The sequence below is a fragment of the Desulfovibrionales bacterium genome (assembly GCA_028715605.1).
Taxonomy (GTDB): Bacteria; Desulfobacterota; QYQD01; order QYQD01; family QYQD01; genus QYQD01.
The window spans coordinates 1-57,671 of the sequence record JAQURM010000011.1 but is presented as its reverse complement, the minus strand read 5'-3'; the positions used below and the strand labels follow the sequence as shown (position 1 = coordinate 57,671).

Annotated in this window: 42 protein-coding genes; 19 read left to right on the top strand and 23 right to left on the bottom strand. The window is 50.7% G+C overall.

The genetic code is table 11. The annotated features are described in order from the left end of the window. Positions 1-347 precede the first annotated feature (347 nt). The 4 genes from PHT49_10265 to PHT49_10250 all read left to right on the top strand — a co-directional run bounded on the left by PHT49_10265 (position 348) and on the right by PHT49_10250 (position 2,533). Complete coding sequence (locus PHT49_10265) at positions 348-1,247, top strand: M28 family peptidase (GenBank protein ID MDD5452266.1); 900 nt, start codon at positions 348-350, stop codon at positions 1,245-1,247. A gap of 101 nt (positions 1,248-1,348) precedes the next feature. Beyond that, positions 1,349-1,648: a YggT family protein gene (locus PHT49_10260; GenBank protein MDD5452265.1), complete on the top strand. Its 300-nt coding sequence runs from the start codon at positions 1,349-1,351 to the stop codon at positions 1,646-1,648. Between the two features lie 28 nt (positions 1,649-1,676). After that, positions 1,677-2,228, top strand: coding sequence for a DivIVA domain-containing protein (locus tag PHT49_10255; GenBank protein MDD5452264.1), 552 nt, complete (start codon positions 1,677-1,679; stop codon positions 2,226-2,228). After that, positions 2,225-2,533 carry a DUF167 domain-containing protein gene (locus PHT49_10250; protein ID MDD5452263.1) on the top strand — a complete coding sequence of 103 codons (309 nt, stop codon included), beginning with the start codon at positions 2,225-2,227 and terminating at the stop codon, positions 2,531-2,533. The genes PHT49_10255 and PHT49_10250 overlap by 4 nt, the downstream gene beginning before the upstream one ends. Here PHT49_10250 and PHT49_10245 read toward each other — a convergent pair. The 3 genes from PHT49_10245 to PHT49_10235 form a co-directional block, all read right to left on the bottom strand. Beyond that, positions 2,512-3,318 (bottom strand): inositol monophosphatase family protein, encoded by an 807-nt coding sequence (locus PHT49_10245; protein ID MDD5452262.1) that lies wholly within the window; start codon positions 3,316-3,318, stop codon positions 2,512-2,514. The genes PHT49_10250 and PHT49_10245 overlap by 22 nt on opposite strands. Continuing rightward, positions 3,296-4,318, bottom strand: coding sequence for a rod shape-determining protein (locus PHT49_10240; GenBank protein MDD5452261.1), 1,023 nt, complete (start codon positions 4,316-4,318; stop codon positions 3,296-3,298). The genes PHT49_10245 and PHT49_10240 overlap by 23 nt, the downstream gene beginning before the upstream one ends. Positions 4,319-4,485: 167 nt before the next feature. After that, positions 4,486-5,424 (bottom strand): GAF domain-containing protein, encoded by a 939-nt coding sequence (locus PHT49_10235; GenBank protein MDD5452260.1) that lies wholly within the window; start codon positions 5,422-5,424, stop codon positions 4,486-4,488. 132 nt (positions 5,425-5,556) lie between these two features. Here PHT49_10235 and PHT49_10230 point away from each other — a divergent pair, with 132 nt between their 5' ends. Beyond that, positions 5,557-7,650 (top strand): U32 family peptidase, encoded by a 2,094-nt coding sequence (locus PHT49_10230; protein MDD5452259.1) that lies wholly within the window; start codon positions 5,557-5,559, stop codon positions 7,648-7,650. A gap of 5 nt (positions 7,651-7,655) precedes the next feature. Here the strand turns inward: PHT49_10230 and PHT49_10225 are convergent, their stop codons facing one another. Then, complete coding sequence (locus PHT49_10225; protein ID MDD5452258.1) at positions 7,656-9,302, bottom strand: response regulator; 1,647 nt, start codon at positions 9,300-9,302, stop codon at positions 7,656-7,658. 110 nt (positions 9,303-9,412) lie between these two features. Continuing rightward, positions 9,413-11,233 (bottom strand): PAS domain S-box protein, encoded by a 1,821-nt coding sequence (locus PHT49_10220; GenBank protein ID MDD5452257.1) that lies wholly within the window; start codon positions 11,231-11,233, stop codon positions 9,413-9,415. 292 nt (positions 11,234-11,525) lie between these two features. On the opposite strand from PHT49_10220, the gene PHT49_10215 reads away from it, so the two are divergent. Continuing rightward, complete coding sequence (locus PHT49_10215; GenBank protein MDD5452256.1) at positions 11,526-12,011, top strand: hypothetical protein; 486 nt, start codon at positions 11,526-11,528, stop codon at positions 12,009-12,011. Here PHT49_10215 and PHT49_10210 read toward each other — a convergent pair. The 14 genes from PHT49_10210 to PHT49_10145 all read right to left on the bottom strand — a co-directional run bounded on the left by PHT49_10210 (position 11,985) and on the right by PHT49_10145 (position 36,071). Next, positions 11,985-13,250 (bottom strand): sugar phosphate nucleotidyltransferase, encoded by a 1,266-nt coding sequence (locus tag PHT49_10210; GenBank protein ID MDD5452255.1) that lies wholly within the window; start codon positions 13,248-13,250, stop codon positions 11,985-11,987. The genes PHT49_10215 and PHT49_10210 overlap by 27 nt on opposite strands. After that, positions 13,247-14,497, bottom strand: a complete 1,251-nt coding sequence (locus PHT49_10205; GenBank protein ID MDD5452254.1) for a sugar phosphate nucleotidyltransferase — start codon at positions 14,495-14,497, stop codon at positions 13,247-13,249. The genes PHT49_10210 and PHT49_10205 overlap by 4 nt, the downstream gene beginning before the upstream one ends. A gap of 169 nt (positions 14,498-14,666) precedes the next feature. Then, the gene (gene glgC / locus PHT49_10200) at positions 14,667-15,890 is read right to left on the bottom strand and encodes a glucose-1-phosphate adenylyltransferase (GenBank protein MDD5452253.1); all 1,224 of its coding nucleotides are present in this window, start codon (positions 15,888-15,890) and stop codon (positions 14,667-14,669) included. Between the two features lie 9 nt (positions 15,891-15,899). Next, the gene (locus tag PHT49_10195; GenBank protein MDD5452252.1) at positions 15,900-16,841 is read right to left on the bottom strand and encodes a DHH family phosphoesterase; all 942 of its coding nucleotides are present in this window, start codon (positions 16,839-16,841) and stop codon (positions 15,900-15,902) included. A 76-nt stretch (positions 16,842-16,917) separates the two neighbouring features. Further along, positions 16,918-17,931, bottom strand: a complete 1,014-nt coding sequence (gene galT / locus PHT49_10190) for a galactose-1-phosphate uridylyltransferase (protein ID MDD5452251.1) — start codon at positions 17,929-17,931, stop codon at positions 16,918-16,920. 252 nt (positions 17,932-18,183) lie between these two features. Next, positions 18,184-21,855 carry an AAA family ATPase gene (locus PHT49_10185; protein MDD5452250.1) on the bottom strand — a complete coding sequence of 1,224 codons (3,672 nt, stop codon included), beginning with the start codon at positions 21,853-21,855 and terminating at the stop codon, positions 18,184-18,186. A gap of 11 nt (positions 21,856-21,866) precedes the next feature. Then, complete coding sequence (locus PHT49_10180; GenBank protein ID MDD5452249.1) at positions 21,867-23,096, bottom strand: exonuclease SbcCD subunit D C-terminal domain-containing protein; 1,230 nt, start codon at positions 23,094-23,096, stop codon at positions 21,867-21,869. A 165-nt stretch (positions 23,097-23,261) separates the two neighbouring features. Beyond that, positions 23,262-23,894 (bottom strand): transcriptional regulator, encoded by a 633-nt coding sequence (locus tag PHT49_10175; protein ID MDD5452248.1) that lies wholly within the window; start codon positions 23,892-23,894, stop codon positions 23,262-23,264. A 115-nt stretch (positions 23,895-24,009) separates the two neighbouring features. Continuing rightward, complete coding sequence (locus PHT49_10170) at positions 24,010-28,608, bottom strand: AAA family ATPase (GenBank protein ID MDD5452247.1); 4,599 nt, start codon at positions 28,606-28,608, stop codon at positions 24,010-24,012. 74 nt (positions 28,609-28,682) lie between these two features. Next, the gene (locus PHT49_10165; GenBank protein MDD5452246.1) at positions 28,683-29,096 is read right to left on the bottom strand and encodes a M48 family metallopeptidase; all 414 of its coding nucleotides are present in this window, start codon (positions 29,094-29,096) and stop codon (positions 28,683-28,685) included. A 45-nt stretch (positions 29,097-29,141) separates the two neighbouring features. Further along, positions 29,142-32,057, bottom strand: a complete 2,916-nt coding sequence (locus PHT49_10160) for an HsdR family type I site-specific deoxyribonuclease (protein ID MDD5452245.1) — start codon at positions 32,055-32,057, stop codon at positions 29,142-29,144. 13 nt (positions 32,058-32,070) lie between these two features. After that, a complete protein-coding gene (locus PHT49_10155) occupies positions 32,071-33,069 on the bottom strand; it encodes a virulence protein RhuM/Fic/DOC family protein (GenBank protein ID MDD5452244.1) in 999 nt (332 codons plus the stop codon). Beyond that, positions 33,066-34,241, bottom strand: coding sequence for a restriction endonuclease subunit S (locus PHT49_10150; protein ID MDD5452243.1), 1,176 nt, complete (start codon positions 34,239-34,241; stop codon positions 33,066-33,068). Before PHT49_10150 ends, PHT49_10155 begins: the two co-directional genes overlap by 4 nt. Further along, complete coding sequence (locus tag PHT49_10145; protein ID MDD5452242.1) at positions 34,242-36,071, bottom strand: N-6 DNA methylase; 1,830 nt, start codon at positions 36,069-36,071, stop codon at positions 34,242-34,244. Between the two features lie 205 nt (positions 36,072-36,276). On the opposite strand from PHT49_10145, the gene PHT49_10140 reads away from it, so the two are divergent. Continuing rightward, entirely contained in the window at positions 36,277-37,581 is a 1,305-nt protein-coding gene (locus PHT49_10140) for a hypothetical protein (protein ID MDD5452241.1), read from the top strand. 135 nt (positions 37,582-37,716) lie between these two features. On the opposite strand, the gene PHT49_10135 is transcribed toward PHT49_10140, so the two are convergent. Continuing rightward, positions 37,717-38,454 (bottom strand): hydrogenase iron-sulfur subunit, encoded by a 738-nt coding sequence (locus tag PHT49_10135; GenBank protein MDD5452240.1) that lies wholly within the window; start codon positions 38,452-38,454, stop codon positions 37,717-37,719. A gap of 575 nt (positions 38,455-39,029) precedes the next feature. On the opposite strand from PHT49_10135, the gene PHT49_10130 reads away from it, so the two are divergent. Together PHT49_10130 and PHT49_10125 are read left to right on the top strand one after the other, a co-directional pair. Next, entirely contained in the window at positions 39,030-40,166 is a 1,137-nt protein-coding gene (locus PHT49_10130) for a cysteine desulfurase family protein (GenBank protein MDD5452239.1), read from the top strand. After that, positions 40,167-42,857: a UPF0182 family protein gene (locus PHT49_10125; GenBank protein MDD5452238.1), complete on the top strand. Its 2,691-nt coding sequence runs from the start codon at positions 40,167-40,169 to the stop codon at positions 42,855-42,857. A gap of 45 nt (positions 42,858-42,902) precedes the next feature. Here PHT49_10125 and PHT49_10120 read toward each other — a convergent pair whose 3' ends face one another. Next, the gene (locus PHT49_10120) at positions 42,903-43,271 is read right to left on the bottom strand and encodes a DUF5658 family protein (GenBank protein ID MDD5452237.1); all 369 of its coding nucleotides are present in this window, start codon (positions 43,269-43,271) and stop codon (positions 42,903-42,905) included. Between the two features lie 763 nt (positions 43,272-44,034). Here PHT49_10120 and PHT49_10115 point away from each other — a divergent pair. After that, the gene (locus PHT49_10115; GenBank protein ID MDD5452236.1) at positions 44,035-45,252 is read left to right on the top strand and encodes an AAA family ATPase; all 1,218 of its coding nucleotides are present in this window, start codon (positions 44,035-44,037) and stop codon (positions 45,250-45,252) included. Here PHT49_10115 and PHT49_10110 read toward each other — a convergent pair. Continuing rightward, positions 45,224-46,603, bottom strand: coding sequence for a hypothetical protein (locus tag PHT49_10110; protein ID MDD5452235.1), 1,380 nt, complete (start codon positions 46,601-46,603; stop codon positions 45,224-45,226). The two genes, PHT49_10115 and PHT49_10110, sit on opposite strands and share 29 nt — an antisense overlap. 213 nt (positions 46,604-46,816) lie before the next feature. Then, the gene (locus tag PHT49_10105; GenBank protein ID MDD5452234.1) at positions 46,817-47,371 is read right to left on the bottom strand and encodes an archaemetzincin family Zn-dependent metalloprotease; all 555 of its coding nucleotides are present in this window, start codon (positions 47,369-47,371) and stop codon (positions 46,817-46,819) included. Between the two features lie 565 nt (positions 47,372-47,936). Here PHT49_10105 and PHT49_10100 point away from each other — a divergent pair. The 9 genes from PHT49_10100 to PHT49_10060 all read left to right on the top strand — a co-directional run bounded on the left by PHT49_10100 (position 47,937) and on the right by PHT49_10060 (position 56,481). Then, complete coding sequence (locus PHT49_10100; protein MDD5452233.1) at positions 47,937-48,626, top strand: Crp/Fnr family transcriptional regulator; 690 nt, start codon at positions 47,937-47,939, stop codon at positions 48,624-48,626. Between the two features lie 264 nt (positions 48,627-48,890). Then, complete coding sequence (locus PHT49_10095; GenBank protein ID MDD5452232.1) at positions 48,891-49,133, top strand: hypothetical protein; 243 nt, start codon at positions 48,891-48,893, stop codon at positions 49,131-49,133. Between the two features lie 35 nt (positions 49,134-49,168). Next, positions 49,169-50,416 carry a multiheme c-type cytochrome gene (locus PHT49_10090; protein MDD5452231.1) on the top strand — a complete coding sequence of 416 codons (1,248 nt, stop codon included), beginning with the start codon at positions 49,169-49,171 and terminating at the stop codon, positions 50,414-50,416. A gap of 304 nt (positions 50,417-50,720) precedes the next feature. After that, entirely contained in the window at positions 50,721-51,914 is a 1,194-nt protein-coding gene (locus PHT49_10085) for an FprA family A-type flavoprotein (GenBank protein MDD5452230.1), read from the top strand. A gap of 235 nt (positions 51,915-52,149) precedes the next feature. Then, a complete protein-coding gene (locus PHT49_10080) occupies positions 52,150-52,512 on the top strand; it encodes a PAS domain-containing protein (GenBank protein MDD5452229.1) in 363 nt (120 codons plus the stop codon). A gap of 17 nt (positions 52,513-52,529) precedes the next feature. After that, on the top strand, positions 52,530-52,721 hold the full coding sequence (locus tag PHT49_10075; GenBank protein ID MDD5452228.1) for a hypothetical protein: 192 nt from the start codon (positions 52,530-52,532) through the stop codon (positions 52,719-52,721). Positions 52,722-52,882: 161 nt separating this feature from the next. Further along, positions 52,883-53,530, top strand: a complete 648-nt coding sequence (locus PHT49_10070; protein MDD5452227.1) for a response regulator transcription factor — start codon at positions 52,883-52,885, stop codon at positions 53,528-53,530. Positions 53,531-53,924: 394 nt separating this feature from the next. Further along, entirely contained in the window at positions 53,925-55,940 is a 2,016-nt protein-coding gene (locus tag PHT49_10065; GenBank protein MDD5452226.1) for a methyl-accepting chemotaxis protein, read from the top strand. 19 nt (positions 55,941-55,959) lie between these two features. Next, positions 55,960-56,481: a chemotaxis protein CheW gene (locus PHT49_10060; protein MDD5452225.1), complete on the top strand. Its 522-nt coding sequence runs from the start codon at positions 55,960-55,962 to the stop codon at positions 56,479-56,481. The last annotated feature ends 1,190 nt before the right edge of the window (positions 56,482-57,671 follow it).

The window sequence follows — 57,671 nt, the reverse complement described above, 5'->3', positions numbered from 1 at the left end:
AAAGTGCAAAGAAAAATATCAAATCAGGAAATCAGGAAGGAGGGGGCTTGAAAGAATTCAGGAAGACGCTTGAATCAGGAACTCAGAAAATCAGGAAAGTATTTTTGAGAAATTGATTTTCAGCAGTTCGGCTTCTGGTTGCTCTGTTCTTTCATGAGTTCGTGAGTTCCAGATTAATAGCCATTTCTGAATGTAGGGCGGTTTCAAATACGTAAAGTGTTACGATAAAAGTTATTTAATTGTATTTTGGTATAAGTCCTTGTTTTTTCTTAATAGTTGACCAGCAGATAGCTAATAGCTAAAATCTTGTTGACAAAAAGAGGGCATTTTAGATTAACATGGTTTGCATGTCTTATGACGTAGAGAATCTGATAGCCCAGGTAGATATCGGGAATCTAAGGTACTACACCTCGTCCGTAACCGGTCTGCGCCATGCCTGGAAGGAGCCGGAGGCGCTGGAGGAGCGGGCGCGTTATGTGGAGGAGGCCTTTGCGTCTTTTGGACTTGCCGTACAGAGCCAGGCAGTGCCGTTTCACGGCAGGACTTATCGGAACATTGTCGGCACGCTCCAGGGAAGGAAGGATACCGATTTGCTCCTGGTCGGCGCCCACTACGACGCCGCCCTGGGCAGCCCGGGCGCCGATGATAACGCCAGCGGGGTGGCCGTGCTCCTGGAGGCGGCGCGTATTCTGTCTCAATGTAATCCTGATAATACCATACAGTTCGTAGCTTTTACCCTGGAAGAGCCCCAGCTCCCGGTAATGACCCTCACCTTTCTCATCGGGAGCCGTCATTTTGCCCAGGATGCCGGAAAAAAAGGAGTGAAATATAAAGGCGTACTCATCTTAGAGTCTGTCGGCTACACAAGCGAAAAACCCCGGAGCCAGTCCATTCCAGCCTTGATGAGAATCGATGTGCCGGATACGGGAGATTTCCTGGGGGTTGTCGCCAACCGAAGATCGAGAAATCTTTTAGACGGCTTTTGCCGGTCTGCTGCTAAATGGGCGCCGGAACTTAAAGTGGTGGGCTATAAGGTACCTTTTTCAGGCCGCCTGATACCGGAGACCAGGTTCAGCGACCATGCGCCCTTCTGGGATCAGGGGTATCCGGCCCTGATGCTCACCGATACCGCCATGTTCCGCAACCCTAACTATCACACGCCTTATGACAGACTGGAGGCCCTGGACTTCAATTTTATGTCCGGAGTAGCCAAGGCAGTAGTGGCGGCCTGCTGTAATCCGGCCTGAGATATTTATTTCTGTTTACTCCTTGACTATTTTTCAGAAATGCCGATATAATCCGTAGCATTTTTAATTCGGGGCCGGTCCCTGTGCATAAGGATGTGCTTATGTTCGTTTTTGGAAATTTTTTGCATGCCTTGGCCAAGATAATCGACATAGTATTATCACTTTATATGTGGGTTATTATCGCCCGGGCAGTCATTTCCTGGGTCAGTCCTGATCCGTACAATCCCCTTGTTCGCTTCCTTTACGGGGTAACCGAACCCGTCCTTTACCGGGTGCGCCGTCTTCTTCCCATCAGCCTTGGCGGCATAGATTTTTCACCAATAATTATCATATTGATCATTGTTTTCCTGCAAAGTTTCCTCGTGCCAACCCTAGTCGATGTAGCCGGACAGCTTGGTTGATTAACCCATCCAAAGAGGGTGATTGTATATGCGTATTACACCTATGGACATTCAACAACAGGAGTTCCGAGTCCGTTTCCGCGGTTTTGATGCGCGGGAAGTAGATTCCTTCCTGGAATTGGTAGCGGAAGAACTCAAAGAGGCGCTCCACGAAAATAGCGCCCTTAAGGATGAGGTAAAAAGGCTCAGGGAAGCCCAGGCTAATTTTGAAGAGAAGGAGAAGACTTTTCAAACGGCCTTTGTTTCTGCCCAGCGTGTAGTGGATGAGATGAAATCCAATGCCGAGCGTCAGGCCAAGCTTATAGTAACTCAAGCCGAACTTGAAGCCAGAAAGATGGTGGAAAGCGCCCATGTTCAGGCGGCCCAGGTACAGGAAGAGATCAACCAGTTGAAACGTCAAAAGGCCCAGATGGAGTATCGGGTTAAGGCTTTTATCGAAAGCCTTTCGAAATGGCTGGCCGCAGAGAAAGAAGTAGCGGAAGAAAAGGGGGCCGATGCGAACGAGGCACAGCAGGCTATGAGCGCTATCAACGAAATTATCTCTGGAGTGGATTTAGAGGGTGAAGACCCGGCAAAGTGACCCTATTTTTCCAACCATCAACTGACGGGGTACTTTTAAGGGTTTACGTACAACCAAAGGCCTCACGCGAGGGTATAGCCGGCTATCACGGCGATGCCCTTAAAATCAGATTAAAAGCGCCTCCGGTAGAAGGAGAGGCTAATGCCGCCTGTATTCGATTTCTTGCCTCTCTGTTTGGCCTGCCTCAAACAAATCTATCCATCAAGACCGGGCATAAATCCCGCTTGAAACTCATAGAGATGGAAGGGATCTCTATTGAGGAAGTGAAAAAAGTAATAGCCGCTCAGCCCGCCCTTTCTTCCTGAAAGACAGCGGCCATTTGCCCGTGTATGTGGCCGTTGCTGGCCAATATCTCAGGCATGGCCGGGGCAAAGGGCCGGGATTGGAAGTCCGTTACCAATCCGCCGGCCTCCCGAACCAGCAGCGCCCCGGCCGCTGTATCCCATGGTTTCAGATTGGTCTCCCAGAAACCATCAAAACAGCCGCAGGCCACATAACACAGATCCAGCGCGGCGGCCCCGGCTCGTCTTATGCCCCTGGAGCGTGTAAGAAATTTCTTGAAGTAGAAAACCGCCGGTTCCGGTTCAGTGTGTATGTTATAAGGAAATCCGGTAGCCAGGAGGCTGTCCCTGAGCTTGCCGGTGGTGGATACGCAAATAGGCTCTTCATTCAAATAAGCCCCCGCGCCCTTCCCGGCCCGGAAAAGCTGGTCCAGAAATGGGTGATAGACCACCCCAAGAACCGGTTCGTCATGGACAGCAAGGGCGATAGAGACGCAGAACCATGGGAACCCATGGGCATAGTTAGTGGTCCCATCCAAGGGATCAATGATCCATTTGTAAGGTGACAGGCCCGCCCGGGACTGCTTTTCTTCACTGACAATAGTGTGCTCCGGGTATCTGGCGTGAATAGTCTTTACAATGAGATCTTCGGCCCGGAGGTCGGCGTCAGTGACCAGATCGATCTCCCCTTTAAAATAGACCTCTCGCTTCCGGCCGAAGATTTCCTTCAGTAACCGGCCACTTTCCCGGGCTGCGGTTATGGCCGTTTCTATAAAGCTGTCTGTATCAGTTAATAAAGACCCTGGCATAATCCTTGATTTCTTCCAAGGCCCTGCCGGAGCCCATAACTACTGTGGTTAAGGGGTCTTCGGTCATTATGGTCTTGAGGCGTGTTTCCTCGGTGATGCGGCGATCCAATCCCTTAAGGAGGGAGCCCCCGCCGGCCATGTGAAGCCCGGACTGGTGGATGTCGGCCACCAGTTCCGGCGGTGTATTGTCCAGGGTGCGCCTGATAGCCCCGATAATGCCATTTACCGGCTCGGCTATGGCCTCGCGGATCTCGGCATCGGTGACGGGTATGGCTTTGGGAAATCCGGTAAGGATTTCCTTGCCGGATACAAACATGCTCTGAGGTTCATCCAGGGGATAGGCAGAACCTATGTTTATTTTGATATGTTCGGATGTATTTTCACCAATGAGTATCTGATATTTTTTTTGCATATAACGGACGATAGACTCATTGATCTCATCTCCGGCTACCCGGTGGGACTCGCTGCAGGCTATGGCGGAAACAGATATTACGGCTACTTCTGTCGTCCCCCCGCCGATGTCTATTACCATTTGGCCGCTGGGCTTCTCAATTTCCAATCCGGCGCCTATGGCGGCGGCCATAGGTTCTTCTATCAAAAACACCTTCCGGACTCCAGATTCCTCCGCCGCCTCGACGACCGCCCGCTTTTCTACCTGGGTGATGCCGGTGGGGACGCAGATAACCATCTTGGGCCGAATAAAGCGGCTTATATTTACCTTGCGGAGGAAATACTTGATCATCTGCTGGGTGACCTCAAAGTCGGCAATGACCCCGTCTTTCATCGGCCTGACGGCTCGGATCTTTTGCGGTGTACGCCCCAGGTATTCCTTGGCCTCCCGGCCGACGGCTATGACCTGGTCCGTGTCTTTATTTATAGCCACAACGGAAGGTTCGTTTAAAACAATGCCTTCCCCCGGCATATAAATCAGGGTATTGGCTGTGCCCAGGTCCATAGCGGCATCTTTAGACAGAAAGCCGAACAAGCGATCAAATAGCATATATGGTGTGTCCTCCCTAATTAGTGTTCATCCGGCCCTGGGCCGGATTCAAGCTTTCAGCGATCAGCTTTCAGCCGTCAGCATGTTTGTTATCTGTTATCCGTTGTCCGACATTTTCTTTCGGTGAACGGTCAACAGTGAACGGTGGACCGGCTTCATAAGGCAGATTATCCTTGCATGGACATTTTCGTCAAGATAATCCTTTGCCCAATACTCAAGAGGGCATCGATCTCCTCTGTCTCCCACGTACAACTGCTGTAACTGGTGAAACCCATTACCCCGGGGATGAAATCCTGAAATAGGCAAGGGATACCTAAAAAGGCGCTGAAGCCCTTGAAAGGTTCTTCTGCTGTAAAAAGGTAGGATTTCCTCGGTTCTTGCCCTATCTTCTCCAGAACCAGCGGCTTTCTCTTTCTAAAGATCCAGCCCACCAGGCCCTTTTCTACTGAAAACTGCTGTCTCTGGAGGTTGGATTTTATCGTACCGATCAGGGCCGGAAGGCTGTATTTAGCGTCTGGTTCAGGGGATGAAAGAAAGGCCATAAATCCCATCTCGGCCCGGGTAAAAGAAAGGCATAAGGTCAGGATGTTGATGAGATAATCATTAAAATCTCCGGTTTGCTGTCCTATGCGATCGGCCTGGTAGTGGAGATTGAGTATCCGGTCATAGAGGCGTTCTTTGGCCTGTAAGGCGGAGACTTCTGTTTCATGTACGATAAGATCGGCGAATCCCAAGAGCAGCTTCTGGCTTTTTTCAGTAAATATGTATTTATGTTTACTGTCCACGGAAAGAACACCCTTTCCGCGGGGAAGGGGAACAGCCATGAAGGATTTGATATCCTCGTCTGCCGAGTAGAACTGCAATGTAGTGGTGTCTCTGTCAAATTGGTTGGCGATGATAGGTTTGTTGTTTTTAGCCACCCAGCCCACCATGCCGTCTCCGTAGCCGAATTGTACCTGGGGGATGACATTTTTGCTCAAACTGTAGTATGATTGCAGGGTCAGGCTCTCATCTTTGGGGTCGGCCAAAAACAAGGCGGTAGTAAAGGCGTCGGTAACGTTGCTGATTACTTTAATTATGTTTAAGAGATGGCTATCGACGGACATAATAATGTCTTGCTCACACTATCCTTTGACTTCCCGGTCTTTAGCGATTAGCATATATCCGCTGTGGATACAATAATCCTTATCACGCCATGGCCACGGGATAGGTTGGCATTATAGCCGATTTTAGGAATTATGCAAAAACAAACCGAACTCTTAGCCCCGGCCGGGAATCTGGAGGCATTCTGGGCGGCTGTGGAGAAAAAGGCCGATGCCGTTTACATCGGTTGGGGTGACTTTAACGCCCGCGTCCAGGCCGAGAACTTTTCCCTAGAGGACATCAGCCGGACGATCCCTTTCGCCCATAAGCACGGCGTAAAGGTCTATATAGCCCTGAACATCCTGCTCAAGGAAAGAGACCTGCCGGAGATAGTAGAGGGTCTCAGGATATTAAAGGAGCTTTCTCCCGATGCCCTGATCATCCAGGATATGGGGCTGTATTATTTGATCAAAAGATACTTTCCGGCCTTTCGTCTCCATGCCAGCACCCTTATGACCATTCACAACCACCCGGGAGCCGAGCATCTGCGCGGGCTTGGATTTCAGCGGGTGGTCCTGGCCCGCGAGTTATCCATAGATGAGATAAGCGCCATACACCGGCATTCTCCGATTGAGCTGGAGGTTTTTGTCCAGGGAGCCCTTTGTTACAGCTTTTCCGGGCTTTGTTTGATGAGCAGTTATCTGGGCGGAAAGTCCGGTATGCGCGGCCGGTGCGTCCAGCCCTGCCGCCGGTTGTACGAAAGCGGCAAAAAACACGGCTCGTTTTTTTCCATGAATGATCTCTCGGCTATCAGGTTGCTGCCTGAACTAAAAAAGGCTGGTGTCATCTCCATCAAGCTCGAGGGGAGGATGCGCAGCGCCTACTACGTAAGCTCTATAGTAGAAGCCTACCGTATGGTACTGGATGCGCCGGAAGGCGACGAAGAGGCCCTGGGCCGGGCTGAAGATTTAATAAGGCAGTGTCTGGGCCGAAAGCCGACTTCCGGGTACTTTCTGTATCCGCGCCTTATGGATATCGTCACCCCGCATTTTTCAGGCACGGCCGGCCTTTTTCTGGGGAAGATCATAACCGCACGCGGAGAAGAGGCCCTGGTGAAGCTCGCTGCTAATGTCGGCGTTGGGGACCGGCTACGCCTGGTAAGGCCTGCCCATGACGGGAGACACTCATTTACTCTGGGAAAAATGATTGCCGGGGGGAAAGAACTGATAAATGCAGCACAAGGTCAGGAGATCACGCTTAAGATGCCCGTCCCTTGCCGCAAGGGAGATCTGCTTTTTAAGGTAGATGCGAAGGACGCCGCGCTTGTGCGCGGCGCAGGCCGGATAAGAAATCTCATTTTTGCCGCTACCAGAGGCTGCGTTATCAGCCCGGCAACAAAAAAAGGGTTAAGCATGGACCCGGTTGTTTCAAAATTATTCCCGGAGAAGGGTCCCGGGGCCATGCAGAGGAAAGACCTTAAGTGGTGGGTGAAATTGGGCGATCTGAATCACCTGTCTGATGTGCCAGACCGTGGCATCCATCGCCTCCTGGTCCTCCTGGACGAGAAGACATTCGCCCAATACAGGCGTTACCACAAACAGATTTTGCAGATGCGGCATCGATTTTCCTGGATGCTGCCGCCTGTCATAGAGGAAAAACAATGCCGGTTTTATGAGAAAGCGATAGATGGATTGCGCCGGGCCGGGTTTACGTATTGGCACCTGGGCCATATAAGCCAGCGGCAATTTTTCTTACATAAAGGCAGAGACATACACCTTTCCGCCGGTTATACGGCCAACGCGCTTAATTCCCTGTCCGTCAGGGCCTTTTGCGATCTCGGGATCACGGAGGTGGAGTTTTCCATAGAAACAGACCGGGAAAACCTTAAAGAGGCATTGGCCCATGCCGGCGGGTGCCCGGTGGGGCTGGCCGTCTATGGCCATCCGCCCCTTTTTACTTCCCGGCTGCTTCCCCCCGGCCTAAAACCGGGTACCACCATACGAAGCCCTAAGAAAGAGAGTTTTTTCATTAACTGCTATCGGGAATTGACCCTGGTACACTCCTCGCACCCGTATTCTCTCCTGGCCTGTATGCAGGATTTGAAGAAGATAGGGATTTCTTTTGTGACGGCTGATTTCACCTGGGAGCGCCCTGCTAAAAATGTGCTCTCTGAGATTTTAGGCGGTAAGCCGGGTAAAAAACCGGGGGATAGGGTGAATACCTTTAATTTCCTGAGGACATTGGCCTGATAAAATTACCGGCCTACGGTCGGCCTGGGCCGGGCGGCCAGAGAAGCTATTCTGGCTGAGACGATATTTTTGATATCTTCAACGGTAAAGGGCTTGGTTATGTAAGTTACGCCGCTGGACTCAAGAAATCTACTTGTCTCATAATTCATGGTATCGCCGGTCATAAATATCACCCCTCCCGGCGGCAGCAATCCCATATCCCTGACGGTGTTAAAAAGTTCCTTACCGTCAATGTCCGGCATTATTATATCCGTCAGCATCAGGTCATATCGCCTCGTTTCCAGCTTTTCCAGGGCCATCTTACCGGCTGTAACCGTTTCCACATCGTATCCTTCCCCTGTCAGTATATCGCATGTGAGTTTAAGGATTATGGGTTCGTCATCCACAACCAGCACCCGATATTCTCCCTGTCTTTTGGGGACTGTTTTAGCCGGCCCGGAGGCGATTTCCTTTCCAACCGGGCGCGGGAACCTTATGGTAAATATGGTGCCATGCGGTTCGCGCCAATCTGCAAATATGTCGCCATCATGTTCCTTAATTATACGGTACGAGACGCTGAGTCCCAATCCCGTTCCGCGTCCCGGTCTTTTCGTCGTAAAAAAAGGTTCGAATATGCGTTTTCGGATGTCATCCGGTATCCCCGGGCCGTCATCTGCAATTTCCGCTATGACCACTGCGCGTTCTGGTTCGTAACGAGTCCTCACCTCCAGTGTCCCCATACGGAAGGCCTGGGTTATAGCCTGCTTGGCGTTAATGATAATATTGGCAAATACCTGTTGTATCTGATGTCCATCACCTTTTATAACGGGGAGGGTTTTGTCGAAATCTTTCATTACCCGGATATTGTGATTGTGCAGGTCATAGGATAGAAAATCCAGTGTTTGTTCTATTAATGTATTTATATTGACGGCTTCCTGCCGAATTTTCCCTGTATCAGAGAAGGCAAGCATATTCTTAACTATCTTGGCCGTGCGCAAGGCCTCTTTCTCGATTGTGCGCAGGCCGTTTCTAATCCTATCTGTATCAGACACTTGAGACAGAAGCTGGGCATACCCCAGGATAGAGGTAAGGGGGTTGTTAATCTCGTGGGCAACCGCAGATACCAGTTCCCCTATGGCCGAAAGTTTCTCGGAACGAATGAGCATCTCTTGTGTTTCTTTCAACTGCCGGTAGGCATTTTCCGTAGCAGCCGCTTTTTCTTCAAGCTCTGCCCCGGCTTTTTCCAGCTTTTTATTCGTCTGTTTCAGGGCCTCTAAATAATTATTTTTTTCTATGATGAGCCGTCTCTTCTCTATGGCCCGTTGTACCGTATAGATAAAATCCTCCATGTTTGACAAAGGCTTTACCAGGTAATCATAAACCAAGTTCTGATGAATACATTGTAAAACGGACTCAATAGAGGCATACCCGGTCAGTATTATAAACTGGGCCATGTCGTCCAATTTTCTCATCTCCCGGATCATGGCCAGGCCGTCCATCCCGGACATCCTGAGATCGGCGATTACCAGATCGGGATGTTCGGCTTTGAACCTCTCTATCCCCTCCGGACCATTTCCAGCCTCCGGGACAGTGAATCCCCTTTCCTCGAGTTCCATGCGCAGAAGCAGCCGGATATCGGCTTCATCATCAACTACCAAGATTTTTCCGTTCATGACCTGTTTTTAATCCTTTCTAATTAGTGCTCATCCGGAAACCCCTATATTCCCTCCCCCATCCCCCCTTTAGAAAAGGGGGGATGGGGGGATTTGGCGAATTCATGTATTTAAATGCCGTCGTAATAACAAGCGGGCAATATTACCTTTACTTCCGTGCCTTCCCCCTGGCCGGAAATTATTTCGATATCACCTTTGTGTTCCTCGACTATGTTGTAGCTTACGGAGAGGCCCAGGCCCGTGCCTTTGCCTGCCTCCTTGGTAGTAAAAAATGGGTCAAAAACCTTATCCAGGTTTTCCGGGGCGATGCCTATGCCGTTATCTCTTACGCTAAGGATTATATGGTCGTTATCGCCTGTTTCAGCCTTTATAGTTAATATTTTTTTGTAGTCTTTTGCTCTCCCCGGCCTTTCCAGAGACGTTTCCCGTTCCATCAGGGCGTCTTTGGCATTGCTCAGAAGGTTTAATACCACCTGTTCCAGTTGCCCGGGATGGCCATGACAGAAGAGGCCTTGCGAACTATAGTCCTTAATTACCATTATGCCATACAGCTCGAGCTGCCTCCCCATAAGGAGCAGGGCGTTTTCTATTACCTGGTTAATGTTTACCGCTTCCATCTTCGTATGGGGCAGACGTGAGAAGGTGCGTAGATGGTCTATAATCTCTCCCATGCGCATGGCATTTTTCTCGACGACCGGGAGTACTTCCTGCAATAATTCTTTATTTAGAATTTCTTGGTTGGTTTTCCGCAGTAAGGATTGGGCAAAGCCCTTAATAACTGTTAAAGGCTGATTGAGTTCGTGGGCTACACCGGCGGCCAGTTCTCCGATAGAAGCCAGTTTGGCCGACTGGATCAGTTGGGCATTCGTCTTCCTGAGTTCGTATTCCGCCTCCTTTTTTTCGGTAAGGTCTCTGGCTATGATCTGTACCACTTTACTGCCTGCCTGAGAGGAGACGGTTCCGTTTACTTCTACCGGCAGGGTAGTACCGTCTTTTCTTCTGAAATTTATCTCTATCGTCTGAGAACCTCTGGCCTCGATTGCCCGCATCATGTTTGTCCAGTCCGCCTCGTCCGCATAGATATTTTGCATAAACTGATTCCGGAGTCTTTTGGGACTAAAACCAAGGCAGTGGCAGGCCGAGGGATTGACATCAATAAGCTTACCGCTTAGATCGGCGATGAAGATCATATCCTTGGCCGCTTCAAACAGGCTTCGATATTTGGCCTCTGATTTTTCCAGTTGCACCAGGTGATCTTTCCATTTTTCCAGAAGACGGACCCGCTCCAGGGCGCTTCCGGCCATCAGGGCCAGAGTCCTCAGCAGCTCCAGATCATTTTCCGTGAGGTCTGTGTCACTGGTCAGGGCTATGGCCCCTGTCACCTTATTTTCCGCCACAATGGGCATATCTATTACCGACTTATAGGGGAGCATGGGAACGACGAGTGTCTTGATAAGGAGACGCAGGGGACTGCCAGGAGAGGTATAATCCATGGCTATTCGTTCTACAGTGGTTCTGATAACACTATCTTTATCTTGCATAACGATGTTCCCGGTAACAATGGGTTTCCCTGTATCCCGCATCTTTTTGTAGATGCTTTCTTCATAGAGGGGTATCTTATAGCCGAGGAGGGAAGTGCCCGGTATGACACGCCATGCGATTCTTTCTATATTCTTAGCCAATCCGGATTCGATGCCCACGCGAACCAGTTGTATATAGCGGCCGTCTTCGGTAAACATGCATATATTGCTTATTTCCCGTCCAAGTTTTTCCACGCTCCGGTAGGCTGCATCGAGCACCTCGTCCTGGGTGCTGGCCGAGTAAAGATCGCGACTGATCTGGCCGAGTATATTTCTCTCAAAAAGGGCCTGTTTTAATTCTCTTTCCACGGATGACACGTTACCGATGGACTCAACTGCTTGATTCTGCAAGATTTATACATATAGCAACCCCGACCGGGATTTACAAGAGAAATCGTAATAGGACTTTCCCCGCTTCTTAGTGAACACCCTATGTCTCTGAGCGTAACTTGCTGGAGCAGCAGTAGGGTGGGTTTTACCCACCATCATTCCCTTGGTGGGCAAAGCCCACCCTACATTCCTCGAACATCAAACGTTGGACGCCGGGCATTAATCGCTGACAGCTTGTGGCTCCGATAAGATATTGACCGCCGGCACAATTTAAGGTTATCTATAAAATATTATGTGGGGAATGTTTAGTTTTTTGCTAAAGATGGTTAGGCCTGCTTCCGGCCGCAACACGGCGGCAAAGGTCCCATCGGCGGAATTATCCGCACTGGAGAAGGAGGCGACCAACCATCATATAGAGGCCATGAGCTATCTGCGCCAGGCCGTCTATGATCAGGCCGGGAAAAGTGCGCTCCAGTCCCGGGATGCGTGGATACGGCTGCGCGACTTGGGAAGGCAGGGCGCTTACGGTGGGCGTCTGACCGACCGTTTCGTCGCTAACCAAATAAAAACCCTTACCGATCTTTACGCCCTCGCGCAGGAATGTAAGGAACTCGCGGCATCAGTCCTGTCCCACCTTGATGCAGAGAATTTCCTCGATCAGGACAAGCTGCGGGAAAAGATAAGCTGCGCCGGAGAAAGATTGACGTACCTCCTGGGCGAGATGGAGACGGCAGGTATGGTCGAAAAATACCAGGGGGAAAACGACGGAGTCCTATGGCGTAAGCGGCCGGATCACTGAACCGGGCAAGACCTCTTTCCGGCCGAAATCAGCCTCGCCGCACCCCGGATAGACAATACTATTCGGTCCTATGCATACACCTGCGGGTAATGCAGTTTTTTTGCCGATAATGGCCAGCCCGGTAAACAGTTGTTCGGGGAACTCCTGATTAGGTGTGTCTCTGGGGCCAGACCCGACGATAACATTTTTCCCCGTATTTACTTTCTTATCCAGGATAGCCGTTGCTATACGGCTGCCGGCCATAATCTGACATTCGTGCATGATCACCGAGTCTTTTACTCTAGCCCCCCTTGCCACATAAACGCCCGGTGACAGGACAGAGTGTTCGACCGTCCCTTCTATGACGCAGCCGGCAGATATAACCGAATTGGAGACCTTTGCCCCGGGCAGGATCATGGCCGGCGGCCAGTCAGACATTAAACCGGCTTCTTCCAGGTTTGGTCTGACTCCCCAGGCCTCGGGGGTAAGCCCGCTTGATGGATCGAGGAGATCCATATTCGCCCTCCAGTAGGCGTCGAGAGTGCCCACGTCGCGCCAGTATCCCTGAAAAGGATAGGCATAGACCGCGTCTTTGTTGATGGCCATGGGTATAATATGTTTACCAAAGTCATGTTCCCCGGTTTTTTGCAATACAGAGAGAAGATATGAGGTCTTGAAGACATAGATGCCCATAGAGGCCAGGTTGGTTCTGGGCGTTTCCGGCTTTTCTTCCCATTCCATTATGCGTCCCTTCCGGTTCGTGATGGCCGTGCCAAAGTGTCTTATCTGGTCCATGGGGACGGTCATCATGGCGATGGTCATATCCGCCCTTTTCCTGCGGTGAAACTGGATCACAGGACGATAATCCATGTAGTAGATATGGTCGCCGGAGAGGACCAGTACCTCCCGCGAGGGATGAGAATTGATATAATCTATATTCTGACGCATGGCATCGGCTGTGCCTTTGTACCAGTCGGAATCCTTCTGTCCGGTGCGCGGCGGGAGTATCTTGGCCCCGCGGCCGCGGCCGATAAAGTCCCACGGAGCGCCGGTGCCGATGTGCTCCATAAGGGACAGGGGCTTATACTGGGTAAGAACGGCCACGTTGTTAATGCCGGAATTCATCACATTGCTGAGTGTAAAGTCTATGATGCGGTAAATCCCGCCGAATGGCACCGCAGGCTTGGCACGGGCCTCCACCATAATATTGAGGCGGCTCCCTACGCCGCCGGCCAGCAGCATGACGAGTGCTTCATTCATTGTACGGCCTCACCGGATGGGATTTCTTTCTTTGTGAACTGCTTAGACCCGAGGTCCGGATAGATAGTGCACCCTGGTCCGATGGCCATACCGGCCGGTATCCGGGTAGAGCGGCCGATGACCGTGATCCCGCCCTGAGGCGCGTCCGCCCCATTTTTTTTGCCGATGACCGTATGCGCGCCGATCACGACATCAACATCGGATATGACCTTTTCCATGAAGGCCCCTTCTTCCACGGTGGCATCAAAAAACAATACAGAGTCTTTTACGATGGCCCCTTTTGCTATCCTGACGCCGGGGAAAAGCACGCTATTTTCCACCTGCCCTTCGATGCGGCAGCCGTGGTAAAAACTGGAATTGTTAATGCGCGCCGTTTTCCCGATGACGGCGGGTTGACGGTCGCAAATAGCCTGATGCTCCAGATTGGTCCTGAGCATCCATTCCCTGAGGACGATCTTCGGCCTTCGGCCCAGTGTATCCATATTAGCCTGCCAGTATTCCTCGATCTTACGGCTATAGCCCCAGTATCCCGTATGTTTGTACCCGTATACCTTATAGCGCCCCAGCATAGCGGGTATGATATCCCGGCCAAACTCATGGGAATCACTTTTAACGTTTTCCTGCAGCGCTTCTCTCAGGGCCTCGGGCCGGAATAAATAAATGGTCATGGAGGCCCACGTTGAGGCCGGTTCGGCCGGTTTTTCCTGGTATAATAAAATTCTCCCGCCCGCCCTATCCTCATCTGCTATCTGCGCCAGGCCGAAACGCGGGGCCTCTCTGGTTTCTACCGCTACGAAGGCTGCCGTAAGATCGGCCTTTTTTTTAAGGTGATAGGCAATCATAGGCTGGTAGCTCATCCTGTAAATATGGTCGCCGGACAGGACCATAACCATGTCCGGCTTATGGTAGTCGATAAAATCCAGATTCTGGAATACGGCGTCCGCCGTTCCCTTGTACCAGTCAGAGGCCTTATGTCCTTGAAAGGGGGGGAGCATGGTGACCCCGCGATGCCTGCCCACCATATCCCAGGAGCCTCCCTGGCCGATGTGGTTTATCAGGGAGTAAGATCGATACTGGGAAAGGATGCCCACGTTTTCGATGTTTGAATACCGAAGATTGCTCAAGGGGCAGTCGATGACGCGATAGATCCCGCCAAAGGGGACAGCGGATTTAGGCCGGTAGAAGGTTAATACATTCAGCTCGTCCACGCGGCCCCCGGCCAAAATCATAGCCAGAATCTTTTGCATCAAAATGCTCCTTGACTAGTTTCCATTCGAAACTCCTGGAGTTTCGAATGGAGCGGTCAGCAGTCAGCTATCAGCATGTTTGTTATCCGTTATCCGTTAACCGTTGTCCGACTTTTTCTTTCGGTAAACGGTCAACAGTGAACGGTAAACCGGCTTCATGCTGACCGCTTTATATCTCAGCTTTCGGCACCACCACAATGCCGGAGGGATCGACAAAATAACGCCGGCGATCCTGTTCCATATCATAACCTATGCGCGTGCCCGGAGGCAGAGTAACATTCTTATCGACGATCGTCTTTTTTATCATTACGTCTTCCATCAGGGTAACGTGATCGAATATAATGGAGTCTTCGATTACACACCGGCTGCCCACAAAGACGTGTCTTCCCACAATAGAATTTCTTATCTCGCCGCCGCTTATAATCGTTCCGCCGGCGATCAGGGAATCTCTGACCATGGCTTCCCGGCCATACTGGTCGTAGATAAGCTTTACCGGTGGCGTGGCGTAGCTGGCGGTTCTAAGCGGCCAGCGCCGGTTATAAAGATTAAAAGACGGCACGGGGGTTGTAAGGTCCATGTTGGCCTCGTAGTAGGCCTTAATGGTTCCTATATCCCGCCAATAAATATTTTCTCCATTATTAAGGGCCCCGGGGATTCTGTTTATTCGAAAATCATAGGCAAAAACCCGCCTTTTCTGGAATAAAATAGGGATAATCTCACCCGCCAAATCATATTTGCCGCTTGATTCAACGTCCTTTTTCAATGTTTCACAAAGCACTGTAGTATTAAACAGGTAATTACCCATGGAAACCAGGGCCGTATCCGGCCTTCCGGGAATGGGATGCGGGTTTTCCGGTTTTTCCTCGTAACCGATGATCCGCCAGTTATCGTCAACCTGTATGACTCCGAAAGGGTGACTTTTCTCTATAGGCAAGGGTATGGCGGCAACCGTCACCTCTGCTTCTTTTTCCCGGTGGTATTGCAGCATTTGCCTGATATCCATACGGTAGATATGGTCGGCGTTGAATATGGCCACCACTTCAGGATAAAATTTCTCGATGAGGTGCAGGTTCTGATATACCGCATCCGCTGTCCCCCGGTACCAGTCTTCATCGGTGCGCATCTGGGCCGGCGCCGGCATAATGAAAAAGTCACTGACAGCGCTCCCTATCGTCCATCCGTTTCGTAAGTGCTCCATGAGCGACTGACACTTAAATTGCATCAGCACATAGATGGAGTAGATTCCGGAATTAATGAAATTGCTGAGCACAAAGTCAATAATTCTATATTTTCCACCAAAAGGAACGCTGGGCTTGGCGCGTTGCCGGGTGAGAGGGGAAAGTCTCCTGCCTAAGCCCCCCGCCAGTATGATGCCTAATACTTTAATCGGCATAAACCCCTTTCAGGTCTTTAAGTGTCGGACGATTAATCTCTCTAAACTCCGGGAGGAAAATTCCCGGCCGGAGGGCGGCATATTAGTTTTCGGGATTTCGGCGCGGGCGCTCTGGCGATGTCCGCCGGCCGAGCCCATGGCGCCAAAGACCTGCATGGCCAAGTTACCCGCATTTTTCCGGTATCCGTCAGAGCGAAAAATTACTATGAACTTTTCTCCGCAGAAACCCGAAACAATGCTCCAGCCAATCTCATACACACGCATAAAATAATCGGCCAGAAGCACCAGGATATCCGGGTGCTCCACTTTTCCTACATGGCAGTAAATACGTTTTCGGGAATAACGCATTTTATCCAAAGCCAGCCTGAAATATGCCAGGTCGCTTAGTCTAATATCGGACGATTCGATCTTTCGGATAAGCGCCTGGTTTACCTGGTCAAAGAGACGGGTAAATGCCGCGATGTCCTGACTCGTAGCCCGTTTGGTAAAGTTTTCCGTATCCACCTTTATAGCATGGAAAAGGGCTGTAGCTATCCGTACCGAGGGCTTTATGCGTGCGGCGCGCAGATATTCAAACATGACGGAGGCCGTGGCCCCATATTCCGGCCTTATATCAACCCAGGAGGCCTTGACCGGTTCAACGGCAGGGTGGTGGTCGATCACCGCATCGTAGTCAATGTGGGCAAAGTCCGGATTGTGGTAAGGCTGTGAATCAAGCATTACTTTGCGGGTAAAGGTCTCGGGCGCCAGCGTCTGCAGGCGTTGCAGAGGGACATTAAGGAGTTTTATCATAGCCAGGTTGTCGAGCCGTTTGATTTCGTTGTTATGGGCTATAGTCACACCCTGTACGCGTCTCCACAGAAGCCTTTTCATAGCCAGGGCGCTGGCTATGGAGTCCGGATCGGCGCTAATGACGATGAGTACGCGATCAGTCTTGTCGAAAATTTTCACGAGATTTTGCAGCCGTTCTACTGAAGGATTTTTGTTTTTTGAGCGTGTGACGTTAGTTTTTGTTAATGGCATATCGTCAGACCTGTACACTGCGCATGAATTGAGCGGTTTCTTCCGGTATGGCGGTATTAATGTATATGCCGGTTCCCATCTCAAAACCGGCTGCGGTGGTCAGGCGGGGCCGGATCTGCAGGTGCCAGTGGAAGTAATCCTCGTGCTCATCCTTTACCGGTGCGGTATGTATTATGTAATTAAAATCCGGGTCATGCAGGCCGATGTATTGTTTTTTAAGAACTGTCTTCAGTATAACGGCAAAGGCCTTGGCATCCTCCATAGTGATAAGGCCAAACGAGGCGCTGTGTTCCTTGGGCATAATCCAGGTCTCGAAGGGCACCTGGGAGGCGAAAGGGTGGACAGCGATAAATTTATCGGTCTCCAATATGACCCGTTCGCCGCCCTGCTTTTCTTCCCGGATTATATCACAATAGACACACTTGCCGGTGTCGTCGTAATAATATGCGGCGCGGTCAAACCGGATGCGGATATCTGTCGGTACAATGGGTGTGGCCACTAACTGGGAATGTGGATGTTCAAGGGAGGTCCCGGCGGAAAGGCCATGATTTTTAAAGATAATGATAAATTTGCAGCGGGGGTCGATGTGCAGCATCTGGTAGCGTTCCAGGTAGGCCAGAACAACCTCTTGCACATGCCAATCATCCATCAGGAATAGGTGCTCGTTATGTTTATTGGATTCGATAATGACCTCATGGTGGCCTACGGCATCCATACGATGAAAGAAGTTGGCCCCGTCATGCTGCCGCTCTAAATCTCCTTCAGAGACAAAGGCGGCAAATTTATTGGGAACCGCCCGTACCCACCACCCCGGGCCGTTGGACTGGCCTCCGCTTCGATAAGCCAGGGTCTCCGGCGGGGTAAGGTGTTCGTTGCCCTCACAGAAAGGGCATTCTGTCAGATAGGGTTCTGTGGACATGGCGGGCTTGACCTGGATGAAGTTATGCGGACGCCTTGAACGTTCCTTGGCTATAACTACCCAGAAGCGTGTGGCTGGATTTTGTCTTAGCTCTGGCAATTATTTTCCCGCCTTGCCTTTGTTATTATTTAGCGTAGGTCCCTTATATCAAGTTCCATTCAAATCCCCCTTGATCCCCCTTTTTCAAAGGGGGAGATTATATCCCCCTCTTTGGAAAAGAGGGGTGAGGGGAGATTTTATGGGTATATTTTTGATTACAACTTAGTATTTGGTACGAGCAAGCTCCTCTATCCGCTAAATTGTAACAAAACGATCGAGGCAAGTCAAAGTAAAAGGCCCGCGAGAGTCCGCTCAAATTCTCCGGCAACCGGGGCCGCTCAGGTTGCTGCGACCGCCTGTCTCGGGGATTACTTGTATCTGTGTGTTGATGCGCTCCTTAAGCGCCGTGACATGCGATATCACGCCGATTAACTTGCCGCCCTGCTGCAATCCCGCAAGAGTCTCCAGGGCTGTTTCAAGTGCATCTTCATCGAGGGTCCCAAACCCTTCATCAAGGAAGAGTGAGTCAACCCGCACATTTCTGCTTGCCATATGAGAAAGGCCGAGCGCCAGGGCAAGGCTCACAATAAAGCTTTCGCCGCCGGAGAGATTCTTCGTAGAACGTATCTCACCCGCCTGGTAATTGTCGATAACATTCAACTCCAGCGGTTGTGATGAGTTGCGTATGAGCAGATAGCGATCCGTCATCTTCCTGAGCCGGCGGTTGGCATGCGCCGTCATCATCTCGAACGTCAGCCCCTGTGCAAAGTTACGGAATTTCTTTCCGTCGGCGGAGCCGATGAGTTGATGCAGGTCATCCCAGCGTGCGCATTCCTTTTTCCGGGTTTCAATGCTCTTTATGCGTTCCTGCTGCTTTTCCCTTAGTTTCTCGTTTTCACTTAGACTCTTTATGATTCCGCCAATATCAAGTCTTATCTGTTTCAGTTCCGAATCACAGGCGCTTATATTTTCTTTAAGCGCCTCCATGGATTGATCTGTCAGGTTTTTTTCACGCTCGGAGGCAAGCGCCTCCGACTTGTCCTTCCGGCGGGCGTCAAGTTCCGTTTTTTCCTTGATCAGGCGTTTCTCTTTGTCAGCGAGGATGTCCCGCTCTTCTTCACTCAGGCGTGATGAAAGGTAGTCTGCCTCGTCTTCAAATCCTGCCGTTTTGATCCGCTCCATCAGTTTCGGCCCGGCCTGCGCCAGTTCCTTGGCCCGATTTCCTATTTTTACTTTCAATAAATTTATCTTCTCTTTCAGGGCGCTGATCTCTTTTCCAATTTGCCCATATTCTTCGAGTGCTTTTTCAAGGGCTTTACCCGCGTTATCCACGGCATCTCCCAGGCGCTTTTCCTCCTGGTCAGCGTTCTTCTCTCTGAAGAGTTCCCGGCGTGAAGCACACAATGATTCATACTCCATCTTTAGATCGTCACGATCTTTGCGCCTTGCCGCCAAGTCTTCTTCCAGGCTGCCCAGGAGGGCATTATATTTCTCAATCTCCGCTTTCAGTTCATGGATCTGTTTCTCCAGCGTGGTTTTTTCAGCCTCCTTCGCCTGCCATCCTTCTTTGCGCGTTCTCAGGTTTTTCAGTATAGTGTCAAGGCTGTCTAACGGAATCTGACTGACTCCAAAGGGTTCAACATCCTTAAGGGTATCGTTACGGGCCTTTTGAGTCTCTTCCGCCAGGGAGGCGCAATCTTTGGTCAGCCGTTCATGATCACGATCGGCCGTCTCCAGGTTGTGTCTGGCCTCCTGTAAGGCCTTGTCTGAGTTGTCAAACTTCTCCCTTATTTTTTCCAGGGCAGTTTGCGCTGACTTCTCCTTTTTGCCATTCTCTTCGGCGATGGCGATAATGCCGGATGTTTCAGCAATTTTCGCCTGACCGCCTGCAATCTCTTCGTGCACCTTACTGGCGCGTTCTTCCGGCGCGGCCTTGATATTCAGTCTCAACAGGGCGTCAGCGCACTGTTTTTCGTCGGCGTCCAGCGTCGCATTCTTCTCCGTCATCTCTTTTTCAGTATGCTGGATTTCAGTTGCGGTCCGAACCCGGTCGGCTTCCAGCTTGTTCAGATGACGAGACGCCTTTTTGCATTCATCCTTCGTTTTTTGAAGCTCCGCCTCCGCCTCGTTCAAGACCGGGACATTCCCCTTCGCATAAGGATGATCGGTAGCGCCGCACAGCGGGCATGGTTTGCCGTCTTCAAGTTGTTTCCTTTCTTCCTCAAGGTCACGGATACGGCTGAGAAGCGATACCTGCGTTTCCAGGGTTACAATAGTTTTTTCCAGAAGCGCTTTTTTATCGGCGCTTGATTTTATCTCATCTAAGAGTTTCACATTACCGGCTTTTAATTTTTCAATGCCCGATTTCAGGCTGTCCAGCGCAGTGTATGTCTTGTCAATCCGTGCAATGGTCTCGCCTGTCTGGATCAAAAGACGCTCGCGGTCTTTAAAGACGTCCATATCATGGCGCCACTGGCTGATTTCACGTCCCCTGAGGATGGCCGTGATTTCATCAGTCAGGTGCTTAAGTTCACTTTGTCCTTTCTCAAATTCCTGGCGGGATTTTTCATGATCGGCTTCTATCTTGCGGCAACCGGCAAGGGCGGACTCCTTTTTCCCCGCCGTAGCGGAAAGTTCTTTCAATGCCTCCACATGCTTTGTCTCAACATTCCGAAACGACGCAAATCCCCTCTCGATGGCGCTGAGGTTGGTCATCAACGCGGCATCGGCAGCGTGTTTTGCCTGGTATTCACGGATAGCTTTCAGGGCGGCATGAGCCTTTTTCAGTTCCTGTTCACCGCTTTTGACAAGGCTTCTGTAGCCTTCCCCCTGTTTTTCGATTTCTCCGATTGCCTTGTTTTTCTCTGCGAGCTGCTTTTTCTGTTCACCCAGCCGGGCGTCGATCTCCCTCACCTTCTTGATGACTTCAGTTTCCGATGTCTGCCTGGCTCGCGCCTCATCCAACCGGGCCTCAGCGGTTTTTTTTGCCGTCAACGCGGCTGCGCAGGCCTTATCCTTTTCAGGCAGAATCGCAATTGCGCCATTAACCTCCTTTGTCTCATTGTCCTGCTCCGCACGTAAAGCGGCAACCCCTCTGTAATCTCCTTCAAGACCGAGGGCCTTGCGGGATTTTTCCAGCTTTTTTGATTCCGAATCAAACTCCTGCCGGCGCTTCTCAAAATCCTGCTGTTTCTTGTCCAGTTCTACCAGCTCTTTCTCCAAGGCAACCATCCCCTCGATCCAGGTCAGGGCCTTGCGCATTTCACTCACTTTTCCGGCAAGTTCCGTCTCCTGGCCTTGCTTTTCTTTCAGGACGGATTGCAGTCCCCTTTCTTCATCTTCGTTTAAAACCTGGATTCCTTTCAGCTCGGCCTGCAATATCTCAAGGTTGTTGTGTTCTTCCGTGCGGCGTTGATGAACTTTCATGGATACCTGACTGTAGATTTCGGTCCCGGTGATCTGCTCCAGGATGGGCGCCCGCTCGTCGGGAGGGGCCTGGAGAAAGGCCGCGAATCCCCCCTGGGCCAGCAGCATCGAACGGGTGAAACGCTCGAAGTCCATGCCCGTGGCCTTCTCGATAAATTCACCTACCTGGTTTATTTTTGATTCCAGGACGGCCCCGGAATCGGCATCGGCTATTTCATGTTTTGCCTGTTGTAATGCACCATCGGATCTTTTCCGGGCGCGATACTGGCTCCAGTGGCAACGGTAACGGCCCTTCTGCGTCTCAAATGTAACTTCGGAAAAACATTCACCTGTCTGACGCGACATGATCTCGTTGCTGCTTTTCGTAACCTTGTCCAGGCGGGGCGTCCGGCCGTAAAGCCCGAGGCAGATGGCATCCAGGATGGTCGTCTTTCCTGATCCCGTGGGGCCTGTGATGGCGAATATGCCGTTAGACGAATAATCCGGGTGGGTGAAATCAACCTGCCATTCGCCCGTGAGTGAGTTCAGGTTCTTGAACCGGACACCAAGTATCTTCATTCCCCTTTCTCCTATTCAGCCATCTGGTCTTGCTCGTTGAGGGAGACTATGATTTCCCGGTAGGCGCTCAAAAGCGCCGGCCGCTGATCCTCCGGGACTTCGTGCGATTCAAGGCAGCGTTTGAACACGTCTGTTGCATCCAGATCGTCGAGTGTTTCATCCACATCCATTCCGCTCATGGCGCGTTCCAGCACCCGGTTGTTCTTGACGCGGAGGATCTCTATGCCGGTCCCTTCGATTGCCTCATCCAGGCGCTCGCGGAGGCTGCCGGCTATCTCATCTCCTTCATATACTATCTCCAGCCAGGCGTTGCTCCCCCCGGACTTTAGTTCTTCGATATTTCGTGCGATGGTTGGCCAATCCCCTTGCAGGGTCTTCAGTTCCTGGAACCTGGGTACTGGAATAGTTGCGACAGTGGGCGCATTACCCGAAAAGTCCACGAGGACCACGCTCTTTTCCTGTTCAGCCTCCCCGAAGCCGATGGGCAGGGGTGAACCTGAATAGCGTATGAAATCTGAACCGCCCACCGTTTGAGGAATATGAAGATGCCCCAAGGCAAGGTAGTCGATATGTTCGGGAAACACATCTGTTCCGACCTTTAAAAGGGAGCCGATATACAGTTCGCGCACTCCATCGCCATCAATGGTCTGGCCGCCTGCGGTGAACAGATGCCCCATGGCGACAATCGGAACGGGCTTTTTCAGCGTGGAGCGTTTCTGTTCGGCCGCCTCATACACCATCCGGTAATGAGCCCTGATCCCTTCTATGATTTTTCTCTCCTTGTCCTCAAGGCTCTCACCGGCCTCGGCGGTGCGGATATCGCGGTCTCTGAGATACGGGATGGCGCAAACAATGAGCCGGGGATCATCATCCGGCCCGGTCAGCATGACTATTTCATCTTCAGGAGAATCGGATGCGTACCCCACGACATGGATGTTCAGAAATTTCAGGAGCTCCCTGGGGGCATTTAAAAAAGACGGCGAATCATGATTTCCTGCCGTGACCACCACATGACGGTTTGGAGCGGCCGCCACACGGTACAGGAAACGGTAATACAACGTCTGTACATAGTTGCTCGGCGTGCTGTTGTCGAACACGTCGCCCGCCACGAGCAGCACATCAATATTTTCGTCTTCGATAAGACCGGCCAACCAGTCAAGGAACGCTTTGAGTTCCTCGTATCTCTTGCGGCCATAAAGGGCGCGGCCAATATGCCAGTCGGATGTGTGGAGAAGCTTCACTACTTATCCTTCCTTGTGTTTTTCTTCGAACCCGATACGGTCACAGGGCCTCTTGCCATGGCCCTCCGGGCGGCCAAGACTTGTTAAAGTGGGCATCTTTCTCGATTGCATTGATGACGGGATGTAAAAATGTCCTTATTTTTTCCATGATCGCTGAAATATTTTTCATGAGATCATGGCCTGAAGATACGGCATAACAAGCTTCTCAACTTTGCAGATTTTCGCGTATTCCATCAGCTTGGCCAGGCTTGCATAACGCTGTTTAAGATAGTCCCGAGCCGCCTCAAGAGCGACATCGAGCCCCACCGTATTGCGCCAACGGAAACAGTCAATCACGGTTTTTGGCGCATCGTAAATAGGGATTTCCTGCTCCATAATGCGGTGAATTCCGATACCCGCCTGGAATGGCGAATTGCTGTAATAAATGATCCTGACCGGTGGATAGATTATTTTTGGTTTTCTTGTTTTTCTTTCTATAGCGATCCAGATTTCATGAGGAATCTGCGTAGTCAAGCCGTGGAAAGAGAGGGCCGAAATCAGACAGATGACACCGTTGGGAACAGCCTTGGCAACCTCAACAAGATTAATCTCCGCCGGGATATCCATATCAGCAAGCCTGTAAATTCCCCGGGTAGTTGAAATCAGCGCCCCTTCATCACGGAGACCATATAGGGTCCTTCTGTGTATTCCCTGCTGAAATGCCTCATGAGTGCGGATAAACCCACCCCGATTCTGGATAATGTCGATTGCTTTTTCTTTAGCGCTCTTCATGGAGGCATGGTACATAAACGTCGGCAAATTGTCAAGTTTGCCGACATATTTTGACCATAAATATGATGTAATCTATCGAGCAAAGTATCGACATGCACCGTTTACGGCCATACAGGGCGCGACCGATGTGCCAATCGGAGGTTCAGAGTTGACTTGCCAGCTTGAAATAATCGTCCATCCCTGGAATGTCCATGCGTAGAAATTGATCCTGCAGACGAATGGCCCGGTGGATCAGGTTCGTATCGTCGGTTTCGTCTGCTTCCCTCAGAATGCTGGACAAAGCGGCGATCAGCGGTTCGGTATGCCATATCCGATATGGGGTGGGCATCGTGCCGAGTCTTTCAGCAAGTCGTTCACAAATGTCAAGAGCAGCGACGGGATTTCTCCCGGCAAAGTCCGCAATCCAGTCGAGGAGAATATGGAGGTCAAAATGTTGATCATCAGGTGCAATACTATCAATAAAATTTAAAGCAACATCAGGACCGAGGTGACGGCCTTGATTCTTCGGGTCAAAGGCGTGCTCGATACGTCTATATACATTCTGGTCCAGATTCTTTGTTTGAAGGATACGTCGTAGCCCATTAATGCAAAGATTGTCATGCAGATGCTGATCCAGATTGGCCGCGAATACCTGAGAAGCGCCCAGCCAAGCTTCGGTTAAGTTCATCGACTCCAACTGCTGAAATAGATTGTCCTCTTCTATATGTCCGGAAAGTACCGCCAAGGTAGCAATTCGGCCCCACGCTCCCCCTGCTTCATCTGGAGCTTCGTTACGCATTCTGTTCAGACAAGGAGCGACTTCCTCGAAATATTCGTGATACTGGTGATAGAGGTGCTTTTCAGCGAGAGGCCACAGATGGATTTGGGTCTCGCGAAAGATGTCGTGGAAAATCTGCCACCCTAGGGTATGGCGTCTGGAAGTCAAAAAAAGTAAATGGTCCAGTACGGCCGCACGGACAGCCCCGATAGGGTCGCGTGCAAAATGACGCAGTAGGGGAAAGAGCAATTCGGGCGGTTCAATCTCCTTTTCCAGGAGTCGATTGTACAATGTGATGGCATTGCCGGCCGCAACACCGCGAACGGTGTTGATAGCGTCAGACATGAGATCCTGGGCTGTGATACCCTGCTTATTCTGACTGAAGATCCTTTGTCGTTCTTCTTCAGGATCGGGGTGGTGGAGCAGCCGGAACAGTTGAAAAACAAGTCGTTCTACCGAATCATGATCCTCCAGGACCTCGCAGCAGGCCTCCAGTAGGCGGGCAACTGCATGACCATCATCCCACAATTTAGGGCGGCCCTCAATCAGATCTAATAACGAACGAGCTAGGCTTGGTCCATCCGGCAGAGGCTCAACCGGTTGCCAACCTTGTGGTGGCTGTAATCGTCCGAAGCGGTAGCGAAGATGATGGGCTATGCCGTCGAGGAGGCTGGTAATATACCCAGCCGACCGAAAGCCTTGCTGCTCAAGAGTGAGCAGCAGGGTAAAGTAGCGCATCGGGTTTATGGCACTCGCCTCGCTCAGAACATGCGCCACACTGTCACGACCGCCCTTATTGAAATCTGCGGGATGACTGCTGCGGTCATTGTAATTGGTGTAATAATCGAGCAGACGGATCGTATCGGTATTATTCAGCTTTATAAAATTTTCGAGAGGAACCGGAGACCCAACGAATCCTCCCCAAGAGTGGATGTGCGGCTCAGGTAAGGCGGTGCCGAACTGCGGCTTGAAACGTTCGACGAAGTCTTGGCTGTCAGGGAGCCTGAATATCGCGGGTATCCAGACGAGGTAATCATAGATGGTGCGGTGTACCCATAAAGGCATGCCTTCCTCGCCCTGAATCTCGTCTTCATAAAGCTTGAGGACGGTTCGCTGATTGGTCTCCTGAACTTCGGAAGGCAACAGATGATAACCAGCCTGAATCAATTCGCCCAGTTCATGCTCAATGTGGCCATAGCGAAGCAGTTCCACATCCGTCAGGAGATGGACCATGCCATTCACATTGGTTTCCGGATTTTCCTTATAGACAAGGGCAAGGAAGTATAGCAGTGTCACTTCCCGGAGGGCTCTGAGCTGCGGTTCACTTCTTTTCCACCAGTCATCATTGGCCTGAGCATGGTACTTGAGAGCATGCTCAACACCGGCAAGCAAAACGGTAAGATCGTCAGCAGGGTGCGCATCGTGGTGGCTGTGTCGATATTCCCAGGACGAGCTGTGTAGGAACGCTGATCTTAGCCGATGCTTGCTGGAATAAATACTATCTTTAGTTGCCCACTCCTCCAAGGTATTGATAACAGCATCCAAAAACCAATCCGAACGGATCAACCTGTCTTTCAAAAATTCTTTGTAATGGAAAACGTGGGGAGCACAGTGCAGTTTTTTTGAAATATCGAAACGTCGAACATCCTGCGGGTCGACATCTTTAATGATATATTGCCACAACAACTCGTCGCCGCGGTTCGTGGCTTCTGTATAGAGGTTGAGGACCTGTCCAAACAAATCCCGCTCAGCTCTATTTTCAGCTAACAAAGTTTCGATCAGTTCCGGGATGCCTTCAGTGTTCCAGTGTTGGAATTTGTGGAGTTGGATGGTGATTCGCATTGCGAGATCATTCTTATCTCCCCAATTGTCGGAAAATGCACGCCTCCATAAAGAAACTACTTCGACTGGATGGCTGTTCATCCAGAGGTCGAACCTAGAGACAAGCAAACTGTACCAGTTGCCATCAGAAGCAGGTGACGAGAGCGAGGGCAGCCAGTGATCGAGAAGCATTTTCCACCAAGCGTCACCTTCGAGACGCCAAAACAAGCGGCGAAAAAGCTCCGGTTCATGTTGAAAGAGCCTCCGCAGCAATGGCCAATCATCTGTCTGCGGATCGATTTCTGCCAAGGACTCGGCGATCAGGCGCCTGAAGTGATAGGCGATCTCCGTGTCATGCAGGGCAGCCCATACTTGTCTATGGAAAAGGTCAGGGGCATGGGTCCGAAGATGAAACATGAAGGTACGCACCGCAGCACGCAAGAATGGAAAGGGAGGGTGTGACTTTATAAACCCGACAAGGTTCTCGTCGCGTGCTAGTGATGAATAGACTGCCAAATTGTCAAAAAGGGTCTGATGACTGAATCCGAGACCACCGATGGGGTCTTCATACAACACCCCGTTACTCACGAGCGCACGACGAATCGATTCACCAATTGAAAAAGTGGCGGGATGTATCAATTGAGTGCGTTCACGGAGTATTCGATCAGCCAAGGTCTGTAAAGCCCCCATCGCAGGTGCACCGAGGTCAGAATCCTTAGCGACCACCTCTTGGAGGTATACCTCTTGCAGTTCATAGGCCGTTCGTATGTTGAAGCGCCCACCGCGCATGGCTATAGCCTCGAACAACCGCAGATTTTGAGGGAGCACCAGAAGACGCCGCAAATCCGCATCCACCTTCTCCTCTGGAACGCCCCATTCCTTTAACAGAGGGGCCACAACCGTGTCAAAGTCAAAGTTCGCCACACGAATTTTATGCTTCCATTCGCGATCACGGAGGAGCGGGTCGTACTGAAGGTCAAATGAACGGCAGGCAGCCACCACTGTGATATTCAGTATGGGATTCAGTCGGTCAATCAGCCGAAGGAACATGGAGAGGGCTCCGTGCTCACGGTTCATCGACAGAACGTCCAAAGAATCGATAATCACCACGACCCGACGGTGTTCTGAAAGCCGACCGCAGAGACCTAGGATGTCTTCCGGAAGGCCAGCACTTTTCAGCTCGCTCTCATTTCGAAGTTTGGCGAAGCGATCTCCTTTGAGGAAGAGCAGACCAAAGCGAGGATCTTGCTCGATGCGGTCTGCAAGATCCAGCAGCAAGCACGTCTTGCCACTGCCTGGGCGATCGGTGACAAGTATGGTGTCAGTACCTTCCTCAATCAAACGAATCAGTTCCTTCAGCTCGGTTCGTTCAATTCGACGACCGCCAACGGTTCGCTGCCATGCTCTGCCGATGCGGGATGCATGTCGAAATTCTTGAAGGATTTCTGCCTCACTTTTCATGATCGCTTTCACAACGCCCTTTTGCGCCAGATGCTGAATAACATCGTCACGACGAATAGTTGATGTCGCGGCCTGAAGCTTGGACTGATGGGCGTTTAGAAAAGATTCAAGTACTGGTAGTGCAATGTCCACATGGGTAACCAATCTTGCCAGATCCTGCCTGTTTTGCCTATTCCAGTCCTCATGAGAGTGATGTGATCCGAATTCAAGGCGACGCAGCAGATTGAGAGATTCCGCCTCGGAACGTTCCCATTTATTGGCTATTGTGGTCAGGCTGGTTTTCAGGTTTTTGCCGCTCTCTCGCCGGAATGCATTAAGGTCAGGGTACTCTCTACTTGCGTCGGCAAGGGATTTGAGGTCGCCGAATGGTGTGGCGGAATAAAGTTCAACAAGTGTATCGTCCTTACTTTCTAACTGGTTTCGGATCTTTGGTAATTCGGTAGAGATGCTTTCATCAGATAATAACCAGGTACGATTCTGCGGCTGATTTTTTTTGGCTTGAATGTGGCGACGTCGGCCATCAGCATATACAACCACCACGTCATCGACACTGATTTTCTCGTCAATACCGGGAAGGCCATTGGATTCAGCTTGTATGTAAGATATCCCATCTTCGTCATTTATGAGTCGGATAAGCCAATGCAATGCTACCAGACGTTGGTAGTCGTCTCCTTGGTTGGATTTAGTGCCGGCTCTACTCATAGATGTTTTGGCTCCATAAGATTAATGTTCATCGTTTTGAAGAAATCGTATTTTGTCCCAATAATGCCTCATATTCATAGGCTTCTTGTAGTGTCTCCGTTTCGTGCCGCCACAACCGTCTCCCACCCCGGCAAATAGGCGTTCATAAGGCTCTTGAAAAGCTTGCCGTGATTGGGCACCTGGAGATGGAGAAGTTCATGGATGATGACGTATTCTTGAAAAGTTCTGGATTCCTTAAGAAGATCAGTACTGAAACATATCCGTCCTTTGGCTGAGCATGACGCCCACTTTTTTTTCATGATTTGGACTCGAATTTGCACGGGGTTCACCTTCATGATGGCAGCCCAGCGGGTAATGTCAGATTTAAACTGCTCTTTCGCAGACAAGCCCTTTCCTTTGTTATTGGATGGTTGAACATGCATAGCGAGCGCATTCCCCGCTGCTTGCGGCGGGGTTAGCGAGCGAATATGATGCATTTTACCTTGCATACGGAGATTCCCCGTCCGCCGCAGGCGGGCTGCGGGGAGCTTCAATCATTTGCGTTCCAGCCTCAAGAGCTTCTCAACTATGCCCAGCATCAAATCCTTGCCGACGACAGGGAGCATCAGCTTGTATAGTTCCGCCTTGAGCTGTCTCAGTTCCGCAATGTTGTCCTTGAAATTCGGGAAGCGGAGAAATGCGTTATTGACAATCGGTGCAAGATTTTCAAACCACTTCACGTTTTCCTGTTTGAGCAGCCAGTAAATCGTGAAGGTGTTTATGTCAAAACCTGTCTCTTCCTGCTGTCTCCGGGCTTCGAGAACCTCATTGATCAGCGCCTCTACTTTTCTGAGCGCATCGAGCGCCGTTATTTGCCGGTCGTCGAAAGCCTCCTGAATGGCTTCTGCTCGTTCCCCGATGGGTTTCAGATAGGGACTGCCGTCGCCTTCATCCGTTGCCGTTTTGATGATACTGTTGATGAGATTGATGACTTTTATATTGGTCGATGCTTTGCTGTCTTTCAGCGCCTTCAGGGTCGTCTCATCGATCTTGACTGCCGGCGTCGTGGTCTCCAGACCAAAGGTTTCGGCCTTTTCCCTGACCAGTTGTTCTGTTTTTTTTGCGATGTCGCCGTAGAACCCCGTTTTTTTCCTGAAGGCATTGCGGACAACCTGGTAGAGTATTGAAAGCAGGCCGAAGTCTTCCATATGGTCCCGAAGGGCGGGGGAAGGAGATAATATCTCGTAAAGCGTTTCCAGCTCTTTGAAAAATTTATAAAATTCCTCTCTCTTGCTCTGATCTACAAAGGCATCTATTGCCCTTTCGACCATCTTATCATCGACCTTGCCGCGGGTCAGATCGAGGTACGGTCGGGCTTGTCCCTTCATCAATTCGATAAAGCGAGCGAGCAGGACATCAAGGTTGTTGATCACCCCGCTGACGACATCGGAATCAAAGGCCAAGGCCTTTTCCAGTTTCTCAAAGATTCCTACAAAATCAACCACCAGACCGCAGGGTTTCTTGATGTCCCCTTCTTCCTCGTAGGGCCGGTTGACCCGCGCGATGGCCTGAAGAAGGACATGGTCGCGCATCGGTTTATCCAGGTACATGCAATACAGAATGGGGGCGTCAAAACCGGTGAGCAGCTTATCCGTTACAATGAAGATCTTCGGCAGGGCGTCCGGCTTGGGGAAAACCTTTCTGGCTTTCTTCTCCTCTTCCGCTGTCTGCTGGTGTTTGTAAACGAGGGGATATTTTTCACTATCATTGTGGGCGGCCGTATAAATGGCCGTTGAATATTCCGGCGGCAGGAGCTTGTCGAGGGCCTCTTTGTAAAGGGCGCAAGCCTCCCGATCCACACCAACCACAAAGGCCTTATAACCAAGGGGCTCGACATTCTCACGAAAGTGCCCGGCAATGAAGGCCGCGACCTTCTCCACACGGTCCGGCGACTTGAGAAAGGTCTTGAGCTTTACCGCCCGGTCTAGGATATTATTCAATTCATCGACATCGCTGACCCCTTCCGCCTCAACAAGGTCGAGAAATTCCCTTTCCAGTTCTTCTCTGGGTACACGAATTTCATTGGGGGTCAACATATAATTGAGGGGGAGCGTCGTGCCGTCTTCGATTGATTCCGCAACGGAATATTTGTCCAGGTAACCTTTATCATCCTCTTTTCCGAAGATTTTGAAGGTTCCCTTGCCATAGGCCGTTTTGTCGATGGGCGTGCCCGTAAACCCGATAAGAGTTGCCTGCGGGAGGGCGGCGACCAGGTAGTTGCCCAGGTCTCCCCCGACAGACCGGTGGGCCTCATCCAGCATAACGATGACGTTGGGGCGGGTGCAGATGTTCTTGGGAATCCCTTCAAACTTATGGATCATCGAAATAATCAGCCCTCTGAAGTCCGCCTTGAGGAGTTGCCTCAGGCGAATCTTGCTGTAAGCCTGTTCAATGCTGATATCATGGGATTGCATCTCGCCGAGAATCCGCTCCACCCAGCCGGAAAGTTGGCCCTCCAGCTCATTGCGGTCGATCATCAGGATAACCGTCGCCTTCCCGAAGACATCCTTTTTCTCAAGAATCTGCTGTGCCGCCGTGATCATCGTGAAGGTTTTTCCCGATCCCTGGGTATGCCATATCAGGCCGGTTTTTTTCTTTTCATCGCTGCACCGCTGAACGATTTTCTCGATAGCCCTGGTCTGATGCTGGCGCAGGATCGTTTTCTGGAGTTCGTCATCCTTGACATAGAACAGGATCCATTCCCCCAGCATCTTGAGGAAATGCCCCCGGTCAAAAAATCGCTTTACCTTCTTTTCGAAGTTTCCCTTTTCCTCATCCTTCCAGTTGAAGATATTTTTCCGGTTCAGATTCCAGGTGGGGCCGTAGAAAAAATCAACCAGATAGGTCATATCGAAGACCTGCGGCGCCGTCAGCATTTCCGGGGTCTCCCGGTGATACCGCCGGATTTGAATGAGCGCCTCTTCCATCCCATTGGCTTTTTTCGCGCTTTTGGTCTCCACAATGGCAACGGGAATCCCGTTGATGAGAAACATGATGTCCGCGCGGTTTGTCTCACGGCCGTTCGTGTACTGCCACTCGGAGGTCACCTGAAACAGGTTACGCCCGGCGCGGGCAAAATCAACAACCGTCACGTTGCGGCGCCGCTTTTCGTTTTCATCGTAAATCGCCTGCTCCCCCCGGAGCCAGGACAGGATTTCCGCATTCCCCTCGATATTATTCCGGACGGCTTCCATGCGGTGAATAATGTCATCCACATTTTCACGGCACACCAATCCCGGATTCAGTTCAATCAGCTTTTCTTCGAGGACCCGGTAGAACAGAGGCCCGCTTTCCCCCTTTCTCAGGGAAAGGGCCTCCTCCTGGGGGACGACTCTCCAGTCGATTTCGTCTGCATACTTAACAATCGGGTCCTGCACGGTTGGTTTTTCTGTGCCTAAAGTCGGCGTCATGATTTCGCCCTTCTCATATATTGTCCCTGTTGATCAGGTTCACTATGACCTTGACGATGATGTCCTTGTCTTCGGGCCGGCTCTCCGCAATCATAAGGGTCAGAGCGACGAGGGTATTGTCGCCTATCCGCTTGCGGCCGTCACCAGCGTAAAGAATTCCGCTGGCATCCAGAAACCAGATGAACAGGAATGCCCCGATGCGCTTGTTTCCGTCAATAAAAGAGTGATTCTTGACCACGAAATAGAGAAGGTGAGCGGCCTTTTCTTCGATGCTGGGATAGGCCTCTTTCCCGTCGAGCGTCTGGTAGATCGCGCCCAGGGAGCCTTTGAACGATTGATCTTTTTCCCGTCCGAATAATGCAACGGGCCGCCCCTTTTTCATCGATTGTTCTCCGAGCTTGTCAATAGCTCTCCTCGCTGCTTCGTAGGTCAGGGCAAAAGGGGTCTTTTCGGTGGTATGCCGGATTTTCAACTGCCGGTGATCGTACTGATCCAGGAGCGATAAGGCATACGAGTAATCCGTGATCACCTGGAGAAGTCCAGTGGCTTCATCGCGGGCCAGTTCCCGGCTTTCCATGACCCGCTGCATCAGGCTGACTGTCTTCTGCAATTCCAGCAGGCGGACATTCTGTTCCTTTAGCCGCTTCTCATTGAGCGAATAGCCTTTCAGGATATGATCTTTGAGGACCTGCGTGGCCCAGATGCGGAACTGGGTGCCGCGTTTTGAGTTCACGCGGTAACCAAGTGAAATAATGACATCCAGATTATAGTAAACTACCGGTTTATCGGAATCAGCAATGTGCATTTTTTGCACATTGCTTTTTTTATCCAATTCCCCGCTCTTGAATATATTGCTCAAGTGCTTTGTGATGACGGACCGGTCCCTGTCAAAAAGGATGGACATCTGACCTTGATTCAACCAAAGGGTCTCTCCGCTCAGGTTGACGTCAAGGGCAGTCTTGCCGTCCTTGGTACGATAGATGACTATTTCGCCTTTGGATTCTTCCTTCATGCGCTTACCTCGGACACATCAATGTCCAGATCCTTCACCCGAATCTCGCCGGTCATCAGCTTATTCAGCATGGTTTTGAAGAGGTCTTGCAGAGCGGATTTCTTTGCGGTGTGGATCTCTATTGTTTCGTCGATGATCATCAGAACACGAGCAATTTCTTTTTGTTCTTCTATATCGGAACTCAACATAATGTTGATTTCTTCAAATTTGCCCTTGCTCAAAATTGGCACAGGACTTGGGGATGCAAAGGAGGCAATATATTCAGATTTGTAATCCATAAGATACGTCACAAAGTAGGGATCGTAATCATTATTCACGATAACAGAGTTGATTTGTTGATTTGTTGTCGTCTTTTCCTCGACAGTAATACCTACCTTGCCAATGGTTGATCCTATGCAGACGAAACAGACAGATTCTTTTGGTAGTAATCGCGATACTTCCAATCCTTTATCCGTTATTTTTTTCTCAGTTTCGTAAATTCTCGTCGTCTTTCCAATATCATTAGGCGCAATGAACTGATAATGACCACCTTGATAATATTCTTTATGTTTTGTTGGCGGCGTTGTTCCGGTTACAATCTTACCGATGTCACCTATTTTTCCAATAAGCCAACTCTCCGGCATTGGCCCGATCTCTGTTTCTTTCAGCTTTTCTCCGCGCAGACCGTGAGTAAAGACATGATGCAGGGTGGATTTTTTCAGCTCCCGCGTCTTCTCGACAATGGATTCCTGAACCTCAATCGCTTTTTGAATCTTGAAGAGAACAGCGGCGATTTTTTGCTGCTCAAGAATTTGGGGAACAGATACCGAGGCTTCATGAACAAGGTTTCTATTTAAAGTGGGAACGCTTACTCCTGCTGCGTATTTACCAAAATTGAATGATTGGAAAAAATAATGAACGTAAAATAGATTATTTCCATGAAAATCTTCGACATATAACCCTGTGTTCAATGGCCAATAATCATCCCCGACATAATATGAAATGCCAATTGAACCACTTCGGCCAGTCACTACACCCGGACCTTTAACTTTAGCTTCATTGTGATAACCAACAATGCCATTTGACCCAACAATTGGTATAGAACCCTTCTTGCGATCTTGAATAGGTAAATCATAACCTCTGTGTAATGTCGCAAATTCTGCAAAACTCTTTACAGGCCAACTCTCAGGCATTTACCCTGTCTCCTTTTCGTAACTGAATTGCACCTTTTTAAAGATCGTTTGCAAATCGGCATTCACCACCTCAGTCTTCTTTTCCAAAGCATCCAATTCTTCCAGAATTTCCGGAATCGGCCGGTAGGTTTTTCCTTCATTCACATCCACATACCTTGACGGCGACAGGTTAAAATCGTTTTCTGCCGCCTGCGCTGTCGTGATGACTTTGACGAACTTTTCGACATCTTCCCCTTTGATGAAGGCATCGGCGATCTTGCGGACATTCTCATCGGGAATATAATTTTTCGGCCTGCCTTTCTTGAATTCCCGTCCGGCGTTTACCAGGATGATCTTCCCCTGCCGCGCCTTCGGTTTCGCCTTGTTGAAAATGATGATGATTCCGGCGGCGGTGGTGTTATAGAAAAGGTTATCGGGCAGGAGGATTACGCCTTCAATCCAATCGCGCTCGACAAACCTCTGGCGGATTTTTTTCTCCCGGTCCTCGCTTTTACTGCCGCTGCCGCGCGTGACGGCGCCCGTGTCAAGGACAATGGCGGCGCGGCCATGGGTATTCAGCGATGCGACCGTATGCTGTAACCAGGCCCAGTCGGCCTTGCCGGTGGTAACACCGCCCTGGGCTTCAAAGCGTTCGAAGGGATTATTTTCATAAATGGCCGGATCAAAAGGCTGGTTCCACATGGGATTGGAAACGACGATGTCGAATTTCTTCAGACTGGAATCGGAATCCTTGAATTTCGGATTGGTCATGGAGTTGCCGCGGACGATCTCGCCTTCCATGTCATGAACGACCATGTTCATCCGGGCAATGGCATAGCTGGAGCCGGTCAGCTCCTGCCCATAGAGTTTCAGCGGCCTCTGCACCTTGATCTCACGTTCCTGTAAAGCGAGTTCGCATTTGATTAAGAGGCCCGCGGAGCCGCAGGCAAAATCGTAAACCTCTTCTCCCTGGCGGGGGCGCATTATATAGGCCATCAGCCATCCCACCTCCGTAGGCGTGAAGAATTCACCGGCGCTCTGTCCCTGGCCTTCGGCAAATTTGCGCAAAAGATATTCATAGGCGCGGCCTAGGAAATCCGGCTCCACATCGTACAGTCCCAAGCGGTAGCGGGGATCGGAAAGGGCCTCGATCACGCCGGACAACGCCGCGTCGCTGATTTCCCGCTCCCCGCTGCGGGTCTCATTGTAATCCACGATGTCGATGACGCCCGTCAGGGATGGATTGGTCTTCGCGATCGCACGGACGGCCATCGTGAGCTGTTCACCCAGTGTTTTTGGTTTGCGGTCTTCAGGCCAGTCAAACTTTTCCCGACCGCTGACCACCGGCCAGCGCGCCTCGGCGGGAATATAAAACCGGACCAGTTGATGATCGGCTTCGATGATTGTCAGCGCTGTTTCCTCGTCTCCGTAAGTTTCGGCAAGCCGTTCAACTTCATCCTCAAAGACATCAGACAAGCGCTTGATAAAAACAAGGGGCAGGATGTAGTCTTTGAACTTCGGCGCGTCTTTTTCACCGCGGATGGAACAAGCGGCGCTCCAGAGCATCTGTTCCATAGACTTCGTACTCAAAACATCCTCCTTGGACAGTTTCCGGCGTCGATTCTTATGATTGATGCCAATATCCCCTGCGCTCTCCAGGTCGAAGCCCGACTCTTCTATTAACTTTAAAATAGCTTCCCTGGCCTTTCCGCGGGGCGATATCTTCTCGTTTTCCCAGCGGTTCACAGTGGCAAAAGAAACGTTTAGTTTTGCCGCTAATTCTTCCTGACTAAGATTCAATCTATTTCTGAGCTCTTTGACGACCTTACTTATATCCTTGCTATCGAGCATAACAACCTCCGTGACGGTGATTATGCTATAGCATTTATAACATTAGCAAGTCAAGGGCTATTTTTCAATTCATCCCACTCTAATTATTTATTGCATAATCTCCTATCGATGTCCGAGCGCTTATCATTGACAAACCATCCGGAATATGAAACTCTTGCCCCGGTTATGCCTTATCCATTCCCGTCAGGAACCTTGAGAACCGGCAATGAATAAAAAACCAGCGGCAATCAATATCATCTGGCTTTTTCTGATCCTTCTGTCCGTGGTGGCGGCGGCCTATAGCGGAAGGATGAAAGAGACCCTGGATGCCTCTTTTGAGGCGGCCAAGGGCGCGGTGGAATTGGCCATTGGGTTGGTGGGCATTATGGCCCTCTGGCTGGGATTAATGAAGGTGGCCGAGGTCGGGGGACTGCTTTCTCTGGTGGCCAGGGCAGTGCGGCCGGTAATGGTGCGGCTGTTCCCGGAGGTGCCGCCCGGTCACTCTGCCATGTCGGCCATGATCATGAATATCTCGGCCAATGTCCTCGGCTTGGGCAATGCCGCCACGCCGATGGGCATAAAGGCCATGATGGAGCTTGACAAGCTCAATCCGAATAAAGGGCAGGCAACAAACGCCATGGCCCTTTTCCTGGCCATAAATACCTCCAGCGTCACTATCCTGCCCCTTGGAATAATCGGGGTGCGGGCGGCCGCCGGGGCGGCCGATCCGGCATCCATTATTATCCCTACGCTTATTGCCACTATTTGCTCGACTACGGTAGCTATTGCCATGGCCAAGGTCCTGGCCCGGCGTAGCGAACCGGAGGGATACGCGGTAGATCTCGTTGTTCATCCCGGGGATGCCTCAGATTCTTCAGGAGGAGAAACGCCTGAAAAAACGGATCTCTCACCGCCCGGCCGTCTGGGCAAGGTGGTGGCCATCTCCATCATGGCGGCCATAGTCAGCGCCTTCATCTATCGGCTTACCAGGGACGGCGACGCCCTGGCCCTGGGTAAAGAGGTCATTACCTATTGGCTGGTGCCTCTTATCATGTGCGGACTTTTACTCTTTGGCTATATGCGCGGGGTCAGGGTTTACGAGGCGGCCACGGACGGGGCCAAGGAGGGATTTCAGGTAGCCATTCGCATTATCCCGTTTCTGGTTATGATCCTGGTGGCCATCGGCATGTTCCGGGCCTCCGGGGCATTTGATGTATTGGTCAGGATACTGGAGCCGGTTACCGCTCTGATCGGTATGCCGGTCGATGCCCTGCCGGTGGCCCTCATGCGGCCGCTTTCCGGGACCGGCGCTTTTGGTCTGGTCAGCGAGGTGGTCAGCCGTGACCCGAATGGTTTTACATCTTTTCTGGTTTCAACCATGCAGGGATCTACGGAAACCACCTTCTATGTGCTGGCTATTTATTTCGGCGCCATAGGGGTTACCCGGATACGCCATACCCTGGCGGCCGCTCTCACGGCCGACGTTGCCGGTATGGGCGCTGCCCTGGCTGTCTGCCATCTTATGTATTGACGGCTTCGTAAAAAGTCCATTTGCTACGAAATAGCGATCAGCCATCAGCTATCAGCGGTCAGCTTAAAGCGCCATTCCAGTTTCTGAAAGCTGAATGCTCCGCCCGGCATTAGGCCGGATAAAAACCAAGAAATTTCAAATCTCAAATTTGAGATTTGAAATTTCTTTTTTCAGCACGGCTGGAATCTTGATACGCTGTTCCTTTTCCATGGCCAGTAAGTATTTGGATATATACTCTACGTCAATATCCATTACTTCACTGATGTGCGTGAGGGTTACGGGGTTTTCTTCGATGAGGACGGAGAGCCAGTTTTTGATGTATTCGTCCCGGCGGGCGGCCCCTGAGGATGGACATAGTCTTTTCTTTCCGGTTTTCCTGGAGTTCACCTGACTAAGCCCGGCGGCAACAAGGCCCCGGATTCTTTTGGTCTCAAGATTGTTTTGTAACGTTCTGAGTTTTTCGCGGGCCACTTTGTTCAGATGTAATGGACCCAGGGATATTATCTTCTCTGTAAATTTTCCGGCTATGTCATGCAGTCCTCTGCCTTTTATAGCCGGGATCCTGTCAAGGCATAATCTGTCTGTTTGTATGTGTGCCGCAGCAAGTACGGCGGTTATCTCGCGGAATCTTTCAGCGCCGGAGTCAGTCTCTGTCCGGCTGCGGCAGTAATCCGGAGGGCATTCCAATATCAGGACGCCGTCAAAATTGGCCAGGAACGGCTCCAGCATTATCTCCGGCTCAATCCGGTATGAACAAGTCACCTTGACTAAGCGGATATCAACCGGCGCCCGGCCTCTTAAGCGTTTCATTAAGTCCAAAGGATGGCCGGTACATGTAAAAGTCAGTATGCGGGGTTCAAAACCGGATGTCACTTGTTGCCCTGCCTTCTCTTATACTCCATCTTTATAAGTTGCCATTTCTATGCCAACCCCTGCGTTTATATATAACTAGTTGGTTATATTATATATTTATTTGCAGCCTGTTTTCCCAAGACATTATTTTTGGGTAAATACTCCGCAGGGTAACGCAAAATGCCCCTTTTTAGGGATGTATCAAGGATGTCCTTGATACACCATCGAAATGTTGATAGAGAGCAATCGGTGATCTCCGATTACCAGGCCGCCGGGTTCAAATCCGAATATCGAATATCGAAATCCGAAACAAATTCAAATGTCCAAATTCCCAATGTTCCAAACAGCAGCGACGCCGATTGTTTTGGATTTGAATTTTAGTGATTAGATATTGTTTCGAGATTCGTGCTTCGGATTTCGGATTTGAAATAACCGCTGCACAGCAACCATAGTGTGTTTACGGTCAAGAGCTAACTCGTACGAAGATAGGCGGTGGATTCAAGGATGTCGTTTATTCTTGACTCTATGTGTTACAGTCAATAGTATGAGTGGCGTAATGGGATTTTCCGAGTTTCCGGTACAGGCAGGGAATTGTATTGATCTACCTTGACTACAACGCCACTACCCCGGTTGACCGCGAAGTAGCTGCGGCCATGCTGCCCTTTATGGAAGAGAAATGGGGCAATCCCGGCAGTTCGCACCAAATGGGCCGGGAGGCCCGGGCGGCGGTGGAAACTGCCAGGGGTCAGGTTGCCGGCCTCCTTGGGTGCAGGCCGCAAGAAGTGGTTTTTACCAGTGGGGGTACGGAATCCAATAACGCCGTATTGAAGGGCGTAGCTCACGCCCTGCGCAAGAAGGGAAAGCATATCATTACCTCGGGGATTGAGCACCCTTCCATCCTGCAGCCGGCTATTTTTTTGATGGAGAATGGCTGGGAAGCCACCTTTCTTCCCGTAGATAGCTATGGCATGGTTGATCCGGATGATGTCCGCCGGGCGCTACGCAAGGACACCGTTCTGGTCAGTATCATGCACGCCAACAATGAGACCGGAACTATCCAGCCCGTGGCTGAGATAGGGGCGATGGCGCGGGAGCATGGTGTTTACTCCCATAGTGATGCCGCGCAGTCCGTAGGAAAGGTCGAGACTTACGTTGAAGATATGGGCGTAGATTTTCTGACCGTAGCCGGCCACAAGGTTTATGCGCCTAAAGGGATCGGCGCCCTCTATATACGCGAGGGGGCCGCGCTGGAGCCGCTCCTGCATGGCGCGGGACAAGAAGGGGGCCGCCGCGCCGGCACGGAAAATGTTGTCCTGGCGGTGGCCCTGGGTGCGGCCTGCGCGGTTGCCGCCCGGCGGCTGCATGATGAGGCAGGCCGGCAAAGGAGACTGAGGGATCAACTCTTTGAAAAAATCGCCTCAGAGATTCCGGACGCAGTGCTCAACGGGCATAAGGATAAAAGACTCCCCAATACCCTGAATATCGCCTTCCCCGGCCTGTCCGGCGGGGAAATACTGGACGGTATCCCCGGTCTATGCGCCTCTACCGGCGCGGCCTGTCATGACCGTTCGGTTACCCTGTCACACGTCCTGGCCGCCATGGGGGTATCCAGGGAAGTTGGGATGGGGGCTATACGCCTGACCGTGGGCCGATATACAACCGAAGAGGAGATTTACCGGGCCGTTTCCTGGATCGTGGCCGCGGTCAAAAAAACAAAAAAAAGGAGCTATTAGGTGGAGAAAACAAGGCGTCTTCTTATTATAGCGGCAGTGGTCGCATTCCTGGCCCTGATCTTTGGGCAGACGGCGGCAGCCCTTTATACGGACTGGTTGTGGTTTGAGTCCCTCGATTTTTCTCTGCTCTTTACCCGGATATTCAACATCCAGGCCCTGTTGGGGCTGGTCTTTGGTCTGGTCTCCGGCCTGCTGTTTTATCTGAACGGGGTTTTTGCTCAGCGCTGGGGCGGACCGGCGGTCTTTGGCTCCGGTGAGTATCTACAGTTTTCGGCCATGGATCGCCTGTCAGAAAAGATCCCCTATCTTTTGAAAGGCGCGTCCATTCTGATAGGTGTAGTAATGGCCTTTTATGGGGCGGCTCAGTGGGAGGCTTTTCTCAGTTTCTTTTACGGAGTCCCATTCGGCAAGAGCGACCCGCTTTTTGGACATGATATCGGATTTTATATCTTTAAGTTGCCGTTTATCGAATTTTTGTTCGGGTGGCTGTTCAGACTCCTGTTTGTAATGTTTTTAGCTGCCCTGGGAATCTTCGCCCTCCGCCTGCAGATTGTGCTGTCGCCGCAAGGCGTCGATTTCCGGCTGCCGGCCAAGAGATATCTGGTCCTGTTTGGCGCGCCGTTTTTTGTTATTATAGCCGGTTATTTTTTCCTGGCACGGTACGACTTGCTCTATGCAAGCCGCGGCGTCGTCTTCGGGGCCGGTTATGCAGATGAAAACGGGCTTCTTCCGGCCTTGAATGTAATGGTCGCGATTTCCCTGGGCACAGCCGGCGCTTTCTTTTACAACTTCTTTCGCTATAATGTTAAGGCCATCTACGGCACGCTGGCCGCCTTTGCCGGCATCTACCTCCTCGGTATCCACATCTACCCCATGGCCCTCCAGCGCCTGGTGGTGTTGCCGAACGAGATAGCCAAGGAAACCCCATACCTCATGCGTGATATAGCGGCTACGCGCGCCGGGTACGGCATTACGAGTGTCGAGGAGCGTGACCTTTCCGCCGCCGCATCCTTGACGCCGGACAGCCTGGCCAGAAACGACCTGACCATCAAGAACATACGGCTCTGGGATCACCAGCCTTTGCTTGAGACGTATGGCCAGATACAGGAGATACGGACTTATTACAAGTTCCTGTCTGTGGATAATGACCGCTACTATATAAACGGCGAATACCGTCAGGTCATGCTTTCGCCGCGGGAGCTTTCCTATGACGATCTCCCCAGCCGGGTGTGGATTAACGAGCACCAGATTTATACCCACGGTTATGGGCTGACCCTGGGCGTGGTTAATCAGGTGACCCGGGAGGGGCTGCCGGCGCTCATGATTCAGGATATCCCGCCGGTTTCCAAGACCAATCTCAAGGTGGACAGGCCTGAGATATACTTCGGAGAGATTGATAACGACTATGTCTTTGTCAATACCAGGCTTAAGGAATTTGATTATCCTTCCGGGGAACAAAATGTATTCGCCCGCTACGAGGGCAGGGACGGGATCACAATAAATTCAGTATTGGACAAGGCCTTGTGGGCGTTTCGGTTTGGTTCTTTGAAGATACTTCTTTCCACGGATATAACACCCGGAAGCCGCATTCTGTTTGACCGCGATGTCTATTCGCGGGTAAAAAAACTGGCCCCTTTCCTCCGGATAGATCGTGACCCATATATGGTAATTTCCGGCGGCAGGCTTTATTGGCTTATAGACGGTTATACCTCTTCCGATCTGTATCCCTACTCCAGACGGGTGAAAGGCGGAGATAATTATATACGCAACTCGGTAGTGGCCGTGGTCGATGCTTACAATGGGAATGTGGAATTTTTTATCAAGGATGCCGGCGACCCGATAATTCGCACCTATGCCAGGATATTCCCCGGTGTATTCAAGCCTCTTTCCGCCATGGATGCCGATCTTCAGAATCATCTCCGCTATCCGCACTGGTTGTTCCGCACCCAGGCAAGCATATATGCCACATATCACATGACAGAGCCCCAGGCCTTTTACAACAAGGAGGATCTGTGGGAAATACCGGGCAGCTTACGCGCCGAGAATATCCAGATGGAGCCTTATTATACCATCATGCGGCTTCCGGGCGAGAACAAAGAAGAGTTCATCCTCATGACGCCGTTTAATCCCAGTAAGAAAGATAACCTGTCCGCCTGGATGTGCGCCAAATGCGATCCCAAAGAGTATGGAAAGTTGGTAGTTTATCGATTTCCCAAACAGAAACTCATATACGGACCACGACAAATCGAGTCCAGAATCAATCAGGAGCCGGAGATTTCCCGGCAGCTTTCGCTTTGGGATCAGCGAGGCTCAAACGTTATCCCCGGGACGCTTCTGGTTATTCCCGTCGAGGAGTCATTGATCTATGTGCAGCCCATATATCTCAAGGCCGAAACCGGACAGATACCTGAATTAAAGCGTATTATCGTAGCCTACGAAAACTCTATAGCGATGGAAGAGACACTGGAGCAATCTCTGGCCAGGGTCTTTGGATCGGGATTTTCCAGGACAGTCCAGGCGTCGGCATCCGTCCCGTCCGCAGCCGAAGAGCGGCCTTCTGAGCTTGGGGAGTCGGCCTGGCGTCATTTTGAAAGCGCCCGGCGCTATCTGAAAGAGGAAAATTGGTCCGCCTACGGTGAAGAACTAAGGAAATTGGGGGATGTGCTGAAAAGGCTCAAGGAGAAGAAATAAAACAGGCAAGATAGGTAAAAGCTTAAAGCTGAAAGGGCTTGTTTGTTACGCAAAACGAAGCAGGCACAGATGATATAGAGTAAGTATGCTGTATAAGACGGCGATGCCGGTAATCAACCAGTTGATACGCAGATGCCTGTTCAGGGCGCAGAGCAGGAGCAGTCCCCCGGCGGTCATAAGATATTTGAAGAGGAAGGCCTGATACCCGCCCAGTGTAAAGAGATAATACATGATCGGGTTCAATTCTCTTAGTCCCAGGGCTATCATGTGTCTTACGGTAAAGAGATAATCAAGTATTGAGCAGGAGAGGATAAATAACACAAAAAAAGGCAGGCGGTATCCCATGGGTATCGTCATCACGGCTGTCCGACTGTTCTTGTTACACTTGGCGGCAACAGATTCTTTGGTCAACATTTCTCTCTCCCCACTCTATTGCTTAAATTCTCTCATGGAAAGTGGCTGAGCTTTCTTTGCAAGACGCTGCAACGGCGGAAAGGTGAAGGCATGGCAGTAAATACTTGCAGTTAGACTGGTCACAAAACCCGCCAGCGGCCTTACCAAAACAATCAAAATTACCTTCTTTTAATTGCCTTCTGCGAATAACCGGGGTTACGGTTTGTACCTGACAGATATCACACAGCCCGGAGGATGGGCTGTTGGATTGATAAGGAGTAGAACAGACCACCTCCCATTTTTTACGGCATACAATACATATTACCGGTTTTTTATATTCCGCCCCGGTTGGAGATGTTCGCCCCCCGGCGAATGCGGATGTTAGACTGGTATTGTTCCCGTTACCTCTTTGTGGCATGCCCTTTTCCCTCTTTGCTATGGGCAAGCATATTTCATGCCATCACTCCGTTGTTCGTAATCTATTGTTTTAATTGATATTTGTTAGTAGCGCGGCGTTCTGTGTGTAATATTTTACCCTTTCGAGGGAAAATGTTTTCCACAATGTGGTATTCTATTACCCACCGTTCCGTTGGCCTCTGGCGCACGTGGCCCGCCGAAGGCGGACCGTGGCCGGGCGCAGAATGAGCCCCATTTCAATTAATTACCTTTCTATTTAAAGTTAATTGTTTTTCCTGCCGATTTCTATAAGTAAGCGTTCAGCTATCAAATGTACCAAAAACCTTTTCCTGCTGATCGCTTATCAGCTCAAAACGAGGGGAATTCAATGGAAAGCGGAGAAATTTTTGTATCTGCCGGGGCCGGGCCGTCAATTACAGGCCTGGCGGCTATGGGCATTGAAAATGAGGCAGTGAGACAGCTTAACGGCGTTTTTGCCCGGAATTTTATATGCATGCCGTTAAAGGTCATGGATGAAAAACTTCAGGTGGCCGTGGCCGACCCTGACGATTATGAAACCCTGGAGGCCGTTAAATCTTATACCGGTAAGGACGTGATACCGGTAACCGTGCCTGCTTCCGATATATTAACGGCGATTGATACATTTTACGGAGACCTGGAATATAATGATGCCGAAGTATCATGCCTGGAGGACATTCGGCCTACCCATAAGACCCTCGCGGTTATCTCGAATAAGGGAGGGGTGGGCAAGACGCATGTCTCCATTAACTTGAGCTGTGCCCTGTCTAAACTGGGTAAACACATCCTCCTCATCGACGGCGATCTGGCCAATGCCGATGTCTCCAGCAAACTGGGGATATTCCCTTCATGCAGCCTCCAGCATTTTTTCAGCCATGCAAAAAAAATAGAGGAGATTATTTACCGGACTGCTTACGGTTTTGAACTAATAGGAGGGGTCGCCGGAGAGTACAAACTGGCTAATCTCAATTATACCCAGCGGCATAAGTTTATTAAACATTTTTTGGCCACAAGCAAGTATTATGATATGACCATATTTGATCTTGGGGCGGGTATCAGCTATGCGGTGCTCGACTTCGCCATGGCCATGGATGAGATAATCATTGTGACCACGCCTCAGGATATAATCAGCGGATATGCGTGTGTAAAAGCCGCGTTCCAGCGTTTTATGGAAATCGAGAATAAACTCAGACGCGATAAGAAATATGAGGCCAAAGATTGTTTCGCGCCCTACATAGTCGTCAATCAGACGAGGAATCCCCGGCAGGGCAGGATGGTTTTTGAGAATATCGTAAAAACCGCGGACGAGAACATAAATGCCAACGAGACAGAGTTTGTTTTAAAGCCGAACTATATAGGCTCCCTGCCTTATGAGTCTGAGGTTATTAACAGGGCCGAGCTAAAAAAAAGGCCGCTTTTTACCGAATTTTCTCATTCGGGCTTTTCCCGTTCTATTGAATCCCTGGCCAAGGTCTTGCTCGACCCATCAACCGGACCGGAAGAAGAGACAGAGTCTGCCGGTAAGCTGTGGCGTATCTCTAAGATATTGGGCTTGAATTTCTTCTAGGCTGACCTTTGCGCCGTTTGATAATGGCCCGGGCGGCTACCAGACCGCTCACCGAAGCCTGTATAAGTCCCCGGGTAATGCCTGACCCATCTCCTGTGATGAAGAGATTTCTGGCCTCTGATTCCAGTTCGGTATTCAAACGAATACGATGTGAGTAAAACTTAACCTCCACTCCGTAGAGGAGTGTGTGCCGGGAATATACACCGGGCACAATCCTTTCCAGGGCCTCCAGCATTTCCATGATATTTTTAAGGTGGCGGTAAGGGAAAACAAAGCTGAGGTCGCCGGGTGTGGCCTCGGGCAGAGTCGGACGGGTGATACATCGGGAAATTCTTTTTTCGGTGGTGCGCCGCCCGGCCAGCAGATCGCCCAGGCGTTGGACTATCACCCCCTTGCCCAACAGATTGGCCAGGGAAACAATAGCCCGGCCATAGCCTATAGGATCATCAAAAGGTTCGGTAAAACGGCTGCTAACCAGAAGCGCAAAATTTGTGTTTTCCGAGCGTTTTTCCGCGTAACTATGGCCGTTTACGGAGATGAGGCCATCGACGGCCTCACTGACCACCTCGCCATAGGGATTCATGCAGAAGGTTCGAATCCGGTCGTCAAAGGTCTGTGAATAGTAGATAAGCTTGGCCTCATAAACCACATCCGTCAGCCTTTGCATCACTACCGCGGGCACTTCTACCCGGACGCCGAGGTCCACCGGATTGGGCGTGGCCGTAAGACCCAGGCGGGCCGCTTCTTTTTTCATCCAGCTAGCCCCTACCCGGCCCGGAGCGGCAATCACATATTCTCCCCGTAAGACCTCCCCGGAAGGTAATCGCACTCCCTTTGCCTGGCCTGATTCCACCACAATCTGATCCACTTTGGTCTCTGTCCGGATGCCGATTTTGCCCTGTAGATATTCCCGGATGTTGGTCAGGACCCTGACGCAGTTCTCCGTGCCCAGATGTCTTATGGGTGAATAGATAAACTCCATCTGGGCCAGCTTGGCCTGTATTTCCAGATTATCCAGGACCTCCCGTGGCGGGCTGTAGGTTTTAGCAGGGGCGCCGAAGGAAAGGAATATATCATCGGCCTGCTGCAGGAGGTTTTTTACTTCTTTCCGGGGTATAATCTCACCCAGAAATCCCCCTACATCCGGGGAAAGGGTGAGTTTGCCGTCACTGAAGGCCCCGGCGCCTCCCCATCCGCATAGGAGGTCTTTACCGGAGCGATCTGTCCTCTCGTAAATGTCTTTGCCCTGTTCAATAAGCAGTATGGGGCCGATCCCGGCTTTGGTCAATTCCAGACAGCTAAAGAGACCGGACGGTCCGGCGCCTATAACGATTACTTTATATTTCTTCATATCATCTTGCCTCATCAATAACAGTTCAACCTGGTTATTACTCCGGCGATTAAATATAAAAACTCGCCAAATCCCCCCATCCCCCCTTTACCAAGGGGGGGTGAGGGGGGATTTAAGTTTTTAATTGCCGGAGTAATAAACTGTTCAAACGGTTCAAGTCGTCTTTCCTCAGTGTACTCTGTGGTTTGTTTTTCATAGAGCTTTTGACATTACTTATTTTGGTTCCTCTTTCCATTTTATCATTTTTCTACACTTCGCACAGGGCTCTTCACTTTTCCTGTCGGTATCCTGGAGGCTGTTTGAAAAATGCATGACGCAGCGTGTGTCCGGACAATGGGATAGCCCGTAGAGATGTCCTATCTCGTGCACTGCCTCCTTGATTGCCCGCGTGGTGAGCAGAGCCGGATTTGCCGGCAGTTGATAAAACTCCTGCCTGAGACGGGAAATGGAGATTACGGCTATATCCGTGAGCAGGCCGGCCAGGCCAAAGACAAAATTCAGAGAAGGCGCATAGAGATCAAAGTCGGCGACGGCCAGCACCTTTCCGGATTTCTTTTCTCTTTCAAAAAACTGGACGATCATTTCGGCGCTGGATTGGTGGCGGCGGGGATTATAAGCCGTGTCCGGGATAGGTATGGGTTCCTTTTCTATGATGACCTTCGCATTAAATAGCCCGGCGAGCCGCCGGGCTATTTGTTCTGATAGCCACGCCTCGGGTTCTTTAGCTCTCGCTGAGGAGATTGGTTGGATGTAAATGTGTTCGGCCATATATCCTCATACTGTTTTCAGCCGCCCGTTTTCGGCCCAACCTGCGGCCATAATAATAGTTGCATGTTGGAGACGTTAGCTCCCACCGGCCCTTGTCATTTGCGGGAAGTTCGCCTGAAGGTAATATGGATTTGCTTGACACTGCTTTCGATCTCATTATAGCTTACTTTATCACAGAAATAGTAGTAAGTACAAAAATGATATGGAATTTTATCTGTTGACCGGCCCGCTTTTACAAAATATTTGACAATATCATTGTATATAGCGAAAATTTAATAAGGTTCATCGTGAAAGAGTGTGGGTAAATTCCCTTTAAAATAAGGCGTGCCTCTTATTATCCCTCCTTTAGTAGGGGGGCGAGGGGGATTTGAAAATTCCTGGCAGTAACCATGCTTTCGTATAATAACAGCCTGAAACAGTTATGATTTATAAAATCTCCCCCACCCCTCTTTTCCAAAGAGGGGGAATAGAGAAGAGTAAAAAATTACTCGCTTGATTACGCGAAGACCCTTCATGTTAAAATCGACGTGGTCCTTTAGGACAAGCTTATGTCAGGAGATAATTCATGGGTGGATTGGGATTAGAAGGCGCGCTAAATAGATGCCCACTTTTCGCCGGGCTGGCCCCTGAAGACTTGCGGCAGGTTTCTTCCGTACATGTCAGGCAAAGTTATGCAAAAAGGGAGCTTATCTTTTCAGAAGGAGATGCGGCTAAGGGATTTTATGTAATCCTGGCCGGTAAGGTAAGGATATTTAAAACATCTCCGGAGGGCAAGGAGCAGATCATCCATTTTTTCTCTACGGGTGACATGTTTGCCGAGGTAGCCCTATTCCACGGGACTACCTATCCGGCCTCAGCCGAGGCTTTAACAGATACGGATCTCCTTTTTTTCCCTAAACAGAGATTTTTACGGCTAATTCAGGAGCAGCCTCAACTCAGTCTGAACATGATGGCTAATCTAGCCATGATGCTCAGGTATTTCACTAAGTTGGTAGAAGAACTCTCTTTGATGAATGTTTCCTCCAGACTGGCTGCCTATCTGCTGAACACAGCAGACAGATACAAAGGGGATAAGTTTGTTTTGGAGATAAGTAAAAACCAACTGGCCTCAAGATTGGGTACCATAAGCGAAACGCTTTCCAGGAGCTTCAGGAAATTGAAGGATCAAGGCATCATAGAGATAGAACAGGACACCATTTGCATACTCAATCGGCAGGCGTTAGCGGATATATCGACCGGCCTGACCCCTATGTAAGCCTTTTGACTTAAGTCAAGGTTATTTGTCTCCTTAGTGCTTATATTACAGGTGAAGAAAAAATAAGGAGGAGACAAGATGACCATGCAAAAATCAGAAGGTTCAACATGCCGGGTCTGTCCCTTGGGAAAAATGATGGGGCAGAAAGGGTGCCCCGGCACAAAATTGAAAATGAAGTTGCTGGCCTGGTTAAAAAAACATGCGCCGCAAAAATAAACGGAAATGGAATAACCGTTAGGCTGAACTATTTAAGGAGGACAAATTATGTCCAGATGCCCCGGCCAGGATACCATGTACTGGAAGCCCGAAGATATCTTCGAGGTAGCTTGTCCCGTGTGCAGCACGCCCGTGGAATTTTTCAAGGACGACAGTTCGCGCAAGTGCCTTGTCTGCGGTCTCAGATTCAGGAACCCCCGTCTCGATCCGGGCTGTGCCGGGTGGTGTCCCTACGCCGAGCAATGCCGGACCGGAGACAAGGTGCATTCAGTAGAGGCGGAGAGCCTTTAAAAAAATTTTTTAAGACAAAATGATGGAGGTGCATTATGGTGTACAGAGTTAGCCTAATGTTACTCGTGGCCCTGCTCTTTTCTCTCGGCGCCTCAGCGCAGGAATGCGCGGACTGCCACCGGAAGGTCACGGCCCATATCGTCTCTGACTGGCAGGCCGGCAAGCATAGCGAGAACGGCATCGACTGCCCGGCCTGTCATGGCGGCCAACACAAATCGGCTCAGGATGTCGCAAAGGCCCGGATCCCAACTCCGGAGACCTGCGGTAACTGCCATGAAGACCGCGTTCAGCAGTTCAAAAAAGGGAAACACGCCATGGCCTGGGCGGCGATGAAGGCCATGCCCACCGCTCACTGGCAGCCCATGGCCCTGACAGAAGGGTTGAAGGGTTGCGGCGGATGTCACAAGATCGGTTTGAAGACAGAACAGGAGATAAAGGATTTGGGAAAGGAGGGTGCCGGATTTGGCGTGGCTTCCTGTGACGCATGTCATACCCGTCACACCTTCTCGGTTCAGGAAGCGAGACAGCCTCAGGCCTGCCAGACCTGTCACATGGGCTTTGATCACCCTCAATGGGAGATGTATTCGTCTTCCAAGCATGGGGTCAGGTACTTATTAAAACAGAACAAGACACTTCCCGAGACTACCGCGGCGCCGACCTGCCAGACCTGTCATATGCAGGAAGGCAACCATGCGGTCCGAACCGCCTGGGGATTTCTGGCAGTGAGGCTCCCGCTGCCCGAAGACAAAGAGTGGGCGGCCGACCGGGTCACCATTCTTCAGGGGCTCGGAGTGCTCGACCCGGAGGGGAAACCGACACCGCGGCTGGATGTGGTGAAGGCGGCAGATGTGGCCAGGCTCACGCCGGAAGATTGGCAGAAGGAGCGCGACAAGACGATCAAAACCTGCAATCAGTGCCACTCTGTCAATTTTGCCGGGAGGGAGATGGAGAAAGGCGACCGGATGATCAAGGAGGCGGATCATCTCCTGGCCGAGGCCATCCGCACGGTGGCTGCCTTATACAAGGACGGAACCCTTCCCAAACCGAAAAACTATGCCTATGTCTTCCCGGACTTACTGACTTTCCACGATGCCCCCACGGTCATCGAACAGAAGCTCTTTGTGATGTTTCTAAAACATCGGATGAGAACATTCCAGGGTACATTCCACGCCAATCCTGATTATGCACTCTGGTACGGCTGGAGTGAGATGCAGCGGGACCTCACAGAGATCACGGAGATGGCTGACGAGTTCCGGAAATGTTGCCGGAGCCGTAAGAAATAATGGGAGGTAATGTCAAGAATTTTATGAAAATAAGCCACAGAGCGCACAGAGTTCACAGAGCAACATAAAGAAATCAAAAGAAAAAGACAGTGCGGTTAAGAAAGAAGCAGTTTCCCAAGCATCTTCGGAATCGTATGTGATCCGAGGCTATAGCTGAGGTATTTCAGGCGACAAGCGAGAACGTTCGAGATGGCAAGGGAGGGGGGAACCAAATCCGGCTGTAACCCATTGATATCTCTGTGTTCTCTGTGACCTCTGTGGCAAAAGTTTTGACATTACGTAACGAGACTATGAGGTGATGGCTATGAAAACATACAACGTACCTGAAATCTCTGAAGGTATATACTGGGTGGGAATAAGGGACTGGAACCGCAGAATCTTTGACGCCCTGATTCCACTTCCTCAGGGGACAACGTACAACGCTTATCTGGTGCGAGGAAAAGAAAAGACAGCGCTCATTGACACGGTGAATCCCGGATTTGAGAGGGAGCTGGAAGAAAAGATGGCGCAGGTAACAGGTGAAACCCCGTTAGATTACATTATAATGAATCATGCCGAACCGGATCATGCCGGCGCCATCCCTGTCATGACGGAGTTATATAAAGGGGCGCGGCTTATTACCACGGAGAAGGGCGCAAAAATGGCGCAGATTTACTATAACGTGCCGGCAGAAAGGATAAAGGCGGTTAAGGACGGGGATGCGATTGAACTCGGCGGCAAGACCCTGAAATTTATCGAGGCGCCTTTTTTACACTGGCCGGAGACCATGTTTACATATCTTGCCGAGGATAAGATTCTTTTCTCCTGCGACTTTTTTGGGGCGCATACCGCCTTTGGGCTCTATGACAACGAAGTTGAAGACATACTGCCATTGGCCAAGAGATATTTCGGGGAGATCATGATGCCCTTCAGAAAGATGGGTCAAAAGGCCCTGGAAAAGATACAGGATTTAGAGATCAAGGTCATTGCCCCCAGCCACGGCCCTGTTTATAAAAACCCGGAAAAGATCCTGGAGGTTTACCGTAAATGGACGGCCGGAGAGACGAGGGAAAAGGCGATCATAGTTTATGTCAGTATGTGGAAATCTACCGAGGCCATGATAAAAACCATAGTGGAGACGCTCTTAGCCGAGGGTATTGAGGTGAGCCTATATAACGTTGTCAATTCGGATATCGGAGATATAGCCAGAGACCTGGTCGATGCGCGCGCCATTGTACTCGGGACACCGACCGTACTGGGAGGAATGCATCCGGTGGCTGCGCACGCCGCAAATCTGGCAAAGGCATTGCGCCCGCCGTTGAAATACGGCGTTATCCTTAGCTCTTACGGCTGGGGCGGGGGAGCGCGCAGACAGGCCCTGGAAGTATTAGGGCCGACAAAGATAGAGGTAATCGACACCCTTGAGGTAAATGGCCCTCCATCAGATGAGGATCATAAAAAGATAGTTGAGATAGGAAGACAACTCTCCCGTAAAATTAAGGAAGGTCGCAGTGCTTAACCCGCTACGGACGGCTCAACGGCGTTTCGGCTTACTATTAAACGGCATTTAACTACATGAATTTGCAAATCCCCTCACCCCCCTTTACTAAAGGGGGGATGGGGGGATTTAATCTGTTTAATTGCCATAGCCATAGCAATAGCAATATGTTAGGAGGCTTATCCTGAGAGAAAGGTGCAAGGCAAAGGACCAACTCACAGATGAACTGGCACAACTGCGCAAGAGAGTTGCTGAATTGGAGGCAGCGGAGGACAAGCCCGGTCGGGCGGAGAAGATATCAGGGACGAGTGAGGAGATATTGGCGGGGATTATTGTCTCGATAACAGACCACATGAGCATGATCGATGAAAACCACAATATTATATGGGCAAACGATGTCGCCAGGGAATTGTTCGGGCCGGATCTGGTCGGCAAGAAGTGTTACAGGGCCTACCATGGGCATGATAAACCCTGTGAACCGTGCGTGGCGCGAAGGTGTTTTGGGGATGGAAGAGTTCACGACCATGAAACGGAGGTCATCGGGGCCGATGGGAGGCAGATGGTATTCTGGCGTGTATCCGGTGTGGCGGCCTGGCCCGGGAACTGCGGCCGGACGTGATCCTCTTGGATGTAGCCATGCCTAATCTGAACGGCATCGAGGCCACCCGTCAGGTTGCCGGCGTCAAGGTACTGGCCTTGTCAATATATTCGGACCGGCGGTTCGTGCTCGATATCCTCAAGGCAGGGGCTTCGGGTTATCTATTAAAGGACTGCACCTTCGCCGAACTGGTCAAACTTGCCATCCGCGAAGGCCTGATTTCTGCCTGAATCCGCCCTACATATATCTAATATTTTTGCTGATCGAAAATTCAGCTAATTAGAAGCCATTATTCATTACTTTTACCTATTATCTTATAGGTGCATCTAGCCGTAGTTGTAGGATAAAAACGGACGTCTATGCTTCGTTCGGAAGAAAGTGGTATACGGGTTTGAACATAAATATCCTCCTGGTTGATGACCATACTATCGTACGCGAAGGTATTCGTGCCCTGCTGGAACAACAGCCGGATATGAAGGTACTGGGCGAGGCAGAAGACGGGAGGATAGCCGTGCGTTTGGCCCGGGAATTGCGGCCGGACGTGATCCTTATGGATGTAGCCATGCCTAATATGAACGGCATCGAGGCCACCCGTCAGATCATGAACGAGGCACCGGACGTCAAGGTACTGGCCCTGTCCATCAATTCCGACCGGCGGCTCGTTCTGGGGATGCTAATGGCCGGCGCTTCGGGCTATTTGTTAAAGGACTGCACCTTCGCCGAACTGGTCCGCGCCGTTAGATGCGTAACAAACAACCAGACCTACCTGTCCCCCACCATAGCCCATATCGTGGTCAAGGACTATCTTCATAAGATGTCAGAGGCGGAATTTTCGATTTTTTCGGCCCTGACCAACCGGGAGCGCGAGGTAGCACAGCTTATGGCAGAGGGTAAATCCACAAAGCAGATCGCCTCTGCCCTGCACGTGAGCACAAAGACGGTCGAGACCCATCGCCAGCAGATCATGAAAAAACTTAAAATCCACAGCATAGCCGAACTGGTCAAGCTTGCCATCCGCGAAGGCCTGATTTTTATCTAAATCAGGACCGTCATTTATACCTTATCCACCTTGACGGCTTCATAAAAAGTTAATTTCTCACGCCAAGGCGCGAAGACCGCGAAGGAAAAATGAAAATCTGGAAATCAAGTCGTGCCAAAGGTCGTGCCACAGGCAGATTCGCCTAGGCGAAAAATCAGTAATAAAAGATTTTTTCATGAGTTTATGAGTTCCAAATTTTATTCTTTTTGCGTCCTTAGCGGCCTTGCGTGATATTTTGGACTTGTTGCGAGTTTGTCAACCTTAAATTCAGATATATAGAAGCCAGAATTCAGTATTTTCCCCTATTATGTTATGAGTTCATGCAGCCGTAACTAAGACAAAAGAAGGGATGCAGGCGTGTAAGCCTGCCACCAAAATCAAGGAGGATAAAGGTATGCCTACCAAGAGTAAGAGCAAGGTTAAAAAGGTCGGAACCAATGATGCACTGGTAAGGGAACTTAACGAGGCCAAAGCCAGGGCCAGGCAATGCGAAAATATCGTAGCCTCGATAGCCGCACCCATGTTTGTGACCGATAAGGACCTGGTCATCACCTCCATAAATGATGCGGCCCTCAAGGCCATGGGCTATGCCCGGGATGAGGTGGTGGGGAAGATGACCTGCGCCCAGTTCTCCAAGACACCCTTCTGCGGCACCAACCAGTGTACGATCAAGAACTGTATGCGCACCGGTGAGGTAATCAACGGTGAGACGGTGGCCGAGGCCAGGGACGGCAAAAAGATCCCCATCCAGGCGGCCTGCTCCGCCCTGTTTGACGAACAGGGTAAGCCCTACGGCGGCATGGAGGTTATTATAGATCGGTCTGAGGCGGTCCGCGCCAAGTGGGAGACGGATAATATCCTTAAGTCCGTAGCCGCACCCATGTTTGTAACCGATAAGGACCTGGTCATTACCTCCATAAATGATGCGGCCCTCAAGGCCATGGGCTATGCCCGGGATGAGGTGGTGGGGAAGATGACCTGCGCCCAGTTCTCCAAGACACCCTTCTGCGGCACCAACCAGTGTACGATCAAGAACTGTATGCGCACCGGCGAGGTAATCAACGGCGAGACGGTGGCCGAGGCCAGGGACGGCAAAAAGATCCCCATCCAGGCGGCCTGCTCCGCCCTGTTTGACGAACAGGGCAAGCCCTACGGCGGCATGGAGGTCATCATAGACATAACCGAGGTCAAACGCCTGCAGAAAGAGGCCGATGAGCAGCGGGAATACATGGAAAGACAGGTGGCCATGCTGGTAAAAGAACTACATACCCTGAGCCTCGGAGATCTGTCGGTGAACATTGTCGCTGAACGACAGGATGAGATCGCCAGGGTCATAGAAAGCTTAAATAAGGTTATTGAAAGTCTCCGGGAGACCGCCCGGGTGGCAGAGGCTGTTGCCTTGGGAGACTTGACGGTAGAAGTTACCCCTAAGTCAGAAAAGGATATTCTCGGAAATGCCTTTAAGAAGATGATTAACGACTTGCGGAATATCGTCGGCCAGATAAAGGACGCAGCCGATAATGTAGCCTCCGGCAGTCAGCAGACGAGCAGCGGGGCGGAACAACTCTCGCAGGGGGCAAACGAGCAGGCGGCTTCCATTGAGGAGGTCTCCAGCTCCATGGAGGAGATGAACAGCACGGTGACGCAAAACGCAGACAACGCCAAACAAACGACTTCTATTGCCGAGAAGGCCGCCGGCAATGCCCAGGAAAGCGGCAAGGCCGTGGCGGAAGCGGTCGGAGCCATGAAGCAGATCGCAGAAAAAATATCCATTATTGAAGAAATCGCCCGCCAGACAAATCTCCTGGCTTTAAATGCGGCTATCGAGGCGGCCCGGGCCGGGGAACACGGACGGGGCTTTGCGGTGGTGGCGGCCGAGGTGCGCAAGCTGGCCGAGCGCAGTCAGACCGCGGCCCAGGAGATCGCCAACCTCTCCGGCAGCAGCGTTCAGGTGGCCGAACGCACCGGCACTCTGGTGGCCGAGCTGGTTCCCAATATACAGAAGACCGCCGAGCTGGTTCAGGAGATAAACGCCTCCAGCACTGAGCAGGCCAGCGGCGTTGAACAGGTGACCCGGGCTATCCAGCAACTGGATCAGGTGGTGCAGCAGAATGCCAGCGCGGCGGAAGAGATGTCGTCCACCGCCGAGGAACTCTCCTCCCAGGCCGAAAACCTCCTGGAAACTATCGGATTTTTCAAACTGGACGGGCATGGTGAACGTATCACAAAAAAACCGGACGCCGGGCGTATTTCTCAGCCTCGCGGCCCGGAAAGGAAAAAAACGGCGCCGGCAACAAAATCCGCCTTACATAAGACGGATATCAAACCGGCCATAGCGCATAAATCGACCGGGATAGACCTGAAAATGAAAGACAAGGATATATCCGATCAGGAATTCGAGAGATTTTAGCCCAAAAGGAGACTTAGTCATGGCTGATATTAAACAGTACCTTACATTTGTCTTAGGTGGAGAAAACTTTGCGCTCGAGACCTCAAGGGTGAAAGAGGTCCTTGAATATACCACCATTACCAGGATTCCGCGCATGCCGGACTTTCTCTGCGGCGTGATAAACTTGAGGGGCAACGTGGTTCCGGTCATGGATATGCGTTTAAAACTGGGGATGCCGTCGGCCGGGCGGACGGTTGATACCTGCATCGTGATTGTTGAGGTGGATCTTGATGATGAATCGGCCACCATAGGGTGCCTGGTGGACTCGGTCAAGGAAGTCCTGGAGATAGCGGCCAATGAAATCGAACCCCCGCCCAAGATGGGGATGCGCCTTGGAACGGATTTTATCCAGGGCATGGCCAGACAGGGCGAGAGTTTTACTATCATCCTGGACATCAACCGGATAATCGCGGCTGAAGATATAATGCTGCTGCAAGGCGCGGCCGGTAAAGGAGCCGAGTCGCCGATGAGGAATCCCGCCGAGGAGCATGCCAATATATAAACGAAAATTTGGGTAGAGTAGGGAATTAGAGATAGAACACACCACTACGCCGGTTCCCTGCTCTGCCCTTATTTTATCTGAAAAACGTTTTTACTATTACCCACCAAAGGTTGCTTGCCGATATCTGCTGATAAATATACTTTTCCACCAGATCATTTCCGAGTCTCAGGGGAGTGGTGCGTCTGAACTCTGTGAAAAAACGTCTCGATAACAATCCCGATCTTATCAGCGTGCCCCCACAACATAAAATATACCCTCGGCCCTCGTAATAACCCTTGCCTCCATTAGAAATTACTCAATATCGGCTTCTCAGAAAAAATTTATAAATAATATGGGCTAACAATCATTTTAACTTAATTTGCCAAAGAAAGTTTAAAGTCTCTAGAGCGAGGCGCCGATATTAGTCTATATCTTAATAGGGGAAATCCAGTAAATTTGACTTCCAAATAGATGAAATTATGGTCAGGATAAATATGGCTCTTTACTAAAATGCAAAAGTATAATGTTGCCATCGTCTTGCGGCGCTACAAAAAGGCAATTAAGGGAGTGTGATCCTTGGTTCCTACGATCAGAGAAAACAAGACCGACATGCACAACCAGCAGGTATCCGTGAGGAAAACTCGCAGCCACACGGACTCCCATCAGGGAAGAATCGGCCACACGAAAAGCTATAAAAACGTATACAGGAACCGTATGACTTTGGTCTGCTTTTTGGGAGGCCATGTCGGTTGTCTCAATAGCCCCTATGAACGTGGGTCGGGATCCACCGTGACAGAGGAAAATAGCGTATTTTCATATGGGAAAAAAGAAATTGGCAGCAGATCCCAGGCCATAGACACAATGGTAATGAAATACCGACGTACATAATCGGCGAGGGGCTTTGCCGCAGTTGTGTGTGGCCTTTACGGTGTTTTGAAAGGTGCGGGTTATGTTGTTGTGATATTTGTAGCAAGCCCGGAAGTAGATCTGAGATAAGGTGCGATCACAGCCTGTGGGGGAGACTTCTGGGGTGAAGCGAGGTTCGAGGACGGTTAATATATTAAGAAGATATTAAACAAAACAGAAGGAGGATAAAGGTATGCCTACCAAGAGTAAGAGCAAGGTTAAAAAGGTCGGAACCAATGATGCACTGGTAAGGGAACTTAACGAGGCCAAAGCCAGGGCCAGGCAATGCGAAAATATCGTAGCCT

Excerpts from the sequence above, each read along its gene's own strand:
- PHT49_10265 (MDD5452266.1), top strand. The coding sequence starts at position 348 with ATGTCTTATGACGTAGAGAATCTGATAGCCCAGGTAGATATCGGGAAT.
- PHT49_10260 (MDD5452265.1), top strand. The coding sequence starts at position 1,349 with ATGTTCGTTTTTGGAAATTTTTTGCATGCCTTGGCCAAGATAATCGAC.
- PHT49_10255 (MDD5452264.1), top strand. The coding sequence starts at position 1,677 with ATGCGTATTACACCTATGGACATTCAACAACAGGAGTTCCGAGTCCGT.
- PHT49_10245 (MDD5452262.1), bottom strand. The coding sequence starts at position 3,318 with ATGCCAGGGTCTTTATTAACTGATACAGACAGCTTTATAGAAACGGCC.
- PHT49_10240 (MDD5452261.1), bottom strand. The coding sequence starts at position 4,318 with ATGCTATTTGATCGCTTGTTCGGCTTTCTGTCTAAAGATGCCGCTATG.
- PHT49_10235 (MDD5452260.1), bottom strand. The coding sequence starts at position 5,424 with ATGTCCGTCGATAGCCATCTCTTAAACATAATTAAAGTAATCAGCAAC.
- PHT49_10230 (MDD5452259.1), top strand. The coding sequence starts at position 5,557 with ATGCAAAAACAAACCGAACTCTTAGCCCCGGCCGGGAATCTGGAGGCA.
- PHT49_10225 (MDD5452258.1), bottom strand. The coding sequence starts at position 9,302 with ATGAACGGAAAAATCTTGGTAGTTGATGATGAAGCCGATATCCGGCTG.
- PHT49_10210 (MDD5452255.1), bottom strand. The coding sequence starts at position 13,250 with ATGAATGAAGCACTCGTCATGCTGCTGGCCGGCGGCGTAGGGAGCCGC.
- PHT49_10205 (MDD5452254.1), bottom strand. The coding sequence starts at position 14,497 with ATGCAAAAGATTCTGGCTATGATTTTGGCCGGGGGCCGCGTGGACGAG.
- glgC (MDD5452253.1), bottom strand. The coding sequence starts at position 15,890 with ATGCCGATTAAAGTATTAGGCATCATACTGGCGGGGGGCTTAGGCAGG.
- PHT49_10185 (MDD5452250.1), bottom strand. The coding sequence starts at position 21,855 with ATGAAGATACTTGGTGTCCGGTTCAAGAACCTGAACTCACTCACGGGC.
- PHT49_10170 (MDD5452247.1), bottom strand. The coding sequence starts at position 28,608 with ATGAGTAGAGCCGGCACTAAATCCAACCAAGGAGACGACTACCAACGT.
- PHT49_10165 (MDD5452246.1), bottom strand. The coding sequence starts at position 29,096 with ATGCAAGGTAAAATGCATCATATTCGCTCGCTAACCCCGCCGCAAGCA.
- PHT49_10160 (MDD5452245.1), bottom strand. The coding sequence starts at position 32,057 with ATGACGCCGACTTTAGGCACAGAAAAACCAACCGTGCAGGACCCGATT.
- PHT49_10155 (MDD5452244.1), bottom strand. The coding sequence starts at position 33,069 with ATGAAGGAAGAATCCAAAGGCGAAATAGTCATCTATCGTACCAAGGAC.
- PHT49_10150 (MDD5452243.1), bottom strand. The coding sequence starts at position 34,241 with ATGCCTGAGAGTTGGCCTGTAAAGAGTTTTGCAGAATTTGCGACATTA.
- PHT49_10145 (MDD5452242.1), bottom strand. The coding sequence starts at position 36,071 with ATGCTCGATAGCAAGGATATAAGTAAGGTCGTCAAAGAGCTCAGAAAT.
- PHT49_10140 (MDD5452241.1), top strand. The coding sequence starts at position 36,277 with ATGAATAAAAAACCAGCGGCAATCAATATCATCTGGCTTTTTCTGATC.
- PHT49_10120 (MDD5452237.1), bottom strand. The coding sequence starts at position 43,271 with ATGTTGACCAAAGAATCTGTTGCCGCCAAGTGTAACAAGAACAGTCGG.
- PHT49_10115 (MDD5452236.1), top strand. The coding sequence starts at position 44,035 with ATGGAAAGCGGAGAAATTTTTGTATCTGCCGGGGCCGGGCCGTCAATT.
- PHT49_10110 (MDD5452235.1), bottom strand. The coding sequence starts at position 46,603 with ATGAAGAAATATAAAGTAATCGTTATAGGCGCCGGACCGTCCGGTCTC.
- PHT49_10105 (MDD5452234.1), bottom strand. The coding sequence starts at position 47,371 with ATGGCCGAACACATTTACATCCAACCAATCTCCTCAGCGAGAGCTAAA.
- PHT49_10100 (MDD5452233.1), top strand. The coding sequence starts at position 47,937 with ATGGGTGGATTGGGATTAGAAGGCGCGCTAAATAGATGCCCACTTTTC.
- PHT49_10095 (MDD5452232.1), top strand. The coding sequence starts at position 48,891 with ATGTCCAGATGCCCCGGCCAGGATACCATGTACTGGAAGCCCGAAGAT.
- PHT49_10090 (MDD5452231.1), top strand. The coding sequence starts at position 49,169 with ATGGTGTACAGAGTTAGCCTAATGTTACTCGTGGCCCTGCTCTTTTCT.
- PHT49_10085 (MDD5452230.1), top strand. The coding sequence starts at position 50,721 with ATGAAAACATACAACGTACCTGAAATCTCTGAAGGTATATACTGGGTG.
- PHT49_10075 (MDD5452228.1), top strand. The coding sequence starts at position 52,530 with ATGCCTAATCTGAACGGCATCGAGGCCACCCGTCAGGTTGCCGGCGTC.
- PHT49_10065 (MDD5452226.1), top strand. The coding sequence starts at position 53,925 with ATGCCTACCAAGAGTAAGAGCAAGGTTAAAAAGGTCGGAACCAATGAT.
- PHT49_10060 (MDD5452225.1), top strand. The coding sequence starts at position 55,960 with ATGGCTGATATTAAACAGTACCTTACATTTGTCTTAGGTGGAGAAAAC.